The following is a 57,377-nucleotide window of genomic DNA, read 5'->3' as shown; positions in this document are numbered from 1 at the left end:
GCCGCAGTGGCGCGTGCGCTCATCACCTCACCGCAGATTCTCCTTGCGGATGAGCCCACCGGCGCACTCGATTCCCGCGCGTCCGACAGCCTTTTATCGCTCTTTGGCGAGATTAACCGCGCCGGTCAGACGATTTTGATGGTTACGCACTCCACTAAGGCCGCAAGCCATGCCGGCCGCGTACTGTTCATCAAGGACGGCGTTGTGTTCCACCAAATTTACCGCGGTGGTTCCACAAATGAAGATATGTTCCACCGTATTTCGGATACCCTCACCGCCATGGCGGCAGGCGCGTAACGGGAGGGCACGAAAATGAATAACTTATATGTGCGTTTGGCGGCGCAGAACATCAAAAAGCACCGCCGCAGCTACGTGCCGTTTATGATGGCGGGCGTTTTTGTGGCAGCGGTCAGCTACATTTTAAATTCGCTTTCCAATAATACGGAGCTCGGTCCTACGTCGCAAATGATGTTCACGCTCGGCAGCACCGTCGTCATGCTGTTTGCCGTTATATTTTTGTTTTACACGAACAGCTTTTTGATGAAGCAGCGTAAAAAGGAACTCGGTCTCTATAATGTGCTCGGCATGAATAAAGGCCACATTGCCCGCGTCATCGGGTTGGAAACGCTTTTCACGGCGCTTATCGTTATTGTAGGCGGTTGCGCCGTCGGCATTTTGCTTGATAAACTCACATTTCTCATCGTTGCCAAAATGATACGCATCACGCCGAATTACGGCTTTCACATCATACCGAAAAGCCTGCAGTACGTTGCTGTTGTGTTTGGCGTAATCTACGTTTTGATTTACATCTCGAATGTGTTTCGTGTGCGCATTTCGCGCCCCATAGAGCTTCTGCACGGCACGAATGTCGGCGAGCGCGAGCCGAAGACGAAAGCGTTCATGGCCATTCTCGGCGTGCTGTGCCTCGGCTCCGGCTATGCGCTTTCCATTCTGTCTTCCCGTGAGCCTGTCCTCGCTATCTCCCTGTTTTTCGTTGCCGTCCTCCTCGTCATTATCGGCACGTATTTCCTGTTCACGGCGGGCAGCATCGCGCTTTTAAAGCTTTTGCGCCGCAATAAAAATTATTATTACAAAACAAGCCACTTCATCAGTGTTTCCGGCATGCTGTACCGCATGAAGCAAAACGCCGTCGGCCTTGCAAATATCTGCATTCTCTCCACCATGGTGCTCGTCATTTTGTCCTCCACCTGCTCGCTGTGGTTTGGCGCCGAGGATATGATCCACACACGTTATCCGGCAGATGTTCTGGTGAGTATGGAAGACCCGAACCACATGATCGACATGGACACCTTTCTGACCGATGAGCTGAAAAGTGTTCCGGGCGGCAGCTATACGTCCTATGAATTCCTGACCGGCTACGATTCCACAGAAGAAACCGAAGACCATTCCTCTGCAATCTTCATGAAAGACGGCACCGCGCAGGTCGACTCCATCACGCGTAACGTGCTGTTTTTTTCCGCAGAGACCTATAACCGCATCACAGGCGAAAACGTGACCGTGGAACCGGGCACGGCGCTTTATATGAGTGTAGACGGCGTACCTATGCCGGACACCATGACATTTGCGGGCACGACGTATACGCTTTTACCCACGCCGAAGTCCTTTAACCTGCGCGGCAGATATCACGCTTACGTCTCAAAGCCGTATGTCGTTGTTCTGCCGGATTATGCGGAAAAAAGTCAAGTCATCACGCCCACCGAGTACTACTGCATCTCGCTCGGCAAACTGAGAGATGAGGAACAACAGACGTTTTACGATGCGATCCGCGAAGACGTTACGACCATCATGCCGGACGAAGAAAGCGTATTCTGGGACGAAGACGGATACTTCAATTTTGAGTGCCGTGTCGAAAACACGAAGGAAATTCGCAGCATGTATGGCAGCTTCCTCTTTATGGGCATCTCGCTCGGCTTTGTGTTCACCATGGCGGCCGTGCTCATCATTTACTATAAGCAGATTTCCGAAGGTATGGAGGATAAGAACCGCTTTGCCATCATGCAGCAGGTCGGCCTCAGCCAAAAGGAAGTAAAGCACGCTATCCATACGCAGATTTTGACCGTTTTCTTCCTGCCGCTCATCACAGCCGGCATCCACGTGATGTTCGCGTACCCCATCATCCGCGCTATTCTGCGCGCTATGATGCTCAGCTCCGAAACGGTGTTTATTACCTGCACCGTCGCGTCGTTCCTCGTATTCTCCGTGCTCTATGCGGTCGTCTATGCCCTCACCGCAAAGGTGTATTACCGCATCATCAGCGAAGATAACAAATAGAGATTACAAGATTTATTCCTGCAAAAAGCCCTCCGCATCCCGAAAAATCGGAAGCGGAGGGCTTTGCAATTTTTGTTTGAAGATTAAACGTTGAAGCGGAACAGAACGATGTCGCCGTCCTGCATCACATACTCCTTGCCTTCGCTGCGTACAAGGCCTTTTTCTTTCGCGGCCGCCATGGTGCCGCATGCCATCAGGTCGTCAAATGCAATGACCTCGGCACGGATGAAGCCGCGCTCGAAATCGCTGTGAATTTTGCCCGCAGCCTGCGGGGCCTTCGTGCCCTTCTTAATCGTCCAGGCGCGTACCTCGGGCTTGCCGGCGGTCAGGTAGGAGATGAGACCGAGCAGGGAGTAGCACGCGTTGATGAGGCGGTCAAGGCCGGATTCGGTCAAACCCATGTCGGCGAGGAAAAGTTCCTTTTCCTCCGGGTCCATGCCGGAAATTTCGGCTTCGATCTCCGCGCAGATCGGCAGCACAGCAGCGTGCTGCTCGTCGGCGATCTTCTTCACGGCGAGATAGCCGGGGTTGTTTTCAATGCCGTTTGCAAAGTCGGATTCGCTCATGTTGGCGGCGAAAATGATGGGCTTGTTCGTCAGTAGGTTGACGGAAGCGAGCAACTCGGCTTCCTCCTCGTCACACGCCACGCTGCGGGCGGGCTTTCCGGCATCCAGCGCCTCGTGTACGCGCTCAAAGAACTCCAGCTCGCTCTGGTACTTCTTGTCCGCCTTAATCATCTTCTTCGTCTTGTCAATGCGGCGGTCGAGCACCTCGATGTCGGAGAGAATCAGCTCAAGGTCGATTGTCTCAATGTCGCGGGCCGGGTCGATGGAGCCCTCGACGTGAATAATGTCGTCGTTTTCGAAGCAGCGCACCACATGAACCACCGCATCCACCTCGCGGATGTTGGAGAGAAACTTGTTGCCGAGACCCTCGCCCTTTGACGCGCCCTTCACAAGACCCGCAATGTCCACAAACTCGATCGTCGCCGGGGTGAACTTTTCCGGCTCGTACATTTCTGCCAGCTTATCGAGGCGCTTGTCCGGCACGGCAACAACGCCCACGTTCGGCTCAATGGTGCAGAACGGGTAGTTCGCAGACTGCGCCCCCGCATTCGTGATCGCATTAAAAAGTGTGCTCTTGCCGACGTTCGGCAGACCGACGATACCTAATTTCATATTTATCATTCTCCTTAGAAAAATTCCCGGATTTACTGGGCTTTTGCGATTTGGCTTTTGGATTTTACGCCATTTTTACGCCATTCTCGCATTAAAATATATCGGTTTTTATCAGAATCCCCCGTTTTCAGGGGGATTTTACTGCTGATAAATGTCCGAAATCAGCGCTTTTGGTATTGCACCGATTTTTTTACTAGTTTTTTTCTGCCTGCTGATTTACTGTCTACGCCATTTTTTACGCCATTTACGAATGGCTGATTAATAGACCGCATCTTGCTGGAACTGGATCATCGCCTGATTCATGGATTCATCGGTTACATGAACATATCTATCCATGGTTGTTTTTATGCTGGCGTGTCCCAGAAGGGTTTGCAGTATTTTAGGGGGCATACCGCTTTCGATTGCACGGGTTGCGTATGTGTGCCGCAGAGCATGCATACATACCCGCTTGATACCGGCTTTATCGCAAAGTTTGTAGAGGTGGGTATCATAAGAACTGTTTTTGTTCGGTTGCCCGGTGCGCCAGTTGATGAAGACAAGATCACGCATCACAAGTTTAGCCATCATGCCCGTGCGTCTGTCCACATATTCAAGAGTTTCAGATAAAGCAGGAGATTCATATCTCTCGTGCCTGTTATCCCATAATTTCTTGAATATGTCGTACGCCCTGTCTGTCAAGGGAATCGTCCGATAGCTTTGCTGGGTTTTCGGAGGACCCGCTCGCCAGAATTGCTGCGCATGGCGAAATTCGAGTGTCTTGTTTACTGTAAGCATCCGATGCTCAAAATCGATTGCATCCCATGTCAGTCCGATCAGCTCACCGGTACGAAGTTCGGTTTCAAGAATCAGCGCGTATTGCTCGTAATTGTGTGATTTTCGGGCTGCTTCAAGAAATTTGCTTTGTTCCTCACGGGTGAAGAATTTGATGTCATCTTTCGCACGCACAGGTTTTGAATATCGAACTCCGTCCATAGGGTGCTTAGCGATCACATCATTCATCTTGGCTGCTTTGAACATGGTTCCCATGGCGATATAAGTCTGCCGAATGGTAGAGCCTGCATAGTTTGCATCCATATCAAGAAGCACCTTCTTGCAGTGCATCGGTTTAACATTGGAGATAAGCATTTTACCCATAACGGGCTTGATATTATGTTCGTACCTTTCCCTGTAATTTCTGAGAGTATTGGGAGCAAGATCGCCCACAATGTTTTCTATCCAGAAGTTAAACCACTCATCGACTGTCATATCTGTAGGAACAAAAATATCGTCGTGTTTGTCAGCGTATTTGCTGTCTTCAATCCAGTTGCGCGCTTCGGGAAGTGTCTGAAAATACTTCTCGTGCCGTTTTCCGAATCGGTCAACAAATCTTGCGCTGTACAGACCGTCTTTTCTTTGATGAATACCTTTTCCACATTCCTTGCCTTTGAGGTTTTTGCCCATAGTTTTACTCCTTTCTGCCTGAGCGAAAAGAGCACACTACTAAATTCTAATCTTAGCATAAAGTGCTCTTTTTCTCAAGGCATAATTTGAAACTTTTCTTCTTTCGTTAGCGATTTATGTTAGATGATCAGACTCTGACTGATATATTCTTCGAACTCCTTGCGTTTTACCAGCTTTTTGGTGCCGACATACCGGCAGTATGCCGACGATGACGGCGAAGAAAGCTGTGAAGAGATTTGTGGAGATGACACATATGAACCGCTTCGCACACTGGTCCAAAAGGAGTTGACAGAAACGCTTTTCTCTGCTTACAACGCACTCTCCTACCAGGAACAGGAAGTGATTCGTATACGCACCGGGGTCTGCCCGGATTGCCATAGGGTGCAAAACCGGAAATATAAGTCTCCCACCTTCTATGAGACCGCCATAACCATTGGCCTTTCTTCTGCAGAAGCGGCTGAGAAGATCTATAGAGAAGGGAATAGGAAGATGAGGGGGACTCTTGCCAGTTCTTTTAGCGGTAGAAAGTAGCTGATTTTCTATGGCGATTACGTATGGAATTAACCTTACTCGTTGCGATAGTTCATTCCTTTCCACCAATATCCTCGCGTTTGGTTTTCAGAAGCTTCTGCTGGACACTTCGGGGTTAATAAGTTATAATTAATTCATATCACTAGAAAAGGAGATGCCATATGAGAATTGCAATGTGTGATGACGAACCCATAATTCTTGATGAACTGCAGAAGTTCTGTACTGCTTGCTATAAGCGTGCCGGTATCTCTCCAACGTGGCTGGTATCCAGTGATCCTAACTGCTTTATAGATGAGCTCGAAGCATTTGCGCCGGAACTCATATTACTGGACATTGATATGCCGCGTCTTACCGGATTTGATATTGCCGGAGAATTGCTGCAGCGGAACAATCGAGCTCTTTTGATCTTTATTACGAATCAGGAATCTCTTGTATACGAAACATTTCAGTACAAACCATTTGATTTTGTTCGTAAAAGCCGTTATCATGAGGATCTCGAACGTGTACTACTCCGTGCTGCACACGAAGTATCCGCAAGGATCGATGCCTTTACATTTCGTTCTGGCAGCGTTTCCGTCCGACTCCCGTTCTCTGACATCACACATCTCGAAGCTGATGGAAATTACGTAAAAATATATACTGCGGCAGATTGTTATTCCTGTCGTTCCACCATGCGTGAAATGCAGGAACAGTTTGATTCTCACGGATTCGTACGTATACACAAAGGCTTTCTGGTAAATTGCTCCGCTGTGCACCTGCTGCACACGGTCAGCATAACGCTGGAAAACGGAACAGAGCTCCCCATTGGGCGCGCTTGGGCAGAGAATGCCAAGCAGCAAATCATGCGGTCGTTCCGCTAAAGAGGTTATTCTATGCGAAAGAAAGTACTAGAACAGGAATTTATACGACTGAACGCAGATTATAAAGCTTTGCTGGACGAAACGATTCAGCTACGCGAGAAGGTAGCTACAGCCGATGAAGCTTTGGAAAAAATGCGTGCTACAGAAGAAAATGTGCGTTCTATCCATGAAAATACGCGTCGCTTAAAGCATGATATGCGCAACCATCTTATGGTCATCGCTATGTCTTTAGGAAATGAAAAGTATGATGAAGCTCGTACTTACACTGCACAGATTTTGGACAAGCTTAATCTGGAGTACTCTTATATTGACAGTGGAAATGCGCTATTGAATTACATTCTGAATTTAAAACTGCAGCAAGCCCAGCAGATGCAGGTACATATGCAGCTGCAGATAGAGAACCTTAAATTCCAAAAAATTGATAGTGTCGACTTCTCTTCTCTATTAACCAATCTACTCGACAATGCTATCCACGCCGCAGCAAACTCGGATAAGCGGCAAATTTCCGTATCCATCAGTAAAAAGCGCGGATATGAAGCTATTTCGGTACGAAACAGTATCAATTCCTCTGTTTTGGCAGTTAACCCGGATCTGCATTCTACACATGCGGAACCGGAAAAACATGGCATGGGAATAAAGCAGATTCGAGCCATTATAGAAAAATACAATGGTTTGCTGGATATTTATGAAGAAGACCTTGTTTTCTGTGTGAACGTTATGCTGCCGGCAGGCTGAGACAGCAGTCAAAAAAATGATTATTAATAAAAAAGACAAGAATGAACCGTATTTTTACAGTTCACTCTTGTCTTCTTGTTATGCTTCGTGTTTGTATATTGCTTTAACAATTTCCTCGATAGGTGTTTCAATAATACTGATATCCTGCATTTTGCAGTGACTTGCCAGAAAAGCAAGTGCCTCTCCGGGCTGAAAATCCGACTGAGAAACATGGTATATCGACTCTGCGTCTTTCTTTTCAATCAATTCAAATCTAGTATCCTGAATCGCTTCTTTTGGATCGGCAAAAGTTACGCGGATACTGTAGCCTTTGGAGTACTGTTCCTTGAAGGCGTTGAGACCGCCGTCATAAAGAACACTACCGCTATTGATCAGAACTAAACGGTCGCATACACTCTCGATATCTGTCATATCGTGTGTTGTCAACAGTACCGTCGTGTTTTTCTCTTTGTTGATTTCCCGCAGAAACGCGCGGATATTATCCTTTGCGAGGACATCAAGACCAATTGTAGGTTCATCCAAATAAACTACATCAGGATCATGTATTAATGCGAGTGCCAGATTTGCGCGCATTTTCTGTCCTAAACTCAGCTGACGCGCAGGTTGCATAAGGAATTGATCGAGTCCAAGCAAATCGCAGAACATCTCTACATTTTTCTTGTAGGTCTTTTCTTCAATCCGGTACATCCCACGAAACAAGTCCAGTGCATCTTGTACCGGCAGATCCCACAGGAGCTGAGAGCGCTGTCCAAAGACTGCACCCATATGTAAGGCGTTCTGCTTTCGATTTTTGTACGGCTCAAGATTACCAACTTTTACATAGCCGCTGGTGGGCAACAGAATACCCGTGAGTATTTTGATTGTCGTAGATTTGCCCGCTCCATTCGGACCGATATATCCGACCATTTCACCTCGATTAATTTCCAGAGAGATATGGTCTACCGCGCGTTTCGTTAGATACTGCGGTGCAAAAAAGTTTTTCACATTTCCAAAAGCGCCATTGCGTCTATTTTTGATTTTGAAATCCTTAACAACATCATGTAATTCTATATAAGCCATAATAAACCCCTTTCTTATGTTCCGGTGCTTTCGTATTTATTAATGACTGTCCTCCAAGCGAGGAGTAGTAAGAGTACCATCACAATTGCAACGAGAGGAGACAAATATTGGATAAACACTGGAAAAATACCCATGTCCTGTTTTCCAAGTAAAGGCTGCAGTGGATAAAACGTCGTGAATCCAAGAGGTATGAAAACGGTCAGAATGATTTGCAAAGGTGTGCCGAAAATAGAAAGCGGATACTGAACAACATCCTTGAAAACATATGTAATGTTCTTAAGAGAAACATTGCCAATGGCTACAACACTTGGAAGCGAGGAAATCAAAAAGACGCATCCGGAGATAATGCCGCCCGATACCAATGTGATAACTAGCCAAAGTATGCCCCAAAGATTTAGTGTAACACCGAGAGAAATAAAGCTGAAAATCATTACAGTGGCAGATATTGTAAAGTGCGTAATATATCCAACATTGAAATTCGTGAATATTGCAAGGAAAAGTGAGTGTACCGGTCGAATCAGATAACTGTTCAGGTCACCAGTGCGGGCAAGATTCGGAAGCTGTCTGCAAAGGTCATGTGTAAATGTTGAACCGATTGCGTATGTGAATTGTGAGAAAGAATAGATCAGAAGTAATTCTCGAGAATTCCATCCGTTGAGAGATCCAAACCTTGAAACCAAAAGATACAAAGCCAGATACCGAAACACAAAGTTTGTACCTTGAGCCAAGATACCCATAATGAATGAAAAGCGATACTCGTTTTGAGACCGCCACTGTGTGCGAATAAATTGTTTTGCCAAGAATAGATAGAACATTACGGACCTCCTTTCTAGTCAACCGCCCTGAACTACGATTTTCTTTTGTGCCCGATACCACACAAAGCGTTCCAAAAGCAACAAACCGAGGAGCCACAGTACTTGTAAACAAAGATTGAAAATGATTTGATTCATAGACAGACGCCCTAAATACATTTCCATCGGTATAAACAGAACACAGCGGAACGGCATAAACCATGTAATGATATTCAACTTGTCCGGCAAAAACCAAAAAGGAACCATTTCTCCTCCAAAAACATACATTGCTGCTGTCAAAAACCATTGGATATACCAAACATTTCCAAGCCAGAAAGCCGTATAGCCCAATATTGTGTTGAGAAGTAAAAAGATCATATTTCCGAGAAGAGCACTCAATAGAAAAAATAAAACGTCCGCGAGTGTGGCGGGAAACAAGAGTGCATTGTATACAATTTTTGCAGCTACAATGCAGGGAAGAATGCATGTGAAGAAATTAAACATTTTCTCTCCTAATTCCATTGCCGCATGCTGTGCGAGCAGGTTCATGGGACGAACCATCTGCTGGCCAACCTCTCCAGAATAAACGGCATCACCAATGCGGACACCGGGCCAAAGCTGCATTCCCACCAAAAATGTTGAGGAGATCACACTGTATGTAATTGCCTCTGAAAGTGTTGCTGCAGGGTCGACGTTTTGCGCATAGAGCGCATTCCAAACGGATACATTGATAAGTACTGACATGAAACTGTAAATCAGATTGACTAATACATTGATGCGATAGACCGATTGTGATCGAAATGATCGTCGTGCCAAATCGAACCATAACACAATACTATTCATAACATATCCTCCTTTTTGCTTGAATATAATATGCGAAATAAATCTTCGACCTGCGGTTCGTGAATAAGTATTTCAGACGCGTTGCAGGTGTGCAGGACATGATCAATAATGTCCGCTGCCCGAACTGATTCAGGATCGAAAGTGATTTTCAAATCTCCATCATTCCAACTGAATCGTTGTATTGGAAGATCCTGAAAGTCGGGAACTCCATCGAGAATTTGGAAAACCAACCGATTCGACAGTAAATAGCGATGACGCAGATCAGATAAGTCTCCTGAATATATACATATTCCCTTATCTAACACGATAGCTCGAGTGCAAATTTTATCCATATCATTCAGATTTTGCACCGCTAATAGGATTGTAGTTGAATACTTCTGGTTCATTGTCAGTAAAATCCGAATCATCTGTTCCTTCATTGAGGCGTCCACACCGACAAATGGCTCGTACAGTAAAAGCAGTTCGGGCATAGAAGTGATTGCTTCATAAAAGCGAACGCGTGCGAGTTCGCCGCGAGACAGCTGATGTACCTTTGATGAAAGCAACGCAGAAAGCTTTAATGTTTCAAAACACTCCTTCAGAAAATCATCTGCATCGAAAATTGCGTTTTTCTTTGGAGATACGATTCCAGACACGCGTTCATCAGGTAAAGATTCGGGAAGAATGAACGTCATACGGTTCCGGTCGATACGGCTCATCTGCAGCGGTGTACGGCAAATAAGACTCGGATTCTTCCCCATGACCCACAGTCTCCCATGGTCCGGATTATAGATACCGAGAATTAACCGAATAAGCGAACGCTTCCCACTGCCATTTGGGCCGATCAAGCCAACACAATCTCCTTTTTCAATATGAAAGTTCAAATCCCGTAACTTGAGACCGTTACCCGAAAAGCTTCGGCTTAAATGTTCTGCTGTGATCATTCGCGCGCCTCCTTGTTTCGTGTTTATATTTTATCTAAATTTGGGATGAATTCAAGGTGGTTGTGATAAACAGCGTTCAGGGTGGGATATAAAACGCATAATGACACGTTTGCAGCAATTGTTTCTTATGCTCTTATGAATAGATTGAGGACTGGAATACTTAATAAAATGCGTGAAATTGTATCATCTGCAAATATCGAGAAAATACATCTCGTTCTATCGACCTCTAGTGACTTTACTTTTTTCTTATCTCAGGGATTCAGTAAGTATCATGATCCGGAAATTATTGTATATCAGTACGATCGCAGTGATTCTCAGAAATATCCTTGGGGAGTTTCCAATAAGGCGCTTCCGACATCCGCGATCATTCGACAGACCTCCCAAGAACATTAATATCCAATAAAGAAAACACCCGGAGATGAGGGGTTAGCTCCCATCTCCGGGTGTGATTGTTTTTTTGTAGTGTGTATTCTTTTCGCAGCTGTACCGTCAAAAATCTACTACGCCATTTTTACGCCATTTCTGCGTGGGATGGCATTGAGATATATACGTTTTTATGCTTTTGGGTATTCTGAAAAAGCGCATGAAATCTAGTTTTATCGGCATTTATAAGGGAAAATGGAAATATGAAAACTTAGGTAGGGGACTCCGATACCTAATTTCATCTATAAAACCATCTTTCTTTGAATGTAGTCATGATGTAAACTCATACATAATCAGTATAGCATATTCCCCCTGCGCCTGCAAGAAAATTCTTCTGCTTTTTCCCTAAGCCCAAAAAGAAAACGGGCTTCTGCCGAATTGCCGCGGCGGGGCCCGTTCCTTTATGTGTGAACTTGCGATGTGTGCAATCTTGTTCTCTTATGCGTTTTCCTGTTCTGCGAGTTTTCTGCCCATGAGCACGCCCATGCAAGAGGCCATCATCAGGCCGCGCGTCCATCCGCTGGCGTCGCCAAGGCAGTGCAGGTTGTGAATGCTTGTGTTGAGGTCCGTGTCCATCTTCACGCGGTTGCTGTAAAACTTCAGCTCCGGCGAATAGAGCAGCGTCTCCACGGCGGCGAAGCCCGGGACGACGTGATCGACTGCCTGAATGAAGTTGATGATGTTCACCATGGCGCGGTACGGCATGGCAGAGGTGATGTCGCCCGCCACCGCGTCCGGCAGAGAGGGGCGCAGGTTCGAGCGAGAAAGCTCTTTCTGCCACGTGCGCTTGCCGTCCAGAATATCGCCGTAGCGCTGCACCAAAATGTGTCCCGCGCCCAGCATGTTCGTCAGCTCGCCCACCTTCTGCGCGTATTCGATCGGCTGATTGAACGGCTCGTTGAAGTTGTGGGAGCACAAAATGGCGAGGTTTGTGTTATCGGATTTTTTATCTTTATAGGAATGGCCGTTCACGACGGCGAGGTTGTTATCGTAATTTTCCTGGCTGACAAAGCCGCCCGGGTTCTGGCAGAATGTGCGCACCTTGTTTTTAAACGGCTTCGGGTAGCCGATGAGCTTCGATTCATACAGAACGTTGTTTACGGTTTCCATGACCTCGTTGCGCACCTCTACGCGCACGCCGATGTCCACTGTGCCCGGCGCATGGGCGATGCCGTGGCGGGCGCAGAGCTTATCAAACCAATCCGCGCCGCGTCGGCCGGCTGCCACAACGGTCTGCTTCGCGTAAACGTCGTATTCGTTTTGACCCTCCGCAACGTGCACGCCGATGCAGGTGTCGTTCTTTAAAATGAGGTCGCTGCACGCGCAGCCGAAGCGAATCTCCACGCCGTTATTCAGAAGATATTGCTCAATCGCGTAATAAATCTCCTGCGCCTTCTCTGTGCCGAGGTGACGGATGGGGCAGTCGACGAGCTTCAGGCCGGTCTGGATGGCACGCTTGCGAATTTCTTTGACGGCTTCCTTTTCGCTCACGCCCTCCACGCGCGTGTCCGCGCCGAACTCCAGATAGATGGAATCCGTGTATTCAATAAGCGACTGTACGGTGTCTTCGCCGATCAGCTGGGGCAGGTCGCCGCCAACTTCCGGGCTGAGGGACAGCTTGCCGTCCGAAAACGCGCCCGCGCCGGAAAAGCCTGTTGTAATATGGCAGTACGGCTTGCAGTTCATGCAGTGGCCGGTCTGGGCCTTAGGACATTTGCGCGTTTCAATGGAACGGCCTTTTTCCAGCAGCAGAATTTTCTCCTTGCTGCCGCGGCGCAGAAGCTCCATCGCGGTAAAAATGCCGGCAGGACCGGCGCCGATGATGACGATATCCGTGTTCATGTTTGACCCCAACTTTCTAAAACTGACAGATGAATTTGCGTATGAATTTCAAAATACAACTCTATGCAAGACCCGGTTTCGGGTAAATCGGCACATAAAAAGGCCGCCCTGTGCCCGAACGTATACACGAAGCCCGTAAGCGGCTTCGGTATAGTCGGCACACAAGGCGGCCGGTAGAGACATTCACCCAAGTCGTGAATTTATATGACCGATCAGCAATTCAAAATTATATCAGCTAATTAAACTTCTGTCAAGCCTTTTTGCGCATAACAATGCAGGCTTTTGCAAAATATCCTGCAAATTTACTTATTTGATGAATTCCTTGCCGTCGTAAATAAAGATGCCCGCGCCCGCGCCGGTCTTTTTGCCGTCCAGAAGCCATTTTTTAAAACAGCGGCGCTGGGTGGTGTCCTCCGGCAGCTCGCTGTTCGGCTTCTCAAAGTCCTTTGCGAACACACGCCACTTGTCGTGGAACACATCGTATTCCTCGCTGTCGTAAATATAGAAGTCACCGATGAAATCGACCGTATTGAGCGTCTCGGGCAGAATTTCGCGGTTCTTCGGGAACAAAAGCCAGGAGTGGCAGCAGAATACCATCGGCTTGCCATCGAGGTCTTTTTTGTAAAATTCGTAGGCTTTTTTATAAGATTCGATGCGCGCCGCGCGGTTCAAAGAACCGCAGGACGGAATGTGCATGTTGTAAACCGTGTCACCGGGATTTACCGTGTAACCGCCGACCGTCACGAGCGTGTCGCCGGAGAAGTGTACGGCCTCATACTGCAAACGGCCCAGCTTAAAGCGGTGCATCGTGTAGAACCACGGGTACCAGCTTGCGACGAATGTGCCCCAAATGTCGTATACGTCGTGGCACTCGATGAGCTTGAATTTCAGGTCGGCGATGGTGTCCCAGAACAGCTCGTCCGTCAGGCCCGCCGCTCTGTAATTTTCGCGCAGACGTTCGCTTGCAAGCGCAAGGAACAGGAAATCCACCACGTGGCGGTGCAGCCCTGTCCGCTCCGAAAGCGCGTCCATGTGCGGCACAATGGGCTTCCATTCCGCGCCGTATGCGCCGTCAATGCCGTAATCTTTAAAGAGCAGCGTCTCGGCAGAGACCAGCTCGTCAATCGCGCCGGGTGTCGTCACGAGCGTCTCGCAGTTCTCGCGCAGAGAAGCGCGGCTCGCTTCCGGCAGATCAAGGTTTTCAATAAAGCAATTTAAATAATCGAGTGTGTACATACAGATCCTCCCAAAGTTGCGTTTTTCCATAGAAACGCGTTTATCTCATTCTATCATTTGTATATGTGCGGCGCAATGGACTTTTTGCACAGCAGAACACACCTGTTTTTGTAGGAACGGTGCACAGCACCTGCTTTTGCACGGTTTTCTCCGCTAACGCTCAAAATGTAATCACCTTTTCATCACATTTTGTAAGTAAAATTTAAGAAACAAAACAAAGAGGAGGGCGAAAGCCATGGCGGACTATACCGGCATATTTGAGCGCGTAGAGCAAAAATATCTGCTCGATTCCTTACAGTTTGAGGCGCTCTGGGCGGTTTTGGAGCCGTATATGCGCCCCGATGAATACGGGCGCTCCACCATATGCAACATTTACTTTGACACCCCGAATCATTTGCTGGCGCGACTTTCGGGCGAAAAGCCCGTCTATAAAGAAAAGCTGCGTTTGCGTACCTACGGCGTGCCGAAAGCGGAAAGCCCGTCGTTTGTGGAGCTGAAGAAAAAATATCAGGGCATTGTCTACAAGCGCCGCATCGTGATGCCCTACGGCGAAGCGTATGACTGGCTTGTAAACGGCAAAGCGCCGAAAGAGAACAGCCAGATTGCAAAAGAGATTGCGTGGTCACTGCACTATTACGGCGATTTAAAGTCCGCCATGGCGCTGTGCTATGACCGCGTGGCACTTTACAGCCGCGAAGACAGCGGCCTGCGCATCACATTCGATACCAACATACGCTTTAGAGAAGAAAATACCGACCTGCGTCAGGGGGACGATGGGCAACTGCTTTTAGAGCCCGGCGAAACGCTGATGGAAATCAAAGCCGGCGGCGGTCTCCCCACATGGCTCACCGATATGCTGAGCCGCTTTAGAATTTACCCCGCGTCGTTTTCTAAATATGCCAGTGCCTATAACACCCACGGCACGCACATCGTGCATGCATCCTAAATAATTCATTTGATTTCAGAAAGGATATTCCCATGGAAACCATGTTTGCAAGCCTCACCTCGTCCGGTATCACCGTATCTTCGTTTTTGATTTGCTCTCTCGTTGCGCTGCTTTGCGGCGCGCTCATCGCGTTTACGTATACGCGCCGCACGCGCTTTACGCAAAGCCTTGTGCTCGCCGTCATTTTACTGCCGTTTGCCGTGCAGACCGTCATTATGCTCGTCAACGGCAACGTCGGCACGGGCGTTGCGGTCGCCGGCGCGTTCGGCCTTGTCCGTTTCCGCTCCGCACCCGGTAACGCCAAAGACATCTCCGTCATCTTCGTTGCCATGGCCGTGGGTCTCGCCTGCGGCAGCGGCTATATTGCGCTCTCCGTGCTCTTCACGGTCATTGCGTGCGCCGTGCTGTATCTGCTCGTTTTCTTCCATATCGGTGCAGACCGCAGCGGCGAAAAAGAGCTTAGCATCACCATCCCTGAATCGCTCGATTACACCGAGGTGTTCGACGATATTTTCAAAGAATACACCACCCACGCAGAGCTTACGGAAGTCAAGACCGCAAGCCTCGGTAGCCTCTATAAGCTGCACTATCGCGTGCGCCTTGCGGACGACCGTAACGAAAAAGAATTTCTCGATGCGCTTCGCTGCCGCAACGGCAATCTCGAAGTACGCTGCGGCCAGCCGCATACTCCCGTGGAACAACTGTAAAGAAAGGAGCCTTCCTTTATGAAACCGAATCGTTTATCCACGAAAAAACACACCCTGCGCTTTGCTGTCATTCTCTCCGCACTGATCTTAGCGGGTTGTGCCTCCACACAGTCGACCACATCGTCTACGTCCGTATCTTCCGCTTCCTCTACCGTGAGCACGGCCAGCACCTCTGAGGAAAGCGGTGCAGACGAGACCGATTCTACCGGCGGCGCGATGAACGGTACCATCGGCTCCGTCATCGAAGCAAATCTTTCCTTCAAAAATAAGGATTTCTACATCGATTACAGTACGGAAGACACCGTGAAGATCGACCTTTCCGCGCCAAAGGAAGCAGACGGCGTTAAGGTTTCCGGCAGCACGGTCACCATTACGGAAGCGGGCATGTATGTTCTCAGCGGCACGCTCACGGACGGCCAGGTCATCATTGATGCCGGCGACGAGGATGATGTGCGCCTTGTGCTCGAAAACGCGAGCATCACCTGCACAACGACTGCGCCTATCTACGCGAAAAACGCCGATAAAGTCATTATCAGCCTGCCCGAAAACACCGAAAGCACCGTGACCGATACTATCACCGGTACGGACGGCGACGATGAGCTTACCGCCGCGGTTTTCGCCAAATGCGACCTTTCCGTTAACGGCACGGGCGTGCTGAACGTCAACTCCAATGCAAATGACGGCATCACGAGCGAAGATAAATTGAAAATCACCGGCGGCGTTTTGAATATCACTTCGGCGGACGACGGCCTCATCGGCAAAGACGCTGTGCTCATTAAGGACGGCACCGTCCATATCACGGCTTCCGGCAACGGCATCAAGTCCACCAAATCCGAGGCCGATAAAGGCTATGTCTATATCGGCGGGGGCACTGTGAACATCACCGCCGAGCAGGACGGCATTCAGGCGGAGACCGGTGTTCTCATTTCCGCGGGCGAAGTAAATGTCACCGCAGGCGGCGGCAGCGCGAATGGAGAGCAAAAAACGGGCAATGCTATGTTTGGCGGCGCACAGAATACAACGGCGGACGAAACCCTGTCTACAAAGGGCATCAAGGCCGAAGCCGCGCTCGACATCACCGGCGGCACCGTCACGGTCGATTCCGCAGACGACAGCCTGCACAGCAACGATTCGATGACCGTTTCAGGCGGCGGTATCACCGTAAAGTCCGGCGACGACGGCCTGCACGCAGATAACACCCTTACAATCGAGGACGGCACCATCGTGGTGGAAGAGTCCTGCGAGGGCCTTGAAGCCATCGACCTCACCATCAACGGCGGTACGATCGATGTCACCGCAAGCGACGACGGTCTGAATGCTGCAGGCAGCGCCGTTGACGGCGGCTTTGGCACCGCGGGTGCAGATACGCTCACCGTCAACGGCGGCACGCTCACCGTCAACGCCTCCGGCGACGGGCTCGATTCCAACGGTGCGCTTACGATTAACGGCGGTACGGTGTACGTCAGCGGCCCCACCGGTGACGGTAACGGCACATTTGACTGCGACGGCGTGTTTACCATCAACGGCGGCGTTGTGCTCGGCACAGGCAGCTCCGGCATGCTGAAGACCCCCACAACGGATTCCAAACAGAACACGATCAGCGTCAGCTGCACCGGCAGCGCGGGTGACACCGTAGAAGTGAAGGGCGCGGACGGCAACACGCTCGTTTCCGCCGTGGCTCCGAAGAACTTTACGAATGTCACGTTCAGCACGCCGGACATCACCGAGGGCGAAACGTATACAGTCTATGTAAATGGTACAGAAGCCGCGAACGAGACCTGCTCCGGCGTTGTCAGCGGCGCTACGGGTATGGGCAGCTTTGGCGGCGGCCCCGGCAATATGGGTGGTCAGGCTCCAAACGGCGGTATGGGCGGCCAAATGCCGAACGGCAACAGTGATGGCACCACCCCGCCGGAAATGCCGAGCGGCGATAGTGGCATGACCCCGCCGAACGGTAACGGCGGCACGCCTCCGCAGATGCCGGGCAATACCTCCGATACCTGATTTTCTCTTGTTTTCCTGTGCGTCAAAATATGAACTTTTCGTAACAATTTCGGCTTTTTCGCAAAAACTCGCACACCTTTTGTCAGGGAGAAAAGGAACCTGTCAATTTCCGTCGAAAACGCGCGAACGATTCTATTTGAACTTTCAAGACCCCCTTGCTATAATGGCATTACTGACAGATTTACCACCCATCCGACAGCCTCCGCTCTAAAAGTACAGCGGGGCTGCCGGGCCGGATCAGGAAGGATGAGAGATTTTGAGTGAACAGGAATTGATGCTGCGCGTAGCAGCCAAACACGGCGTAGACGGTGAAACGGTCCGCGAGGAGATTGGCAAAGCCCTTCGCACGGCGAAGAATTCTTCAAATGCCGCAGCCCGCGCGTTTTGGAGTGCCATTCCCGAAGATGCCAGCGACAAAGAGATCGTGCAGTGCATCGCCGCCCTCTTGTTGGGTAGCGCCGTGGAGGAGCAAAACTGAACAGCATTATCCGTAAACTCAAAAAACACGGTGCAGCCGAAATGAAGCTGCACCGTGTTTTTGTTGTTTTGCAAAATCACAGAAATAAAGGTCGCGCTTTTGGCTCGACTCAAAACGACCGGTTCGTGCCTTGTCACGATATCCTCTATCTTTTTCTCGGTCTCCTGTCCGCGAATGGCGAAATACTTGCCCGCGTATAGTTTGCCGTTGATCTCTGTCACTTCGTATGCTTTTAATATGACCGATGCCTTTGTGCGGATTTTGCCGATTTTTCCATATAACTTTCCCGTCCCCTCTAACAGAATTAAAGATGATTATATCATGTCTAATTAAAAATGCAACAAAAAAGGAAAGGCAAAAACCGAAGCTTCTGTCTTTCCTCGTATGCAGAGAGATATTATTTTATCACTCTTGCCCTTACAACCGGCGAAAGTGCCGCAAGCTTTTCGCGCACGTCTTCCGTCACGTCGCCCGTAACGTCCAAAATGGTGTATGCCCAGTCGCCACGCGATTTCGAGAGCATGTTCTCAATGTTGATGCCCGCTTCACCGCACACCTGTGTGAACGAACCGATGGTATTTGGAATGTTTCTGTGCGCAAGGCAAATGCGTGTGTCCGCGCCGCGTGCCATGGAAATATTCGGGAAGTTGACGGCATTTTGAATGTTGCCGTTTTCAATGTAATCCTTCAGCTCCTCTGCGGCCATCACAGCGCAGTTATCCTCGCTTTCCGGCGTGGAAGCGCCAAGGTGCGGGATCGCGATGACGTTTTCGACCCCGAGCAACGCGTCATCCGGGAAGTCCGTCGCATACGCGGCAACGGTGCCGTCTGCAAGCGCCGCCAACATCGCGTCGGTATCGACGAGCGCCCCGCGCGAGAAGTTTAAGACGCGCACACCTTTTTTCACTTTTTTCAAAGCGTCCGCGCCTATGAGTCCGCGCGTCGAGTCATTTAGCGGTACATGTATTGTAATGTAATCGCACTTTTCAAAAATCTCATCCACGGAAGCGGCCTTCACAATGTCGCTCGAAAGGTTCCATGCAGCGTCCACGGAAAGGAACGGGTCGAAGCCGTATACCTGCATGCCGAGCGTCTGTGCGGCGTTCGCAACGAGCACGCCGATCGCGCCAAGACCAATCACGCCCAGCTTTTTGCCGAGAATTTCCGGCCCCGCAAACGCGGATTTTCCTTTTTCAACCTGTTTCGAAATGTCTGCCGTGCCTTTTAGTGTCTGCGCCCATTCAATCGCCGGGACAATTTTTCTCGACGTCAAAAGCAGTGCCGCCAGCACCAGCTCCTTCACGGCGTTGGCGTTTGCGCCGGGTGTGTTGAACACCACAATGCCGGCTTCCGCGCACTTTTCCACGGGAATGTTGTTCACGCCCGCACCGGCCCTCGCGATTGCAAGCAGGCTATTGGGCAATTCCATGTCGTGCATGGCGGCGGAGCGCACTAAAATGCCCTCCGGGTTCTCAATTTCGGCAGCGTATGTATAGTTTTCGCCCAAACGGTCGGTGCCGAGCGGGCTGATCTTATTGAGGCAAAGTATGTTGTGCATCAGGCATTCTCCTTTTCAAAGTTCTCCATAAACTGAACAAGCTTCTCCACGCCCTCGCGCGGCATCGCGTTATAGATAGACGCGCGCATGCCGCCCACGCTGCGGTGGCCCTTCAGATTCACAAAGCCCGCAGCGGCAGCTTCCTGCACGAATTTTGCGTCTAAATCCTTGTCGCCCGTCACAAATGTCACGTTCATAATGGAACGGCTTTCTTTTTCGGCGCAGCCCTTAAAAAGCTTTGAGCGGTCGAGGAAATCATAGAGCAGCGCGGCTTTTTCCACGTTGCGTTTTTCCATCGTCTTCAGCCCGCCTACTTCGTTTTTCAGCCATTCCAAAACGAGCTTGCACATGTAAATGGAGTAGCACGGCGGCGTGTTGTACATGCTGTCGCTTTCTGCGTGCGTCTTATACATGAACATCGTCGGCGTTTTTTCCTGCGGCTCGCCGATGAGATCCTCGCGGATGATGACAATGGTCAGGCCTGCCGGGGCTACATTTTTCTGCGCGCCCGCATACAAAACGCCAAATCTCGAAACATCGATCGGTCGGCTCAGAATGCAGGAGGAAATGTCCGCCACAAGCGGCACGTCACCCGTCTCCGGCAGCGCATGGAACACCGTACCGTAGATCGTGTTGTTCATGCAGATATGGAAGTAGTCCGCGTCCGGGCGGAACTCCTTCGGGTCAAGGTCGGGAATACGGCTGAAATTCTGCTCTTTCGAGGATGCCACCACTTTGCAGTCGCCAAATCGCGCGGCTTCCTTATACGCTTTTGTGGAGAACTGGCCGGAGAGTACATAGTCGGCCTTGCGGTTTTTCGTCATCAAATTCAGCGGCACCATCGCAAACTGCGAGGATGCGCCGCCCTGCAAAAAGAGCACCTTGTAGTTATCCGGGATCTCCATCACTTCGCGCAGAAGGCTTTCCGCGCCCTTGATGATCGCGTCATAGACCTTAGATCGGTGTGACATCTCCATCACGGACTGGCCTGATCCTTCATAGTCGAGCATTTCGGCAGCGGCTCTCAGAAGAACGCTTTCCGGCAGCATAGAGGGGCCGGCAGAGAAGTTGTACACACGGTTCATAGTAAGATCTTCCTTTCTTTGGCGCGTTAAATCGCACCGGATAATAAAATAGATTTGCCTTGCTTTACCGTGATTTCTTATAGCACCATGGTAAAGTTTCCCCTATTATACATACAGCAAAACGCAAATGTCAAGTATAAATTTGTTTTTGAAATAAAAACAGGTGTATCTAATCGGTGGACAAATATCGAATGCTGCATTTCGTTCGTGCCCCATGCACAAATACAAATAAATTGTCCACCTTCTGCTGACAAGTCCGCATTTTTCGGCCGCAAGGCAAAAAACGCGGCAAAAAAACACTTTAAAAACTATCTAAAAGTACAGAACATTTTCCATAACGGATTGATTTTTTGGAAATCTTTTTGTATAATAACAGAAACAAGGACACTTTAGGCTCAAAAAGAGCAAACAGACCCGTGTCCGAACTCGGCGAAAGGGTGAAGCTTTCATGAAGGTACAGAATATTGTCAACATTTTAAAGGCGGAAATACTGGCGGAGGGCGACCTTCAGGAAGAGGTCAAAACCGCATGCGGCAGCGATATGATGAGCGACGTGCTGGCGTTCGTAAAGGATCAGTCCGTGCTGCTCACGGGCCTTGTCAATCCGCAGGTGGTACGCACGGCGGAAATGATGGATATGCACTGCATCATCTTTGTGCGCGGCAAGCGCCCGGATGAGACCGTGTTGTCGCTCGCACGGCAAAAGGACATCACCATCCTCGCAACGCCGTACAGAATGTTCACGGCGTGCGGCCTCCTATACGAAAAAGGATTAGAAGGCGGGTGTGACGTATCATGAGTATGCTGCAACTTCGGTATTCAGTCCCCGGCGATGATTTTACCCGCGCAGGCGAAGCTTCGGGCGATGTAAAGCATAAATTAAAGAAACTTGGCTATAACCCATCGGCCATTCGCCGCGTTTCCATCGCCATGTACGAGGGTGAAATCAACATGGTTATCCATGCGGGCGGCGGCGAAGCCAATGTGGACGTGGACCCGGATAAGGTTGTCATCGTGCTCACCGACCACGGTCCCGGCATCGCAGACGTGGAAAAAGCCATGCAGGAGGGCTGGTCCACCGCGCCGGATAACGTGCGGTCGCTTGGCTTTGGCGCCGGCATGGGCCTGCCGAACATGAAGAAGTATTCCGACGAAATGACGATTGATTCGGTCGTGGGGCAGGGCACCACGCTCAAAATGGTCGTTTACGCGCAGAGCGAAAAATCGTAGGCTCTGCATAGGATAATGGAGGAGGCGCGTTAGATTGGGTATTTTTTTCCACTCGGTCACGCTCGATGAAAGCAAGTGCGTAGGCTGCACAAACTGCATCAAGCGCTGCCCAACGGAAGCCATTCGCGTGCGCAGCGGCAAAGCGGTCATCATGAGCGAGCGCTGTATCGATTGCGGAGAGTGCATCCGCATCTGCCCGCACCACGCAAAGCGTGCAAAGCATGACCACCTTTCCATGCTGGAAAAGTTTACATATAAAATCGCGCTGCCCGCACCGTCTCTTTATGGGCAGTTTAATAATTTGGACGACCAGGATTATGTTTTATCCGGCCTTAAAAAGCTTGGGTTCGATGACGTCATGGAGGTCTCCGGCGCGGCAGAGCTTGTCAGCGAGGCTACCCGCCGCCTGATGGATGCCGGCACCTTGCAGCGCCCCGTCATCAGCTCGGCTTGCCCGGCTGTCGTGCGTTTAATCCGCGTCCGCTTCCCGGATCTCTGCGACCACGTTCTGCCGCTTTTGTCGCCCATGGAGACTGCGGCAAGGATTGCAAAGCAGCAGGCCATGCAGAAAACGGGCCTGCCGAAAGAGCAGATCGGCTGCTTTTTCATCACGCCGTGTCCCGCAAAGGTTACGGATATTCGCATGCCCATCGGCATCGAAAAGTCGGAGGTAGACGGCGCCATCGCCATCAGCGAAATTTTCCCGCAGCTTTCAAGCCGCATGGATAAGCTCACGCCAAAAGATCTCGAATCGCTCTCAAATTCCGGCATTATCGGTGTCAGCTGGGCGACCTCCGGCGGCGAATCTTCGGCGCTGTTAAAAGAAAAATATCTCGCGGCGGACGGCATCGAAAACGTCATCCGCGTTTTAGAGGAGATTGAAGACGAACGCATCGGTGAGCTGGATTTCATCGAGCTCAACGCCTGCTCCGGCGGCTGCGTCGGCGGCGTGCTATGTGTCGAAAATCCGTATGTCGCCATTGCAAGATTGCAAAGATTGCGCAAATATCTGCCCGTCTCGCAGAATCACTTGGAGAAAAACAAAACCGTCCCGGAGGAAATGAACTGGGGCAGCGGGCTGGAGTTTTCCAATGTTTTAACGCTTTCGGAGGATATTTCCCGCGCCATGGAAATGATGATGGAGATCGACAAGGTGGAAGCGGAGCTGCCGGGGCTCGATTGCGGCGCGTGCGGTGCACCGAGCTGCCGTGCCTTTGCGGAGGACACCGTGCGCGGAAGCTGCCGCAAGGAAGACTGCGTGTTCATCCTGCGCAAGGAGATCCGCCGTTTTGCGGATTCGCTCTCAAATTTAGACCTTGACGGCGGCAAACGCACAAATGATGACGAATAGGGGGAAGTAAAATGCAGATAGAGGAAATGGCCGAAGCACTCGGCTGGAAGCTTTTGACCGAAAATACAGATACAACGCGCGAAGTGAAGGGCTGCTACTGCGGCGATCTTTTAAGCTGGGTCATGGGCAGAGCCAAAGCGGACGACGCGTGGCTTACTGTTATGGGCAACGTCAACGCCATCGCGGTCGCATCGCTTGCCGATACCGCAGGCATCATCCTTGTGGAAGATGCCGCTTTGGATGCAGATGCCAAAGCGCGTGCCGAGCAGCAGGAAATCGCCGTGTACGGTACATCCCTGCCTGCCTTTGAAACCGCGCTCAAAATCGCTTCATTACTGGGGTGAATGTATGAACAGCTATCGGTACGACCTGCACCTGCACTCGTGCCTTTCTCCGTGCGGCGATACGGACATGACGCCGAACAACCTCGTCAACATGGCGGCGCTGCTCGGCTGCGACATCATCGCGCTTACGGATCACAATACCTGTCGCAATACGCCCGCTGCCGTAAAGGTGGGGCAGGCCGCGGGCGTGCTCGTCATTCCCGGTATGGAACTCTGCACCGCCGAAGAAGCACACGTCGTCTGTCTGTTTGAAACGGTCGAGGACGCGCTCGCGTTCGATAAATACGTCTGTGCGCACGTTCCAAAGGTGCCGAACCGCCCGGAAATTTTCGGCGAGCAGTGGGTCTTAAACGAAAACGACGAGAAGATCGGAGAAATTTCCGAGCTTCTCATTACCGCAACAGACATCAGCATCAACGACGTGCAGGCGCTCGTGAAAGAGTTTAACGGCGTGGCGTTTCCCGCGCATGTCGATAAAGACGCGTACAGCGTCACTGCGTCGCTCGGTGCTATCCCGCCGGAAGCGCAGTTTTCCGCAGCAGAGCTGTCCCTTACTGCCGATGCCGCACAGCAGCGGCTTCTGCACCCGGAGCTCGAAAGCATGGTGCTTCTGCGCAGCTCTGACGCGCATTACCTGCATTTGATGCCCGAAGAACACCAAACGGTGGAGCTGCCGGAAAAAACCGCCAAAGCGCTTTTAGATGTGCTGCGTGGGTTCGGTGCAGGTAAATTTCAGGCTTTATAAGAAAAAAACGCCAAGCTGTGTGCTATGCGAATTTCGCATAACGCACAGCTTTCGTCATTTTTACCAACATGGCTAAATCGCCGGATTTTCGTTAAATTGCATAAAATTTCGTTAATCTCGCTCTTTTGAAAATTAGCTGTTTCTAACTTTTGCAAATCTGGTAAAAACGGAATAGATATACTTTTATCGATATAAAATATCGATAAAATGAGTGATATTTCAACCTTTTCACGGCAAATCTATACTGTTTTTGTATACTTTAACAAATGCCTGAAAACGAAATTTTTGTGCTGTACGCTAAAAGAACTGACAAAAATTTCGTCATGGGTTTGACAAACTTTCGTTTTTAATTCTTTTTTAGAATTATTATGTATGTCGATTTTGATATAATTCATAAAGATGTATGAAAGCTCTTCGCCCAATAGGGGCGCAGACCGAACCATACCTGAATTTAAACTTAATTTTATCAGGGAGGAAATAAAATGCAAAAGCGTATCAGTACCATTCCGTTTACCGATACTCCCGAGCAGCATGAGAAGCTCCTCGCAGTCATCGAGAGCCTCAAGAATGAAAAAGGCGCCGTCATGGCTGCACTGCACAAGGCGCAGGATATCTACGGCTACCTGCCGATCGAAGTGCAGAAGGAGATTGCACGCGGTCTCGATGTATCTCTCGAAGAGGTCTACGGCGTTTCCACGTTCTATTCTCAGTTCTCGCTCACTCCGAAGGGTAAGTACAACATTTCCATTTGCCTCGGCACCGCATGCTACGTTAAGGGCGCAGATAAGGTTCTCGACCGTCTCGTTGCAAAGCTCGGCATCCAGCCGGAGGAATGTACGCCGGACGGCGTGTTCTCGCTCACCGCATGTCGCTGCATCGGCGCCTGCGGCCTTGCACCGGTCCTCACCGTCAACGAAGACGTTTACGGCCGTCTCGTTCCCGAGGACGTGGATAAGATTCTTGCAAAATACACAGCGTAAGCCATGCGCGAGCTTTCGCTGAATGTGATGGACATTGTGCAGAACTCCGTTCGCGCGGGCGCATCGCTTATCACGGTGCAGGTCGCGGAATCGAAAAAGCACGACACCTTAACCATCACGATAACGGATAACGGCTGCGGCATGAGTGCGGAGCAGGTCAAAAGCGTCATCGACCCGTTTTTCACCACACGCACCACCCGCAAGGTTGGGCTTGGCGTGCCGCTTTTCAAAATGGAAGCGGAAATGACGGGCGGCTCGTTTCAGATTGATTCCGAAAAGGGTAAGGGCACCAAAGTCACGGCTGTGTTTCGCCCCTCGCATGTCGATATGATCCCCCTCGGGGACATCGCGTCCGTTATCCATCTTTTGATCACCTGCAATCCCGAACTCGATTTTCTCTTCACCCACAGCGTTGAAGAAAAAGAGATCACCCTCGATACCCGCACGCTGCGCGAGCAGCTGGAGGGCGTTCCGTTTACGGAGCCCGCGGTATCGGCGTGGATTCGGGAATATCTTGCAGAGGCGGAGGAAGAGCTTAAGTAGCTCTTGTAGTATCAATGCGCAAGGCGCAGAAAGGAAAAGCCACATGAAATCATTAGCTGAACTTCAGGCAATTCGAGATAGAGCAAAAATGGCGGTCAACGTCCGCGAAAATTCCGAAGCGAAAACGCGTGTTCTGGTCGGCATGGCTACCTGCGGCATCGCAGCAGGCGCAAGACCGGTTCTCACCACCATCTCGGATGAGGTCAATAAACGCGAGCTTCACGACGTCCTGGTCACGCAGACGGGCTGCATCGGCATCTGCCAGTTCGAGCCGATCGTCGAAGTTATCGATGAAAACGGCACCAAGACTACATACGTAAAAATGACACCGGAAAAGGCACTGCGCGTTGTCAACGATCACATCGTCAACGGCAATGTCGTTACGGAATACACCATCGGTGCAAATCAGAAATAAGGAGGTAAAACTATGTTTCGTTCCAATGTTCTGGTCTGCGGCGGTACGGGCTGCACGTCCTCGAACAGCGAAAAGATCATTGAAAAGCTGAAGGAGGAAATCAGCGCCAAAGGTCTGGATCAGGAAGTCAACGTTGTTCGTACCGGCTGCTTCGGCCTGTGCGCACTCGGCCCGATCATGATCGTATACCCGGAGGGCGCGTTCTATAGCCGCGTCACCCCGGAAGATGTCCCGGAAATTGTTGAAGAGCACCTGCTCAAGGGACGTATTGTTCGCCGCCTGCTCTACAAAGAGACGGTCGTCGACGAAAGCACCACAAAATCCCTCAACGAGACCACGTTCTACGCAAAGCAGATGCGTGTCGCACTGCGCAACTGCGGCGTGATTAACCCGGAGCAGATCGATGAGTACATCGCGCTCGACGGCTATCAGGCAATCGGCAAGATTCTCACGGAGAAGATCCCGCCCCAGCAGGTCATTCAGACCATGCTTGATTCCGGCCTCCGCGGTCGCGGCGGTGCAGGCTTCCCCACCGGTCTTAAGTGGAAATTCGCAGCGGCAAACGATGCCGATCAGAAATATGTATGTTGTAACGCCGACGAGGGCGACCCGGGCGCATTCATGGACCGTTCCATTCTGGAAGGCGACCCGCACAGCGTCATCGAAGCCATGACCATCGCCGGTTACGCCATCGGCGCAACGCAGGGCTACATCTACATCCGTGCAGAGTACCCCATCGCGGTTCACCGTCTCCAGATTGCCATCAACCAGGCGAGAGAATATGGCCTGCTCGGCAAGAATATCTTCGATTCCGGCTTTGATTTCGACCTTGAGATCCGCCTCGGCGCCGGCGCATTCGTGTGCGGCGAAGAGACCGCGCTCATGACCTCCATCGAAGGCAAGCGCGGCGAGCCGAGATGCCGCCCGCCGTTCCCGGCACTCAGAGGTCTGTTCCAGAAGCCGACCGTTCTGAATAACGTTGAGACGTATGCCAACATCCCGCAGATCTTCCTCAAGGGGCCGCAGTGGTTCCGCAGCATCGGCACAGAGAAGAGCGCGGGCACCAAGGTATTCGCACTCGGCGGTAAGATCAACAACACCGGCCTCGTTGAAGTTCCGATGGGCACCACCCTGCGTGAAGTCGTCGAAGAAATCGGCGGCGGCATCCCGGGCGGCCACAAGTTCAAGGCTGCACAGACCGGCGGTCCTTCCGGCGGCTGCATCCCGGCGTCCCTCATCGATACGCCTATCGATTACGACAGCCTCATCGCCATCGGTTCCATGATGGGTTCCGGCGGCCTCATTGTTATGGATGAGACGACCTGCATGGTCGATATCGCAAAGTTCTTCCTTGAGTTCACGGTCGATGAATCCTGCGGTAAGTGCACCCCGTGCCGTGTCGGCACGAAGCGCCTACTTGAGATCCTCAACAAGATTACAAGCGGCAAGGGCACACTCGAAGACATCGATAAGCTCGAAGAGCTCTGCTACTACATTAAGGAAAATTCCCTCTGCGGTCTCGGCCAGACAGCGCCGAACCCGGTTCTTTCCACACTCAAGTATTACCGTGATGAGTACATTGCGCACGTCACCGAGCATCGCTGCCCGGCAGGCGCCTGCAAGGCCCTCACGAATTACGTCATCGATGCGGACAAGTGCAAGGGCTGCACGCTCTGCGCACGCAACTGCCCGGTCGGCGCCATCTCCGGCACTGTCCGCGAGCCGCATGTCATCGATACGCAGAAGTGCATCAAGTGCGGCGTCTGCCGTGAAAAGTGCAAGTTCGGCGCCATCGAAAAGAAGTAAGGAAGGAAGTTGAGAATAGCATGGATATGGTAAATATTAAGATCAACGGCATGTCCTACGAGGTCGCTGCCGGCAGCACGATCCTCGAAGCCGCAAGAGAAGCCGGAATCGACATTCCCACCCTTTGCTTCTTGAAGGACGTCAACCAGATCGGCGCATGCCGTATGTGCATGGTCGAAGTTAAGGGCGCAAGATCGCTTGTTGCCGCCTGCGTGTACCCGGTTAACGAGGGCATGGAGGTCTTCACCAATACGCCGAAGGTTCAGAAATCCAGAAAAATGACACTGGAGCTCTTGCTCTCCGTGCATGACCGCAAATGTCTCTCCTGCAAGAGAAGCGGCACCTGCGAGCTGCAGAAGCTCTGCAACGATATGGGCATCGACAGCGAGAACCGCTACGAAGGCGCCGTTCCCGCCGGCAAAAAGGATTACAGCACCCTGCACCTCGAAAGAGATAATGCAAAGTGCATCCTGTGCCGCCGCTGCGTGGCAGCCTGCCAGCAGCAGCACGTCGCCGTCATCGGCGCGAACAACCGCGGTTTCGATACCGAGATCGGCTGCGCATTTGAGATGCCGCTCAGCGAAGTGGCCTGCGTTTCCTGCGGTCAGTGTATCGTAGCCTGCCCGACGGGTGCTCTCACCGAAAAGGACAATACCCAGCAGGTCATCGATGCCATCAACGATCCGGAAAAGGTCGTTGTCGTGCAGACGGCTCCGGCTGTGCGCGCAGCGCTCGGCGAAGAGTTCGGTATGCCGATCGGCACGAACGTAGAAGGCAAGATGGTCGCAGCCCTGCGCCGCCTTGGCTTCGATAAGGTCTACGATACCGATTTCGGTGCCGATATGACTATCATGGAAGAAGCAAACGAGTTCATTGACCGCGTGAAGAACGGCGGCAAGCTGCCGATCATCACCTCCTGCTCTCCGGGCTGGGTCAAGTTCTGCGAGCACTACTTCCCGAGCCTCACAGAAAACCTCTCCACCTGCAAGTCCCCGCAGCAGATGACCGGTGCGCTCATCAAAACGTGGTTTGCGGAAAGAGAAGGCATCGATCCGAACAACATCGTTTCCGTTTCCGTCATGCCGTGCGTCGCGAAGAAATTCGAGATCAACCGTGACGACGAAGACGCAGCCGGTGTGCCGGACGTTGATATCTCCATCACCACCCGCGAGCTTGCCCGTATGATCAAGATGGCACAGCTCAACTTCGCAAGACTGCCGGAAGAGGATTTCGACCCGGTTATGGGCGTTTCCACCGGCGCAGCTACGATCTTCGGCGCGACGGGCGGCGTTCTGGAAGCAGCGCTCCGTACCGCAGCCGATGTGCTTGAGGGCGTCGACCACGACAACATCGAGTACAAAGAGATTCGCGGCACGAAGGGCTTCAAGGAAGCTGTTTACAAGGTTGCCGGCATGGATGTCAAGGTCGCTGTCGTCAGCGGTCTGAATAACGCAAACGAGCTGCTCAAGAAGATTGAAAGCGGCGAAGCCGACTACCACATCGTAGAAGTCATGTGCTGCCCGGGCGGTTGCGTAAACGGCGGCGGCCAGCCGATTCAGCCGTCTACGGTTCGCAGCTTCACGGACATTAAGGCCCTGCGTGCAAAAGCCCTCTACGATGAGGACGCGGCCAAGACGCTCAGAAAGAGCCACCTGAACCCCGTCGTCAAGGAGTGCTATGAATGGATGGGCGGCGAGCCCGGCTGCCATAAGGCACACGAGCTGCTGCATACGTCTTACGTTAAGCGCGATCGTTTCTAAATTTAAATTTAAGGTGTTTAAGAGCCACTGCGAGTAATCACAGTGGCTCTTTTTATGTCGGCTCCCTCTGACAGAGGGCAAGGAAGTGATACAGCGTGCTAATGAACTTCACGGTACCTTTCACTTAGAAAAAAACTGTGTATATAAAAAGAGCGGCGCAAAGCCGCTCTTTCAGGGAACCCATGCAACTGGGTTCCCTACAATTTGAATGTCCCCCGGACGTTCAAATCTACCTTCCTGGTTTTGAGTTAGGCAAAAGTGTTCCGAACTTTGCGGAGTTCGGCTTAGGGCTCAGCCCTAAGAATCCGCGACCTTTTTTGAAAAAAGGTCGATCAAAAACTTTTAACCCACGTTTTGCGTCATCACTGTGCTACCGTTTCCAACAGCTCGCAAATATCTATGGCTGCATTTTGATTGATAACTGCTCTCTGCCGTTTGCGCATTTCTTCTGCATTTCCCGGCTCCGAAAGCCTTTCCACCGCCGACAAAAGCTCTGTTTCTGTGTTTTCCACCTTTACGGCGATACCCTCCTTGGCAAAAAACTCCGCGTTGCGGCTTTCGCACCCGGGTATCGGCGAAATGTGCACAAGCGGCACGCCCGCCGCGGCGCTCTCCGTAGATGAAAGTCCGCCCGGCTTCGAGATAAATACGTTGCTTGCCTTTAAATACAGTGCCATTTTGTTCGTGCTGTGCATCGGCGTGATTTGCCCATTTTCTGCAAATTCAGTTTCCACGCTGTCAAACAGCGCCTCATTGCTGCCGCACAAAATGTTGAGGTCGCAGTTTGCATTTTGCTTCAAATACGGCAGCAGTGCCCGCACGGCATTAATAATTGCCCCCGCGCCCATGCTCCCGCCGGAAAGCAGCAACGTGCGCCTGTCTTTCGGCAAGTTAAGCGCTTCCCGCGCTCTGTCTTTCGTGATGGTATCATCGGAAAAATCCAGCCGCACCGGGATGCCCAGCGGCCGCAATTTTTCCGCAGGAATGCCTCGCCCGGTGAAATCGCTGCTCAAAAGCGGGGAGGGCGTCACGTACAAGTCGCAGTCCGATTCCTCCGTAAACGGAACGCAAGTGTAGTCCGTCGCAATAAACACAAACGGCGGCGTTTCCATGCCGTTTAGCCGCATGTGCGTCAAAATCTCCGCCGGGTACAAATGCGTGCAGACGATCACGTCCGTTAGGTGTTTCGCAAGGTATTTCTGCATGTACGGCGCCATTTTGCCGTTGATGTGGTACACCGGCGAGCGCCCCGGCAGCTTACGGTACGCGTTACCGAGGTCATAGACCGCGCCAAACAGCTTCGGGCTTTTCTGTACCAACTTTATATAGGTCTGCCCGACTTTATTTGCAAGCTCCTCGCTCACCAGCGTGTACGGGTCCATGCGCACGGCGTGGTGCCCGCGTTCCGTCAGCGCCTCAAAAACCGCTTGTGCCGCCGTGTTGTGCCCGCCGCCCGTGCTGCAGGATAAAATCAGTGCTTCCATGCAAGTTTCACCTCAAAGTGTTCTTTTTCCTCGGCACTCATAAAGAGCTTTGCGAGCACCGAAGCCGCAATCAGCAAAAAGCCGAAGACGATATAGCGGTTTGGCTCCAGCCAAACCGTGCAAATGGCCGCCAGGATATACGTCGCCACTGTGCGGTAATAGTTCGGGTTGATTTTAACAACGCACGAAAAGAAAATGAAGATGCTCGCCAAAACGCACAGAGGGATCCAGTGCGGCAGCAGCCCCAAAAAGCACCCAAACGTTGCCGCAATGCCTTTGCCGCCGTGTTTAATGTCATAAAACGGCAGAATATGGCCCAAGACCGGCGCCGCCATCACAAAAGAGAGCATCAGCGGGTTTTCGGGCAGTTCTCCGCTGCGGTACAAAAAAACCGGCAAAAAGCCCTTGAACAGGTCGCCGCACAGCGTAAACACGCCGCACCGGAACCCACCGTATGTAAACGCATTCATTGTGCCCGGGTTCTTGTCCGGGCTTTCCGCCATAATGTCTGTCTTTTTAAAGATCAGCCCACCGAGCCGCGCAAACAAAATACTGCCCAGGAGATACCCGAAAATAATATATAAAGCGTCGCGCACTTCCATGTTTTTCACACACTCCCCAAAAATTTCGCGCCACAAAAAATTCACAATTTTGCCGAGAGTCTCGTCTTGACAACCTCTTATAAAGTCATTATAATATGAACCATTGACACTTGTCAATTTGACATTTGTCCAAGTTGAGTGAAAATATTGACGAAACAGGAGGGAATGTCTATGTATCAGGGAAAAAATCCAACGGCGCTGCAATCGCAGAACCTCATCACAGAGGCACTTTTAGCACTTATGGAGGAAGAGCCGTTTCAAAAAATCACGATAAAAGCCGTTTGTGCCCACGCCGGCGTTTCACGCCAGACGTTTTACTCGCTGTTTGAAAATAAGGAAGAGGTCATTGGGCGTCGGCTCGACCGGCTTTTTGAAGAATACCGCAAACGATTCATTGCGGAAAAGCGCGCTTACACCATTCGCAGTCTATGTGATTCTATTATGGAGTGTTTTGTGGAGCAGAAAAAACTCCTCAGTCTTCTGGTCGAAAATCATCTGGATACATTGGCTCGCGAAAAATCGGAAGCGTATCTCCTGCATTTGGACAATATTTTCCACGCTTATGACCACGAAGACCGTGATTACGCCATTTCATTTCTTGCCGGCGCGATCATCAGCATGGTGGTTTACGCTATTCGCAAGGATGATTTTACGGATAGCCGCAAAATTTCGAATCTTGTGCAAAAGATCATTACCGGCCGCTATTTTACAATTTAAATCCGAAAATTCCTATAACAAAAACCGCTCGGGCTTTACGGCTTCGAGCGGTTTTATATTACAAGAAAGATTATTTGTGGTAGAGGTTATTGTCCTCATACGTTGCTTCGCACGTCACGTTGATGCCAAGGCGTTTGAATACGCTGTCGTCTACCGTGCCGAGGATTACGCTGGAGTGCAAATCACAGCCGCTCAGCTCGTCCAGCTTCTGCATGGCGCGCATCGCGTTTTCGTCGGTCGCCGCGCTGATGGCGAGCGCCACCAACATCTCATCGGTGTGCAAGCGCGGGTTTCGGCTCTGCATGTAGTCGGTTTTCAGCGTCTGAATAGGCGCAATGACCGTCGGCGAGATGAGCTTCACCTCGTGCGGAATGCCTGCAAGCATCTTCAAAGCGTTCAGTGTCAACGCAGAGGAAGCACCCAGCAATTCCGATGTGCGCCCCGTCACAATCGTGCCGTCCGGCAGCTCTAAAGCTGCCGCGGGCTGTCCTGTCGCTTCCGCGCGCTTCAATGCTGCGAGCACGACCGGGCGGTTCTCCGGCTCCAACTTCAGCTGGCGCATCAGGTTCTCGATTTTCTGTAATTCCGCTTCGGAAGCAAGACCTTGGCGCACAAGGCACGCCGTCTTAAAGTAGCGGCGAATAATCTCCTGCTTCGAGGCTTCACGGCACACTTCATCGTCGATGATGGACAGACCCGCCATGTTCACGCCCATGTCCGTCGGGCTCGCGTACGGGCACTCGCCGTAAATCTGCTCAAACATCGCACGCAGCACGGGGTAGATTTCAATGTCGCGGTTGTAGTTTACAGTCGTCTCACCGTACGCCTCAAGGTGGAACGGGTCGATCATGTTCATATCATTCAGGTCAGCCGTCGCCGCTTCATAGGCAAGGTTCACCGGGTGCTTTAAGGGGAGGTTCCAAATGGGGAAGGTCTCAAACTTCGCGTAGCCCGCCTTAATGCCGCGCTTGTGCTCATGGTAAAGCTGCGAAAGGCAGGTTGCCATTTTGCCGCTGCCCGGGCCCGGCGCCGTCACCACAACAAGGGAGCGCGTCGTCTCAATGTAGTCGTTGCGGCCGTAGCCCTCGTCGCTTACAATGAGCTTCACGTCAGAGGGGTACCCCGGAATGCGGTACTGGCGGTAGACCTTCAGCCCCAGTGTCTTCATGCGCTGCTCAAAAATCGCCGCGGAGGGCTGGTCTGCGTACTGCGTCAGCGTGATGCTGCCCACATATAAGCCGAAGCCGCGGAAAATATCAATCAAACGGATGACGTCCGTGTCATACGTAATGCCAAGGTCGCTGCGGCGCTTGTTTTTCTCAATGTCGTTCGCGTTGATCGCAATGACAATCTCCGCCTGGTCTTTCAGCGCCAAAAGCATCTTGATCTTGTTGTCCGGCTCAAAGCCCGGCAGCACGCGTGAAGCGTGGAAATCGTCAAACAGCTTGCCGCCGAATTCCAGATACAGCTTGCCGCCGAACTGGTCAATGCGCTCGCGAATACGTGCAGACTGCAGCTCGATATACTTCTGACTGTCAAAACCGATTTTCTTCATGGTCATTCCCCTTCCTTAATTCATACGTCTCATGCGTCCTAAAATAATCCCCTTTAGGGTGCATTTGAAAAGCCGTAAACTTGTTTTCCGATACACCCCGAATACAGTAAAAAAGCGGGCGTTCGGTATCTGCCCGCGAAAAATCTGTTTTTAGTATAGCAAAAAACGCGGTTTTTTTCAATAGCAAATCTTGGTTTGCGCCGCCTAATTTCGACTCTCTTCCGCGCGAGATATTGTCAGTATCTTCAAAAAGTGGTATACTGTTTATTAAATCGAAGTTTAATTTTAACGGCGGTACAGGGAGACACTTTTCATGAGCGAGCAGAAGCGAAACACAACGAAAAACCAAATATGCCTTGGGCTTTTGGCGCATGTCGATGCCGGCAAGACCACACTTTCGGAAGCGATGCTGTATGAAGGCGGGCAGCTCCGCCGTCTTGGGCGCGTCGATCATCAGGACGCGTTTCTCGATACCGACGTGCAGGAGCGCGAGCGCGGCATCACCATTTTCTCAAAGCAGGCCGTTTTACCGCTCGAACATACCGCGTTTACGCTGCTCGATACCCCCGGTCACGTCGATTTTTCCAGCGAAATGGAGCGTACGCTTCAGGTACTCGATTACGCTGTGCTCGTCATCAGCGGCACAGACGGTGTGCAGAGCCACACGCGTACGCTGTGGCGGCTTTTGGAGCGCTATAACGTCCCCACGTTCCTTTTCATCAACAAAATGGATCTCGACGGCGCAGACCACGATAAAGTCTTAGCCGAACTGCAAAAGCTCAGCACCGGTTGCGTCGATTTCACATCTCCCGAAGCGGAACGCGATGAAAACATCGCCGTTTGTGACGAAGACACGCTCGCCCATTACCTCGAAACGGGCGAAGTCGAATGTCCCGAGATTAAACGCCTCATCAAAAATCGCAAGCTTTTTCCGTGCTGGTTCGGCTCGGCTTTGAAGTTAGACGGCGTAAAAGAACTTTTAAACGGTCTTGAAATGTACACCGAAATGCCCGAATACCCTAAGGCTTTCGGCGCAAAGGTCTTCAAAATCGCACACGATAATCAGGGCGCACGGCTTACGTATTTGAAGATCACAGGCGGCGCTTTGCCCGTTAAAATGGTCCTTAAAGGCGGCGCGGGCGAAAACGTATGGGCAGAAAAAGCCGACCAGCTCCGCATCTATTCCGGTGGGAAATTCCGCCTTGCGGAGGAAGTCACCGCGGGTGGCGTGTGCACCGTAACGGGCCTCACGCACACGTATCCCGGGCAGGGACTCGGTGCGGAGGAAGACACCCCCGCGCCCGTGCTTGAAAGCTTTTTGACGTATCAGGTCTTCTTGCCGGACGGCATGGAGCCGCACACCGCCGTGCGCTGTTTGCGCGTTTTGGAGGAAGAAGACCCCCAGCTTCATGTCGTGTGGAACGAGCAATTACACGAAATTCACGTGCAGATTATGGGCGCGGTGCAGCTTGAAGTTTTGCAGCGCGTCTTAAAAGAGCGCTTTAAAATGGAGGTCACGTTCGGTACCGGCAGCATTGTCTACCGCGAGACGATCGAAGAACCCGTCGAAGGCATGGGGCATTTTGAGCCCCTGCGCCATTACGCCGAGGTGCACCTGCTCTTAGCGCCCGGCGAGCGCGGCAGCGGTATGCGTTTCGGCACCGTGTGCAGCATGGATGTGCTTGACCGCAACTGGCAGAATCTCATTTTAACGCACCTTGAGGAGCGCAGCTACCCCGGCGTGCTGACCGGCTCGCCCATCACGGATATGAAAATCACGCTTCTCATCGGCCGTGCGCATTTAAAGCACACCGAGGGCGGCGATTTTCGTCAGGCCACCTATCGCGCCGTGCGCCACGGCTTATTACAGGCGAAAAGCGTGCTTTTAGAGCCGTGGTACGATTTCCGATTAGAGGTTCCGCAGTCGCAGGTCGGCCGCGCCATTTCGGACATGCAGCGCCTTTGCGCGGAGTTCGAGCCGCCGCAGACCGAGGGTGAAAATGCCGTCATCACGGGCTTTGCGCCCGTCTCCGAAATGCAGGGTTACACCTTGGAGGTCGCATCGTACACGCGCGGGCTTGGCAGCCTTATTTGTATGCCGAAGGGCTACTTGCCGTGCCATAATGCCGAAGAGGTCATCGAGCATATCGGCTACGATGCCGAGCATGATTTGGAGAACACCGGCGATTCCGTCTTCTGTTCGCACGGCTCCGGCTTCGTTGTGCCGTGGCGCGAGGCGGCTTCCCACATGCACCTCGAAAGTGGATGGAAGCCCGAAAAGCCGGGAACAAAATCTGCCGAAACCGAAGCTCCCGTGCGCGCCGCCGCACAGCTGCCGCCTGTGTTCGACGATGAGCTGCGCGCCATTTTTGAGCGCACCTACGGCCCTATCCGACGCCGCGATATGCAGCCGCAAAACGCCGTCCGCGCCGCAGAAAGCAGCGGAAAAGGGGAATGGAAGGTGCCGGAAAAGGTCTTCGAGCCTGAGTATCTCCTCATCGACGGCTACAATATTCTCTTTGCGTGGGACGATTTAAATAAGGTCGCCGAAAAGGACATCGACACCGCTCGACAGATTTTAATGGATAAAATCTGCAATTATCAGAGCTTCAGCCGCAGCACGTGCATCCTCGTTTTCGATGCCTATCGCGTCCCGCGTGACGTGGAGGACGTTATCCGCTACCACAACATTTCCGTTGTGTTCACAAAGCAGGCGGAAACGGCAGATACCTACATTGAGCGCGCCACGTTTGAGATCAGCAAAAAGCACCGTGTGCGCGTCGCCACGTCCGACGGCGCAGAGCAGATGATCGTACTCGGTCACGGCGCGCGTCGTGTTACGGCCTCCGAATTCAAGGTGGAGGTCGATGAAGCGAACAAGCGCATGCGCGAGGTCATCGCCGATTGGAACGAAAAAGAAAGCGCCCGCCACGCGCATAAGCCTTTCAAAAATTTAACGGATCAAACGCAGAGTAATCTGCGTGCGTATACAGAAAACAACAAAACACAAAGAAAGGAAAATGGAAAATGAAAGTCTTACTCTTAAACGGAAGCCCGAAGGCGAACGGCAATACTGCTGTTGCCCTGCATGAAATGGTGGATATTTTCAACAAAGAAGGTATCGAAACGGAAGTTATTCATGTCGGCAACAAAGACATCCGAGGATGTGTGGCATGCGGGCAATGTTCTAAGCTGGGGCACTGCGTTTTTAACGATCTTGTCAACGAAGTTGCGACGAAATTTGCGGAAGCGGACGGTCTTGTCGTCGGCAGTCCGGTGTATTATGCCTCCGCAAACGCAACACTTGTCGCGCTTTTGACGCGCCTGTTTTACAGCACTCCGTTCGATAAAACGATGAAAGTCGGCGCCGCCGTTGTGGCTGCCCGCCGCGGCGGCCTTTCCGCCACGTTCGACGAACTCAACAAATTCTTTACGATCTCCGGCATGCCCGTCGCGTCCAGTCAGTATTGGAACAGCATTCACGGCCTCGCACTAGGCGAGGCGAAAGAGGATTTGGAGGGTCTACAAACCATGCGCACCTTGGCGAGAAATATGACTTTTTTGATGAAGAGCATTGCGCTCGGTAAGGAAAAATTTGGCCTGCCGGAAACGGAACAGCGCATCGCAACGAACTTTATTCGGTAAAAAATACGGCTAAAGCAGCAAAGAAGCACAGTTAAGCGACAAAGAGCATCTTTGCTGATTTTTCAATATCTTCTATTAAAAATATCAATTTATCCGCAAAATGGCAAAAATCTCCCATGGCAAAAAGCCAAGGGAGATTTTGTTTATAGATCAACTTCTAATATATTTAAGTTTATTTCCACTCGCCTGTTCCGGCTTCGACGTAGCGGGACTTCTCAAAGACGGAGATCATCAAGGTCGGATCGGTCGTGCCGAGATCGGAATATGTAAGCCCCAGCGCCGTGCCACTGCTTTTATCCTGCCACTCGAGATATTGAGTGCCGGTACCGTTGTCGTCTTGAACGGCAGGTGCGCCGAAGGTTTCGGTGAAGCGTTTGCTTGCGGCTTCAAAATGCTCTTCTGCCGTGCCGCGCGCAAGCTGTTCGTGGAACGTCACCGAAAACAGCTTGTCGTTTTCGTCAAACTGCGCATCAAATTTGCCGGAGCAGCCTGCGGACTGCACGATGTCCTCCGACAAATAATTCGTATATGCGAAAGGCGCTGTCGCGGGGCTTTCGCTGACCATTGTCAGCTTAGAGCCGATAGCGGATTCAAGCTCCGTCGTGTCGATGCCGAACGGCGCAGTGGAATACGCATAGCCGGTCTTGGAATCGAATCGGAAAGCGTCTGTCTCTTTCACGGTTGTCTTAGACGAACAGCCGACAAACGTGAGCATCAAAACAAGGGACAAAACCAATGCGAGCTTTTTCATAAAACGACCTCCTATGATGATGTTAGGATTTGTGGCTACGCTGACGGATACGGCGGTGCAAATGAATTTGTGTTATGAATTGAGCTTGAACTTTTTGCTGAAAAATATCACCTGTGCATATGTTTTTTTGGTAATATATTACACTTGCATGATATCATGTATAGGAGGGTTTGTCAATATATATTTAAAAATTGTTAGAAAAAAAATAGAACAAAAAATCTCCCTCTGTGCCGAAACACAAAGGGAGACTGTTTATAATGCTTTGATTTTAGAGCAAGATCGAATTAGAGAATGATGCTCTTGCCTGTCATTTCTTCCGGCTGCGGCAGATCCATGATCTTCAGCATGGTGGGTGCGATGTCCGCGAGAACGCCGCCCTCACGCAGCTTGCACGGATAACCGACAACGCAGAACGGAACCGGGTTTGTGGTGTGTGCGGTAAACGGTTCACCGTCATCATCAACCATCTTGTCTGCATTGCCGTGGTCGGCGGTGATGAGCAGCACGCCGCCCATCTCGTCGATGGCTGCTGCGACCTTGCCGACGCAGGTATCGACAGCCTCAACGGCAGCCTTTGCAGCCTCGAACACGCCGGTGTGGCCGACCATGTCGCAGTTTGCAAAGTTCAGAATGATCATATCGTACTTGCCGGACTTGACGGCCTCAACCATCTTATCCGTGACTTCGTAAGCGCTCATTTCCGGCTGGAGGTCATACGTTGCGACCTTCGGGGACTTGACGAGGATGCGGTCCTCACCCGGATACTGCTTCTCGACGCCGCCGTTGAAGAAGAATGTGACATGCGCATACTTCTCGGTTTCGGCAATGCGGAGCTGCTTGAGGCCCTTATCGGAGACGTACTCGCCGAGGGTGTTTTTAAGGCTCTGCGGCTTGAATGCGATCTCAACGTTCGGCATCGTGGCGTCATACTGCGTCATGCAGACGTAGGTGAGCGGGAAGAAGCCATTCTTGCGGGTGAAGCCGGTGAAATCCGGGTCTACAAACGTGCGGGTGATCTCTCTTGCGCGGTCCGGGCGGAAGTTGAAGAACACGACGGAATCGCCGGATGCGACCGGAGCGCCGCCCTTGATGACGCACGGCACGACGAACTCGTCCGTGACTTCATTTTCATAGGATTTCGATACAGCGCAAACCGGGCACGCGAACTCTTCGCCTTCGCGGCAAACCATGGCGTTGTAAGCCTTTTCTACGCGCTCCCAGCGGTTGTCGCGGTCCATCGCATAGTAGCGGCCCATGACCGTTGCAACCTTGCCGACGCCGATTTCCTTCATCTTCTCCATGAGCTCCTTGACGAAGTCCTTGCCGGAGGAAGGCGGAACATCGCGGCCGTCGAGCAGGGCGTGAACATAGACGTTTTCAACGCCCATCTTTTTTGCCATTTCCAGCAGACCGTAGAGGTGCTGGTTGTGGCTGTGCACGCCGCCGTTGGAAAGCAGGCCGATGAGGTGCAGCGCGGTGCCGTTTTCTTTTGCGTTATTCATGGCGTGTACGAGCGCTTCATTCTCAAAGAAAGAACCGTCCTGTACCGCCTTCGTGATGCGGGTAAGCTCCTGATAAACGATGCGGCCTGCGCCGATATTGGTGTGGCCGACTTCGCTGTTGCCCATCTGGCCGTCCGGCAGACCGACGTCCATGCCGGAAGCGCCGATCTTTGTAATCGGGTTTTCAGAGAACAGCTTATCGAGGTTCGGTCTCTTAGCGGCGGCAATCGCGTTGCCCTCCGTTTTAGCAATTCCGAAACCGTCCAGAATCATGAGTACAACAGGTCTTTTCATAGTGGAGATGCCTTTCCTTTCAACTGGAAAAAATCTTTCGGTGGAAAAATCAGCCCTTGGTGGCTGCGTCTACGATGGCTGCGAAGTCGTTCGGCTTCAGGGAAGCGCCGCCGATGAGGCCGCCGTCAACGTCCGGCTGTGCAAGAAGCTCAGCTGCGTTGCCTGCGTTCATGGAGCCGCCGTACTGAACAGTGATGCCTTCTGCAGCCTTTTCGCCGTAGAGGGACTTGACGGTCGCACGGATGACAGCGCAAACTTCGTTTGCCTGCTCTGCCGTGGCGGTCTTGCCGGTGCCGATAGCCCAAACCGGCTCGTAAGCGATGATGATGCGCTTAAGCTCTTCTTCGGTTACGCCGCCGAGTGCGATCTTTGTCTGCATGGCAACGAGCTCATCGGTGATGCCCTGCTCGCGCTGCTCGAGGTACTCGCCTACGCAAACGATGACGGTGAGGCCTGCGTCAAGCGCAGCTCTTGTTCTCTTCTGAACCGTAACGTCGGTATCGCCGAAGTAGGTTCTTCTCTCGCTGTGGCCGGTGATGACGTACTCAACGCCGCAAGCCTTCAGCATTTCTGCGGAAATCTCGCCGGTGAAAGCGCCGCTGACCGCCCAGTGGCAGTTCTCTGCGCCGATCTTGATGTTGGTGCCCTTAGCCGCCTCAATAGCGGTTGCGATGTCTACATACGGCACGCAAGCGACAACGTCGCAGCCTGCGTCCTTAACGAGCGGAGCAATGGCGGTGATGAGTTCCTTTGCCTCCGCAGGGGTTTTGTTCATTTTCCAGTTGCCGGCGATAACAGCCTTTCTAACAGCCTTGTTCATGATTTTCTATTCCTTTCCGTCGGTTAAAAACCGTTTTTATTGAGACAACAATACGGGAGCAGAGGCAAGCTCCGCTCCCGTTCATGCTTTTAATTATTTCTCGTTGAGGCAAGCAATGCCGGGGAGCTCAAGACCCTCGAGGAATTCGAGAGAAGCGCCGCCGCCCGTGGAGATGTGCGTCATCTTATCCGCGAAGCCGAGCTTCTCAACAGCCGCAGCGGAGTCGCCGCCGCCGATAATGGAGATTGCGTTGCTGTCTGCAACTGCCTTTGCAACTGCGATGGTGCCGTTTGCGAAGTTTTCCCACTCGGAAACGCCCATCGGGCCGTTCCAAACAACGGTGCCTGCGTTCTTCACGGCGTTTGCGAACAGCTCACGGCTCTTCGGGCCGATATCGAGACCCATCCAGCCTTCCGGAATGTCGTCGGAATCGACGATCTTCCACTCGGAGTCTGCACTGTACTCGGTTGCAACAACGTTATCGACCGGGATGAGGAAGTTGATGCCCTTAGCCTTCGCCTTGTCCATCATTTCCTTAGCGAGCTCAACCTTGTCGTCCTCGCAGATGGAGGTGCCAATCTCGTGGCCGAGAGCCTTGAAGAAGGTGTAAGCCATGCCGCCGCCGATGATGAGTGTGTCGACCTTTTCAATCAGGTTGTTGATGACGCCGATCTTATCGGAAACCTTAGCGCCGCCGAGGATTGCAACGAACGGACGCTTCGGGTTCTCGAGCGCGCCGCCCATGATGGAAATTTCCTTCTGGATGAGGTAGCCGCAGACAGCCGGGAGGTAATCTGCAACGCCTGCTGTGGAAGCATGTGCACGGTGTGCGGTGCCGAATGCATCGTTGACATAGATCTCAGCCATGGAAGCGAGTGCCTTAGCGAAATCCGGGTCGTTCTTGGTCTCTTCTGCGTGGAAGCGAACGTTCTCGAGCATGAGGACTTCGCCGTCCTTCAGAGCTGCAGCCTTAGCCTTAGCGTCCGGGCCGACAACGTCTTTTGCCATGATGACTTCCTTGCCGAGAAGCTTGGAGAGCTCTGCTGCGACAGGCGCCAGGGAGAATTTCTTCACGTCGCCCTTAGCAGCTTCGAGTGCCTTAGCGGTCGCTTCGGCCTGCTCTGCCTCCGGCATAGCATCGATCTTCTTCTTCTCCTTCTTGTCGAGCTTTACAACGTCGTTGAAGATGTTGTGCGGGCGACCCATGTGGGAGCAGAGGATGACCTTTGCGTTGTGGTCTACGAGATACTTAATGGTGGGCAGCGCACCGACGATGCGCTTTGTGTCCGTGATGACACCGTCCTTCATCGGGACGTTGAAATCGCAGCGGACAAGAACGTGCTTACCGGCAACGTCGATGTCTTCTACGGTTTTCTTGTTGAGGTAGTTCATTTTCGTACACTCCTTTAAGAAATATATTGAGTTACGGTTATACGTTTGGTTGGCGGACAACACCGCCTACAGAATTCATTTTATACCAAACGGAAGATGATTTCAAGAGATAACGCGCAAATTGCACACTTTTTAGCGCAAATTTTTCATTTTTGCGATTTTGTACGGGTTTTTATTTCGCACCGTTCGCGTCTGCCGCGTCCCAGTCGTAGCCGCGCAGGCGACCGGCTTCGGAAAGCGCGGGAAAATCCCACTGGCGCAGGACTTCGTAAACGCCGATGGCGATGCTGTTAGAGAGGTTTAAGCTGCGCGCTTCCGAAATCATGGGGATGCGCACGCAGCGGTCTTTGTTTTTGAAAAGCAGGTCTTCCGGCAGGCCGGCTGTCTCTTTGCCGAAGAAGAGGTAGCAATTATCGGGATAGTGTATATCCGTGTGCTTATGGACGGATTTTGTGGAGAAAAAGAAAAATTCGCCGCTGTTTTTTGCAAAAAATTCGTCGAGCGAGTCATAATAGGTGATGTCGAGCAAATGCCAGTAATCGAGACCGGCGCGCTTTAGCTTTTTGTCGTCGATCTTAAAGCCCATGGGGCCCACAAGGTGCAGTCTTGCGCCCGTGGCGGCGCAGGTGCGCGCGACGTTGCCGGCGTTTTGGGGGATCTCCGGCTCGACCATAACGATATTCAAAATCATTGCTGTCAAAGTCCTTTCGGGAAGAATGATGTATGTTTTTGTAAAAAGGGGGAAACTAAACGTGACGGCTGTTTTGTATGTTTTAAAAGCCGCAATCTGGATCTGGAGGTTGGATGCCATGTATAAGCAGAGCATGAACGTTGTGAAGGGCGTGGGTCTCGGCATTGCCGCAGGCGCTGCCGTGGCTGCCGTTTCGTCCGCGATGATGAACGGCGGGAAGAAATCCGCCAAGGCGCGCACAAAAGAGATGCGCCGCAGCACCGCCAAGGCCGTGCACACGGTGGGGCAGCTCATTGACGGCGTAGAGAACATGTTGAAGTAACTACCCGCGGTCGCAGTGGCAGCCCAAAACGCCGCTGTGGCCGAATACATAGATATTGCATGACGTGCGGCGCTCGCCGGCGGCTGCGGCGCATTTGAGCGTCAGGGAGCCGGAAGCGGGCTGCTCGTAGCACCGTTGCAGCCGGTTGCAGCATCCGCCCGCGATGTCGCGCCAGCGGCATGCCCCGGCGTTTGTGCAGTGCTTGATGCACTCCATATCGATGTAGCGCTGGGAAATTTCGCCGCCCGCGTGGTAATCACCGTTGGAGATGAGCAGGTGCGCAACGGCGAGGTCGCCGATAACGTTTGAAAAGTGGCTTTCTGTGCCGTGGTGCGGCGCTTTGACGATATAGTAGCCGTCAAACAGCTTCCCGGAGATGCGGCGCAGCACTTCATCGGACACGTCGCCGGTCATTAGAATATCGAGGTTCGACGGGCCGCGGCTTCGGCGGTTGTGAAAGACGAGGGAGAGGTCGTTCTGCGTTTCGGTGTAGACGTTGCGCACGACGGATTGATTTAAAATGTCCTGAATATCCGGCGCGGCGGGGGAATGGGCGAGGTTGCTGCGCATATCCTCCATGCGGCCTAAGAGGTCGCGGAGAGAATCAAGCAGGATGCGCCGTCTGCCGGGCGTGGCGCGGTCGGACGGCGCGAAGGCCGTTTGACACTGCATGTAGAGCCTAACGAACGCATCCTTCGTCTCCAAAAACTCCGTTTCGCGCCCGGTGTGAAACGGGGAAGAGAGGCAGATGTTGAGGTTTTCGACGGCTTCCGTCAGGATGGCATCGAACGGGAAGGGCTCGTTACGCGCGGGGGAGAGCACCTCGTAAAACGCGCCGTCAAATGTGAAGATGTCGCCGCCGCCGAGCGTGAAAATGCGGTCTGCGCCGACAGAATCATTGAGCGCGTCGAAAATACGCAGGCAAGTGGTGTTCACCTGCGCGAAGTCACTTTGCGGAACGGCGAAAAAATGCGCGAACACGGCGAACTCCAAAACGGGATTTACGCCGCGCTTATCACACGGGAGGGCGGGGAGGTATACGCGGTCAAAGTAGCCGGGATCCTTTTTGACTTGCTTTAAAAAGCCGCTCATGTGGTCGCGGTGGTAGTGCGTGAGCAGAAACTGGCGCTGGGAGGCGGGCGCATAGCGGCTGAAAATTTCGTTAAAACGGCGGTCAATCTCCTCTTCACCGCGGCGGGCGTAGCGGCTGACGGAGCCGCAATCCACCATTAAAATCTGCCGGTTTTGCCCAACGAGGACGGTGCAGTCGCCGTATTCCACGTCGTGCAGTTCAACGCGGTCCATTACGCTTTGTCCTCGTTCTGCACGTGGCGGTACAAAATGCCGTTTTCATAGCGGTCATCTTTCCACTCGCCGGTGTAGACGACATTGCCGTTTTTGTCGAACGCTGTGCCGTGACCCTGCCGTTTACCGTTCTGCCAGCCACCGGAATAAATTAAATTGCCGTCTGCATCGAACAGGGTAGCTTGACCCGCTTTTTCGTTGTTTTCATATTTTTCGACGAACACGCAGTGCGTTTCGGGGTCGACGGAGACACCTGCGCCCTGCTTTTGGCCGTCGATGATTTGGCCGTTGTAAATTAAATCTCCGTTTTTATTGAAAATCGTTGCCATGCCTTGCGGCTTACCGTTTTGCCAGTGGGAAATGTGCAGCGCGTGGTCGCTTTCGCGGAACGAAACGCCGAAGCCTTCGCGCTGATCGTCTTTGAAGTCGCCGATGTAGGAGACGGCGCCGCTGCGGTAGTGGTGCACGCCGAACCCCTCGCGCAGGTCGTTTTTGTACTCGCCTTCATAGAGCGTGATGCCGTTGTTGTTCACGGTGCGGCCGAAGCCCTCGCGTTTGCCGTCTTCGGAAAGGTCGCCTGTGTAACGGAGCGGCGCGCCGCCTCTGATGAGCGTGATGCCGGTTTCGGGGTCGTCCTCTTTTTCAGCTTCCTTTGCAGGCAGGAGCTTATCAAGCAAAGTACGTGCCTGCCGGAGCTCTTCCGGCGTGATGTCGGGGGCGCGGTCTGTATTTGGCGTTTCTTCGGGAGCAGGTTCTTCCGGGGCTTCTTCGGGTTCTTCTGCGGGAGTGTCCTCAATGAGGGATTCTTCGACTTCTTTCGTCTCGGGTTCTGTTTCGGGCTGCGGCTCGGCTTCGGGTGCTTCGGAAGCAGCTTCTTCGAGAACGGGTTCCTCTTCGGTAGGTTCTGCGGCTTTTTCGGCGGGGTCGCTCAGGAAATCGACAAGTGCGGGTTCGGTGAGGTTTTCGAAAACGGGCAGCTCGGGCTCCGGCTCGGTCGTTTCGGGCACGTCGCCGTCCTTGATCTCCCAACCCATGGAGAGCATGACGGAGGCGTTTTTATTCTGCTTCAGAAATTTGATGCGGCGCTGCTGCTCTTCACGCGGGCAGTAGGCGTATTCGCCGCGCTCATCGGCGACGAGCAGAAGGCGGTCGCCGAACTGGGCGTTTTGCAAACTCTGCTCGGCGGTTTGGAATGCATACGGCACGGGGAACAGCACGGTTTCTTTCGTTTTGCCGGTAGAATCGTTATAATCGAAGCGGATGACGGCGTCGCGGTGGTCGTCCGGCTTAAAGGTAATGCGCGCGCGGCGGTCATCATCGGGAGAGAAATACTCCGTGCGCATCCACTGCATTTCACCGTCGTAGTACACGCGGGCGCGCAATGCGCCGTAGGCGTTATAAAACGCGATGCCGCGCTGACCGCCGTTTGTGAATGCGGCTTCGAGCGTATTTTTGCCTGCGCGTTTTTTCCATTTTATAGTGCGGCGGGAGAGCTTGCCGTGCACCTCGCCGGAAAGCCCGTCGAAAATGCCGCGGGCGCGGATATGTACGGTTTTGCCGGAGCCGAAATAGCTGCGGCGCGCTTCATAAAGAGCATCGTGAAACGAAGACAGCGTATCGAGCCCGGTGTAGCACACGGTGTAGACCTTACGGTTCACAAGGCTGGCGCTGAGAGAAGTGGCGTTATGTTCCGTCATCTGAACGACCTTTCTGCGGAAAACGTGCTTGTTTCCCGTCTTTTCCGTTGATATAGCTTCAGTATACCACGAAAGGGCGCTTATTTCAATCTTGCGCGTACACGGTTCTTTTGGATTTTGACTTGCGAAATGCTTTAAAATCTGCTATGATATTGTATCATCATTCTATACTATATTATAGATGAAAGGATCGCGCGGCATGAAAAGTTCGAAGAAAGAAGTCTCGTTCAGGCGAAAACTGATGACGGCTGTATTGAGCGTCACGCTGCCGCTGATCGCGCTGCTTTTATTCAGTAACCTGTATTCCACGCAGGCATTTAACAGGAAAATTGCGGATTCCAACATGCGCACGATGGATTACCGGGTAGGGCGCATGGAGGAGCAGCTTGATTCTGTGAACGATTTTCTCACCGGGCTGACGGTGAGCGACGATTACCGCACGCTTTCGGGCGGTGAGAAAAACCCCTTAAAGGCGTATCTTGCAAGCTATACGCTCATTACGCAGTTGAAAACGGCGCTGCCGGCATACGGTGATGTGGGCGCGTTTTTCATTTACAGCGTGCCGAGCGATGCCGAGCGCGATATTTTTGACGATTCTATCCCCTATGCGCAAAAGGAGCGGCTGCGCGCTTTTGTGCGTGACGCGGCGGAGAACAACACGTATTCGTACAATATGCAGTGGCGGCACGCGGAAATCGGCGGCAAGGCATATTTATTCCGTTTTTACGGCGGGCGCGGCACGTACCTTGTGGCGATGGTGCCGTTGGCGGCGCTGGCGGACGTGCGCTACACGCAGATTGACACCGACGCGGTGATGTTGTTTTCCGATAAAAATAACGAGCCGCTGACCTCTGTCGATTTTGTGGAGGATAACGGGATCGATTTGAACGGCGACTATGAGAGCTACTTTATTTCGGGCGGAAAGCAGCGGTATATGATCGTGGGCCGTGATTTGGCGGGTACGGATTGCAGGGCAATCCTTGCCGTAAACGAAAGCGGGTATTTCGGCTCGCTCGATGGCTTGCAGGCGGCGCTGCTTGTACTCTCTTTGCTGGCGCTGGTGCTGATTCCGGTCATTCAGTGGCGGCTGACGAACTCCATCTCGAAGCCGGTAGAGGGGCTGCGCAGTGTTATGGAGCATATCCGTGCCGGCAATCTGGAGGCGAAGGCCGAGGGCAAGACGAACATACGCGAATTCAACGAAGTGAACGAGACGTTCAACACGATGATGACGCAGATTAAGAATTTGAAAATCGAATCTTACGAGCACGAGATTGAGACGCAGAAGGCGGAGCTGCGTTACATGCAGCTGCAGATCCGCCCGCATTTCTTCTTAAATTGCCTTAAAAGCTTATATGCGTTGGCGGAAGCGGGCAAATATGACCGTATTCAAAAAATGATTTTGGAGATCTCGAAGCACATACGGTATATTTTTACGGACAGTATGGAGCTTGTGCCGCTTTCGCGCGAATTAGACCACATTGAAAATTACATCGAGATGCAGCGGGGGTCTTCGCAGTACCCGCCGGTGTGCCGGTTTGACATTGACCCGCGTTTACGGGACTTGCCAATCCCGCCGCTTTCTTTGCAGAGCTTTGTGGAAAACTGCGTGAAGCATGTGTACTCGCCGGATTACGTTTTGAAAATTGAGGTGAAGGCAGCGGTGCTGCGCAGCGGCGCGGACACGTTTGCCGACCTGACGGTGACGGATAACGGCGGCGGCTTCCCCGAGGACGTGATTGCGGAGATCAACGAGCCGGACAGCCCGCTATACGCGCAGAACCACGTGGGCATCAACAATGTGAAAAAGCGCTTGCAGCTGATTTACGGCGACCGCGCTTTATACGCGTTCTTTAATCGGGATATGGGCGAACGCATGGGCAGTGTATCTGAAATTTTGCTTCCGATAGACCTCGCGATGCTGCATGCGGCAGAGGATGAGCCGGACGGAGAGGAGGCTTTCAACGGATGAACGTATTGATCGTAGATGACCAGCCGGAAGTTGTGGAGAGCATGGTGACCGGCGTAAACTGGGAAAAAATACCCGTGGAGCAGGTGTTTACGGCGTACAGCGTGAAGGAAGCGCAAAGCGTTTTTGAACGCGAGCGCATAGATGTGCTGCTGTGCGACATTGAAATGCCGCCGACGAACGGCTTTGCTTTGCTGCGTTGGGCGCAGGAGCGGTTTTCCGGTTTGGTGTGCATTTTCCTTTCTGCACACGCGGAATTTGAATATGCGCAGGAGGCCGTGAAGCTTGGCAGCTTTGACTACATTTTGCAGCCTGCGCCGTATGCGGAGATTGAGGCGGCGGTGGAGCGTGCGGCCGGAAAAGTGCGCGAAGCGGAAAACCAAAGGCGGTACAATGCTTATGCGAAGTACCGTGGCGAGGACGAAAGTGCGGAGAAGGAGCCGGACAAGACGGAGCAGACACCGATACAGCGCGCGATGACGTATATCCGGCGAAACATCGACAAGGATTTAAGCCGCGCGGAGATTGCGGACGCAATCTATTTGAACCCGGAATACCTTTCCCGCTTATTTAAAAAGGAAACGGGCGCCTCTTTAAATGATTATATTGTGACGGAGAAGATGCGCGCGGCACAGTCTTTGCTGAGTGACACGAACATCCCGGTGAGCCTCATTGCAACGAAGGTGGGGTACTCGAATTTCTCGTATTTTTCGCAGGTTTTTAAAAAATACACAGGCATGTCACCGGTGGAATACCGTGCGGCAAAGCGGCGGTCTAAGCTGTAAAGCGCGTTTTATTTCGGTAAATTGTTGTAAAACTGTCACAAAATGTAAAATCCGTGTAAACGGGTGAAAGACAGAGAGCGTATCTTGCATTTGAAAGAGGGACACCCATGTGGGTTTTCCTCTTTTTTTATCGATATAGAGTATCGATATGCAGGATTGTAAAGGACATCCTGCAAAGTCTTCACAAATATGTCACATTTTGAATAGGAGATGTCACGAAATTTGCAGAAAAGGTGCGGATTTTCTGTTACTATATATGTGTAATTTGACCGCGAAGGCTAAAAATAAATTTATCGCAGGTCGAAAAGTATGAAAGGAAGTAAGAAAATGGCAAAGAGACTTGTAGCAATGCTCATGGCAGCAGCGCTGACCCTCTCCCTGGCAGCTTGCGGCAACGGCGGTTCTTCCGGCTCCACCGCAGACTCCAGCACATCTTCCGAATCTTCCGCTTCTGACAGCGCTGCGGCTGATAGCAGCGATGCCTCTTCCGAAGCAGAAGATCTGAAAGAGTCCGAACTCGTAACCCTCAACATCGTGACGATGGCAGGCGGTAAAGAAGAATCCGGTATCGCACAGGTTGAGGAAGCAATGGACAAGATCCTCGAAGAGAAGTTCAACGTGAACGTTAAACTTTCCTTCCTCCCGTTCAGCAGCTATGCTGACCAGATCTCCCTGATGCTTTCCTCCGGCGAAGGCGTTGACCTTCTCCCGGTTTACATGGTCAACTACACGGCTTGCGCTGATTCCGGTCAGCTCTATCCGATGGATGATCTCATCGAGAAGTACGGCCAGGGCATCATTGAGCAGCTCGGTTGGGACAACATCAACTGCGGTCGCGTAGGCGGCGAGCTGTTCGGCCTCACGGAGGGTCGTGATCTTGCAGCTTCCTATGGCTTTGCGTACAGACTGGACCTTGCCGAGAAGTATAACCTCGACATGGATTCCGTTAAGACCCTCGAAGACCTCCACGATGTTCTCGTTACCATTAAGGAAAACGAAGAGAACTGCTGGCCGGTAGCTATTTCCGCCGGCGAAAACATCCGTGCCTGGGGTTGGGACTCTCTGGGCGACGAGATGGTTAACCTCGGTGTTCTCCCCGACATGGCTACGGACACCACCGTTGTGAACCTCTACGAGACTGAGCAGTACAAGAACCTCGTTACCACGATGTACAACTGGATGCAGGAAGGCCTCATTCAGGCTGACGCCGTGAACACCACCGAGACTGCAACCACTCTGATGGATGCAGGCACTGGATTCGGTACCTTCACTAACCTGAAGCCGTACTATGCAGAAGAGAACAACGCGAACCTCAAGAACCCGATCGGCACGGTTGAGCTGGTTCCGGCACTGGCTACCACCGACCGTGTTACCATGGGTCTGTGGTCCATCGCAGGCAGCTGCGAGCATCCGGAAGCTGCTATGAAGACTCTGAACGAGCTTTACAGCAACCCGGAGCTGAGCAACCTCTACATGTACGGTATTGAGGGCGTTCACTACGAAGTAATCGAGAAAGGCGCTGTTACGAACGGTCAGGACAGAATCAACTATCCGGACGGCCTTGATGCAACGACCACCACTTACAGAAAGTCCGGTACTTGGCTGATGCCGAACCAGTTCATCGGCGACATCTGGGGCACCGATCTCCCGGCTGATTACTGGGATGTAACGAAGAAATTCAACGAAGAGTCTCAGAAGTCCGCAGCATTCGGCTTCACCTTCGACGCAACCAAGGTTGCGAACGAGATCACCGCTTGCACGAACGTTGTTAACAAGTACCACAAGGCACTCGGTTGCGGCGCTCTTGACCCGGAGACGACTCTCCCGCAGTTCAACTCTGAGCTGAAGGATGCCGGCATCGATGCGATCATCGCAGAGAAGCAGGCACAGCTCGACGCTTGGCTGGCTGAGCAGAAGTAATTTACTTCACAATTAGACTTAAAGAAGCTGGAGCGAGATTCGTTTCAGCTTCCTTGTGAAAATCCGTGTCTTTTTCCCGAGAGGGAAAAGGGCATGGGCGTGTACAGAGAGATGACCCTTCTGTACATGCCCATGTTCTTTTGGAGAATTTCAACGGAGCAGGACGAAAACAGATTGAAAGGGGTTTCTAATTATGCCGAATAAATCTGCCGCACTGGAAAAAGAAATGAAAGTGCGCTCGGCAAAACCGAATAAGTGGCTGCGCTTTTACCGCTGCATCCCGCTGTATCTGATGTTCCTTCCGGGCGCCCTGTATCTGCTCATGGATAAGTATATCCCGATGAGCGGTCTGATCATCGCCTTCAAGAAGGTCAACTGGCGTAAGGGCATCCTTGCAAGTGACTGGGTGGGTTTCAGCAACTTCACCTACCTTTTTAAAACGAAGGACGCTTTCAACATTACGCGCAACACACTGCTTTATAACCTGTGCTTTATCGTGCTGGGCACCGTGATTGCCATTACAATCGCGATTCTCTTAAACGAGATTACGAGCAAGTTGTTCAAGCAGGTGTACCAGACCATCATTCTGATGCCGTACCTGATCTCCATCGTTGTGGTCAGCTATCTGGTGTTCGCAATGCTGAGCTCTGAATCCGGCTTTATCAACAACACGATCTTTAAGGCACTTGGCGTTAAGCCGATTTCCTGGTATACAGAGCCGAAGTACTGGCCGTTCATTTTGGTCATCGTACATATCTGGAAGGTGTTCGGCTACGACTGCATTCTCTATTATGCAACGCTCGTCGGCATTGACCACGGCTACTATGAGGCGGCGGTCATCGACGGCGCAAACCGCTGGCAGCAGATCGTTCACGTTACGCTGCCGAGCCTTCTGCCCACCATCATCACGCTGACACTGATGTCTATCGGCAAGATTTTCTATTCCGATTTCGGTCTGTTCTATCAGGTGCCGATGGATTCCGGCCCGCTGCTCGACATTACGAGCACGATTGATACGTACGTTTACCGCGCACTCATCACGCTGAACGATTACGGCAGATCTTCCGCAGCAGGCGTTTACCAGAGCGTTGTCGGCTTTATACTGGTCCTGTGCGCGAACCTTGCCGTTAAGAAAATCGGCGGCGAAGAGAACGCACTGTTCTAAGGAAGGGAGAGAGAAACACCATGGTCGAAAAAAACAAAGGGTTTCAGGTCGGCGCACACATTGCGATGGTTATCCTTTCCCTGTGCTGCATCTTCCCGTTCCTTCTGCTCATTATGTCCTCCATTACGGACGAGCAGGAATTGATCCGCAACGGCTACACGCTGTTCCCGAAGGCACTAAGTCTGAATGCTTACCAGTACATGTTTAAGAGCAGCAACAAGATTATCTCCGCGTACGGCATCACAATCCTCTCCACAGTTGTGGGTACGCTGTGCGGCCTTTCCATGACGATCCTCATGGCTTACCCGCTGTCCCGCCGCGACCTACCGGGCCGCAACGGTCTTGCGTTCTACGTGTTCTTCACGATGCTGTTCTCCGGCGGTCTTGTGCCGACGTACATCATGTACACCCGTTACATCAAGGTGAGCAACACGATTTGGGCGCTCATCATTCCGTCCCTTATGGTCAACGCGTTCTACGTGATCATGATGCGCACGTACTTCTCCACGAACATTCCGGAAGCTGTTATTGAAGCGGCGCGCATTGACGGTGCGGGCGAGTTCAGAATCCTGCTGACGATCGTTCTGCCGATGAGCATTCCGATGGTTGCAACGATGACACTGCTTATCGGTCTTTCCTACTGGAACGATTGGAAAAACGGTCTTTACTATCTCCAGCAGAACAAGAGCCTTTACAGTATACAGGTTCTTTTGAATGACATGCTGCGAGACGTGCAGGCGCTGAAGAGCGGTATGGACGCTGCGGCTGCAGCTGAGATTACGGCGAACATGCCGAGCACGGGCATCAAGATGGCAATCGCCGTTGTCGGTGTTCTGCCGGTGCTCGTTGTTTATCCGTTCTTCCAGAAGTACTTCGTCAAGGGCATCACGATCGGCGCTGTTAAGGGCTGATTTGATCAATCAGATATTCTCTTTGCCAACATAATAATAGAATGACAAAAATCACCTTCGCGGATTTCCTCCGGCGAGGGTGATTTTGTTATGTGCAGATATTTTGTTACGGTCGTTGTTTTATGTGTTTTCTTCGTTTAAGTCCTGTAATCTAAGGCCGGCAGTGCCGGTGACGGGCAGGGAAAAGACGATGGCTTTCGCTTTGGTCTCAAGCCCGGCTTCCTGCATAATGGCAGTCATGACGTTGTTTTTATCCGCGTGCTTTACGACGATGAGCACAAGCTCTTTTTCACTGGCGAGGGAAACGCCGAGGAACTTTTCCGCTCCCTCCATGCCGGTGCCCTTTGCGTGGATGACGGTGCCGCCGCCTGCGTTTTCGCGGCGCGCTGCGGCCATAATCTGCTCGGTATAGCCCTGGTTTGCGATGACGACCAGAAGCTCGTATTTGGTATCTTTCAAGACGCTTTCCTCTCCTTTCTGAAACGGCTGACCGTTCGTTAAAAACTCCAGCTGACGTTTGCCGCCGATACTGCTGAGCGGCATGGTGAACGCGATGCCGGTGCCGGGAATATCGATGAGCATGATGGTCTGCAGTCCCTTTTGCACGGCACTCCAGACCTTGCCGGTGACAACGGAAAGCAGCACGGCTTTTTGCGTGGCTTCAAGTCCGAAATCGTTTAGAATTTCGGACGCGGCGGTGCCTTTGCCGAGCGTGCTGAGCACGACCTCGATCCCATAGGTTTTATAAAATGACAGAAATTTCTGGCTTTGGTTGCGGTCTGTAATGGTAATCATCCAGTATAAATTGTCGCCCATAAACGCCCTCCTTTACAGTTCGATGATTGCGTTTTCGTCCATATCGGCGAATGCGGCGGGTGCGGCGGTCTCCGTTTTACGGCGCTGCATGAGCTTTGCCGCGAGGCCCATGACCTGAATGGTGATGAGCGGCGTCATGGCGACCATGGCAACGACACCGAAGGCATCTGTGACCATGTTGCCGCCGACGGCCGTGCACGCGCCCTGTGCGAGGGGGAGCAGAAATGCCGCAGTCATGGGGCCGGAAGCGACGCCGCCGGAGTCAAACGCGATGGCGGTGTAGATCTTCGGGACAAAAAACGAGATGATGAGCGCGAGCGCGTAGCCCGGGATGAGGAACCACAAAATCGAAATGCCGGTGAGGACGCGGATCATGGCGAGCCCGAGCGAGATGGACACGCCGACGGAAAGCCCGATGCCCATGGCCTTGGCGGAGATGGCGCCGTCTGTGATCTCCTCGACCTGACGATTGAGAACGTACACGGCGGGCTCTGCGCGAACAATGAAATAGCCCATGACCATAGCGACGGGAATGATGACAGCGGAATATTTATAGGAAGCTAACTGCTGCCCGAGGTAATGACCGGCGGGCATGAAGCCGACATTTGCACCGGTAAGAAACAGCACAAGGCCGATGTATGTATAAACGAGGCCCATGCCGATCTGGAATAATTTGCGCTTAGAAAGCCGCAGAACAAGAAACTGCGCCGCGAGGAAAAAGAGAATGATCGGCAGGAGAGAGACGGCAATCTCGATGAGGTAGGTCGGGATACCGGTGCGGAACAGCTCGAAAAGCTCCGAGGAATCCTGCATTTCGGGCAGGATGGGCGGCGTGTAGGTGCTTTCATTCGGATTATAGATGATGCCGAGGATCATGACGGCCAAAATGGGGCCGATGGACGAGAGCGCAACGAGACCGAAGCTGTCGTCTGCCGCATGGCGGTCGCTGCGGATGGCCGAGATGCCGACGCCGAGCGCCATGATGAACGGCACGGTCATGGGGCCGGTCGTCACGCCGCCGGAATCGAACGCGACGGCGAGAAATTCCGGCGGGACAAAGAACGCCAGAAGAAACACGACGGCGTAGCATCCGACAAGCAGCGGCGGCAGCGCGATGGAAAACAGCATGCGCAGAAGCGACACGACGAGGAACACGCCGACACCGCATGCGACGGATAGAATGAGAATTAAATTCGGCACGGACGGCACCTGCGATGCGAGCACCTGTAAGTCCGGCTCCGAGACCGTGATGATAAAGCCGAGCAAAAACGAAAGCGTGATAACGGCACCGAGCTTTTTCGTTTTTGTCATGGCGGTACCGATGCGCTCGCCCATGGGGGTCATGGCGGTCTCTGCGCCGGTGGTGAAGAACATCATGCCGACCAAAATGAGCACTGCGCCCATTAAAAAGCACAGCAGAACGCTTGGCGAGAGCGGCGCAATGGTGAACGAGAGCGCCAGCACGATGGTGATGATGGGAAGGACAGCCTGAAGCGCTTCCTTCCATTTTTCAGAGAGGATTTGTCTTAGCTTCAATCGATGCCTCACGACCTTTCTTATGTGTTGTGGGGTGGTTGAACGAAAATCACTTTTATTATAGCATAAAAACGCGTGTCTGTGACGATTAAAATTGTGAATTTTTCAAAAAATGTATAAATCTAAACCAAAACGGAAATAGAGATGAAAACGAAAAGGCTGCCCGGCAAAGTGCGGGACAGCCTTTTTGGATGAAATTATAGCTTTGAAAGGAGCGCTTCGACGTGGCTTTGTGAGAACGAGGGTTTGTCGCCCATGGGGAACGGGATATGAAGCGCCTTGTATTTGGCGGCGCAGATGTTTTTAAACGGCAGCCACTCGATTTTCTCCAAATTGGAGAACGACTCCGCGAGAGCTTTGACGGCGCGGAGGCTCTCAACCGTATCGGAAAGACCGGGCGCGACGACGTGGCGCACCCAGAGGGGAATATGCATCGATTCCGTAAGGCGCATGAAATCGATCGTGTGCTGCAAGGAGCCGCCGCAGTGGGATTTGTACTGCGCTTCCGTGGGGAACTTGATGTCGCAAAGGACGAGGTCTGTGTGCTTGAGAACCTGCTTGGCACGGGAAAGGTCGCCGGCGCCGGCGGTATCGAGCGCGGTGTGGATGTTGTGCTCATGCAGGCGCCGGAATAATTCCGCGACGAACTCGGGCTGCAAAAGCGGTTCGCCGCCCGAGACGGTGACACCTCCATTTTCGCCGAAGTAGGGGCGGTAACGGAGGATTGTTTTGCAGAGATCCTCTGCTGTGTAGGGCGTACCGCCGGTTAAGTCCCACGTTTCGGGGTTATGGCAGTAGGCACAGCGCAGCGGGCAGCCTTGCAGAAAGACGACGTAGCGCAGGCCGGGGCCGTCTACCGCGCCCATGGACTGTACGGAGCTGACGCGGCCTTCCATTAGATTGCCTCATGGAATGTGCGGGAGATGACTTCGCGCTGCTGCTCTTTGGAGAGACGGTGGAAGTTGACCGCATAGCCGGAAACGCGGATGGTGAGGTTGGGGTATTTTTCCGGGTTATGGTAGGCATCGATGAGCGTTTCGCGGTTCATGACGTTGACGTTGAGGTGATGCGCACCCTGAATGAAGTAGCCAGAAAGGAGCTGGACGAGGTTTGTGATGCGGTCTTCCTCCGTTTTGCCGAGGGCTTCCGGAATGATGGAGAACGTGTTCGAGATGCCGTCACGGCAATAATCATAAGAAAGCTTTGCGACGGAGTTGAGCTCTGCGAGCGCGCCGGATTTATCACGGCCGCTCATGGGGTTTGCGCCCGGGGCGAGCGGCTCGCCGAGTTTGCGGCCATCCGGCGTGTTGCCGGTCTTTTTGCCGTACATAACGTTGGAGGTGATGGTCAAAATGGACAGCGTGTGCTGTGCGCCGCGATAGAGCGGGTATTC

Annotated in this window: 53 protein-coding genes (2 of these 53 running past the window's edge); 28 read left to right on the top strand and 25 right to left on the bottom strand. The window is 52.3% G+C overall.

Going from position 1 to position 57,377, the window contains the following annotated elements; all coding sequences use genetic code 11:
• Together ACLTX1_RS03530 and ACLTX1_RS03525 are read left to right on the top strand one after the other, a co-directional pair.
• Positions 1–297, top strand: partial view of an ABC transporter ATP-binding protein gene (locus ACLTX1_RS03530; protein WP_412330465.1) — the 3' end only. It extends 459 nt beyond the left edge of the window; the window shows 297 of its 756 coding nt (coding positions 460–756); its start codon lies off the left edge, out of view; it ends in the stop codon at positions 295–297.
• Positions 298–312: 15 nt separating this feature from the next.
• Positions 313–2,292 carry an FtsX-like permease family protein gene (locus tag ACLTX1_RS03525; protein ID WP_412330464.1) on the top strand — a complete coding sequence of 660 codons (1,980 nt, stop codon included), beginning with the start codon at positions 313–315 and terminating at the stop codon, positions 2,290–2,292.
• Between the two features lie 83 nt (positions 2,293–2,375).
• Here the strand turns inward: ACLTX1_RS03525 and ychF are convergent, their stop codons facing one another.
• From ychF to ACLTX1_RS03510, 3 genes are all read right to left on the bottom strand, one after another.
• A complete protein-coding gene (ychF, locus tag ACLTX1_RS03520; protein WP_176819738.1) occupies positions 2,376–3,470 on the bottom strand; it encodes a redox-regulated ATPase YchF in 1,095 nt (364 codons plus the stop codon).
• Positions 3,471–3,728: 258 nt separating this feature from the next.
• Complete coding sequence (locus ACLTX1_RS03515) at positions 3,729–4,910, bottom strand: tyrosine-type recombinase/integrase (protein WP_395506789.1); 1,182 nt, start codon at positions 4,908–4,910, stop codon at positions 3,729–3,731.
• 119 nt (positions 4,911–5,029) lie between these two features.
• On the bottom strand, positions 5,030–5,161 hold the full coding sequence (locus ACLTX1_RS03510) for an excisionase (protein WP_395506788.1): 132 nt from the start codon (positions 5,159–5,161) through the stop codon (positions 5,030–5,032).
• A gap of 441 nt (positions 5,162–5,602) precedes the next feature.
• On the opposite strand from ACLTX1_RS03510, the gene ACLTX1_RS03505 reads away from it, so the two are divergent.
• Positions 5,603–6,301 carry a LytTR family DNA-binding domain-containing protein gene (locus ACLTX1_RS03505; RefSeq protein WP_308448619.1) on the top strand — a complete coding sequence of 233 codons (699 nt, stop codon included), beginning with the start codon at positions 5,603–5,605 and terminating at the stop codon, positions 6,299–6,301.
• Positions 6,302–6,313: 12 nt separating this feature from the next.
• Positions 6,314–7,036: an ATP-binding protein gene (locus ACLTX1_RS03500; RefSeq protein WP_308448620.1), complete on the top strand. Its 723-nt coding sequence runs from the start codon at positions 6,314–6,316 to the stop codon at positions 7,034–7,036.
• Between the two features lie 78 nt (positions 7,037–7,114).
• Here the strand turns inward: ACLTX1_RS03500 and ACLTX1_RS03495 are convergent, their stop codons facing one another.
• Genes ACLTX1_RS03495 through ACLTX1_RS03480 form a run of 4 tightly spaced genes read right to left on the bottom strand, consistent with a single transcriptional unit; the run spans position 7,115 to position 10,652 of the window.
• A complete protein-coding gene (locus ACLTX1_RS03495) occupies positions 7,115–8,095 on the bottom strand; it encodes an ATP-binding cassette domain-containing protein (RefSeq protein ID WP_308448621.1) in 981 nt (326 codons plus the stop codon).
• A gap of 14 nt (positions 8,096–8,109) precedes the next feature.
• On the bottom strand, positions 8,110–8,910 hold the full coding sequence (locus ACLTX1_RS03490) for an ABC transporter permease (protein WP_308448622.1): 801 nt from the start codon (positions 8,908–8,910) through the stop codon (positions 8,110–8,112).
• Positions 8,911–8,928: 18 nt separating this feature from the next.
• Positions 8,929–9,729, bottom strand: coding sequence for an ABC transporter permease (locus ACLTX1_RS03485; protein WP_308448623.1), 801 nt, complete (start codon positions 9,727–9,729; stop codon positions 8,929–8,931).
• The gene (locus tag ACLTX1_RS03480) at positions 9,726–10,652 is read right to left on the bottom strand and encodes an ABC transporter ATP-binding protein (RefSeq protein WP_308448624.1); all 927 of its coding nucleotides are present in this window, start codon (positions 10,650–10,652) and stop codon (positions 9,726–9,728) included. The genes ACLTX1_RS03485 and ACLTX1_RS03480 overlap by 4 nt, the downstream gene beginning before the upstream one ends.
• An 81-nt stretch (positions 10,653–10,733) precedes the next feature.
• Between ACLTX1_RS03480 and ACLTX1_RS03475 the strand changes: the two genes are divergently transcribed.
• On the top strand, positions 10,734–11,045 hold the full coding sequence (locus ACLTX1_RS03475; RefSeq protein ID WP_373367766.1) for an SAVED domain-containing protein: 312 nt from the start codon (positions 10,734–10,736) through the stop codon (positions 11,043–11,045).
• A gap of 468 nt (positions 11,046–11,513) precedes the next feature.
• Here ACLTX1_RS03475 and ACLTX1_RS03470 read toward each other — a convergent pair whose 3' ends face one another.
• Together ACLTX1_RS03470 and ACLTX1_RS03465 are read right to left on the bottom strand one after the other, a co-directional pair.
• Positions 11,514–12,917, bottom strand: a complete 1,404-nt coding sequence (locus ACLTX1_RS03470) for an NAD(P)/FAD-dependent oxidoreductase (RefSeq protein ID WP_308448625.1) — start codon at positions 12,915–12,917, stop codon at positions 11,514–11,516.
• 306 nt (positions 12,918–13,223) lie between these two features.
• Positions 13,224–14,153 carry an acyltransferase domain-containing protein gene (locus tag ACLTX1_RS03465; protein WP_308448626.1) on the bottom strand — a complete coding sequence of 310 codons (930 nt, stop codon included), beginning with the start codon at positions 14,151–14,153 and terminating at the stop codon, positions 13,224–13,226.
• Between the two features lie 235 nt (positions 14,154–14,388).
• On the opposite strand from ACLTX1_RS03465, the gene ACLTX1_RS03460 reads away from it, so the two are divergent.
• The 4 genes from ACLTX1_RS03460 (at position 14,389) to ACLTX1_RS03445 (ending at position 18,288) form a co-directional block, all read left to right on the top strand.
• Positions 14,389–15,099, top strand: a complete 711-nt coding sequence (locus ACLTX1_RS03460) for a polyphosphate polymerase domain-containing protein (protein ID WP_308448627.1) — start codon at positions 14,389–14,391, stop codon at positions 15,097–15,099.
• Positions 15,100–15,131: 32 nt separating this feature from the next.
• A complete protein-coding gene (locus tag ACLTX1_RS03455) occupies positions 15,132–15,806 on the top strand; it encodes a DUF4956 domain-containing protein (RefSeq protein ID WP_343284618.1) in 675 nt (224 codons plus the stop codon).
• An 18-nt stretch (positions 15,807–15,824) separates the two neighbouring features.
• Positions 15,825–17,810: a carbohydrate-binding domain-containing protein gene (locus tag ACLTX1_RS03450; protein WP_343284619.1), complete on the top strand. Its 1,986-nt coding sequence runs from the start codon at positions 15,825–15,827 to the stop codon at positions 17,808–17,810.
• A 256-nt stretch (positions 17,811–18,066) separates the two neighbouring features.
• Positions 18,067–18,288, top strand: coding sequence for a hypothetical protein (locus tag ACLTX1_RS03445; protein WP_176820873.1), 222 nt, complete (start codon positions 18,067–18,069; stop codon positions 18,286–18,288).
• A 397-nt stretch (positions 18,289–18,685) separates the two neighbouring features.
• Here the strand turns inward: ACLTX1_RS03445 and ACLTX1_RS03440 are convergent, their stop codons facing one another.
• Positions 18,686–19,846 (bottom strand): phosphoglycerate dehydrogenase, encoded by a 1,161-nt coding sequence (locus ACLTX1_RS03440; protein ID WP_412330463.1) that lies wholly within the window; start codon positions 19,844–19,846, stop codon positions 18,686–18,688.
• Positions 19,846–20,931 carry a 3-phosphoserine/phosphohydroxythreonine transaminase gene (gene serC, locus ACLTX1_RS03435; protein ID WP_412330462.1) on the bottom strand — a complete coding sequence of 362 codons (1,086 nt, stop codon included), beginning with the start codon at positions 20,929–20,931 and terminating at the stop codon, positions 19,846–19,848. Before serC ends, ACLTX1_RS03440 begins: the two co-directional genes overlap by 1 nt.
• A gap of 448 nt (positions 20,932–21,379) precedes the next feature.
• On the opposite strand from serC, the gene ACLTX1_RS03430 reads away from it, so the two are divergent.
• The 10 genes from ACLTX1_RS03430 to ACLTX1_RS03385 all read left to right on the top strand — a co-directional run bounded on the left by ACLTX1_RS03430 (position 21,380) and on the right by ACLTX1_RS03385 (position 30,105).
• Positions 21,380–21,730 (top strand): DRTGG domain-containing protein, encoded by a 351-nt coding sequence (locus ACLTX1_RS03430; RefSeq protein ID WP_308448631.1) that lies wholly within the window; start codon positions 21,380–21,382, stop codon positions 21,728–21,730.
• Entirely contained in the window at positions 21,727–22,161 is a 435-nt protein-coding gene (locus ACLTX1_RS03425) for an ATP-binding protein (RefSeq protein WP_308448632.1), read from the top strand. Before ACLTX1_RS03430 ends, ACLTX1_RS03425 begins: the two co-directional genes overlap by 4 nt.
• A gap of 34 nt (positions 22,162–22,195) precedes the next feature.
• On the top strand, positions 22,196–23,512 hold the full coding sequence (locus ACLTX1_RS03420; RefSeq protein WP_308448633.1) for a [Fe-Fe] hydrogenase large subunit C-terminal domain-containing protein: 1,317 nt from the start codon (positions 22,196–22,198) through the stop codon (positions 23,510–23,512).
• An 11-nt stretch (positions 23,513–23,523) separates the two neighbouring features.
• Positions 23,524–23,856 carry a hypothetical protein gene (locus ACLTX1_RS03415; RefSeq protein WP_308448634.1) on the top strand — a complete coding sequence of 111 codons (333 nt, stop codon included), beginning with the start codon at positions 23,524–23,526 and terminating at the stop codon, positions 23,854–23,856.
• A gap of 4 nt (positions 23,857–23,860) precedes the next feature.
• Complete coding sequence (locus ACLTX1_RS03410; protein WP_308448635.1) at positions 23,861–24,601, top strand: PHP domain-containing protein; 741 nt, start codon at positions 23,861–23,863, stop codon at positions 24,599–24,601.
• Between the two features lie 482 nt (positions 24,602–25,083).
• Positions 25,084–25,581: a complex I 24 kDa subunit family protein gene (locus ACLTX1_RS03405; RefSeq protein ID WP_176820865.1), complete on the top strand. Its 498-nt coding sequence runs from the start codon at positions 25,084–25,086 to the stop codon at positions 25,579–25,581.
• 3 nt (positions 25,582–25,584) lie between these two features.
• The gene (locus ACLTX1_RS03400) at positions 25,585–26,124 is read left to right on the top strand and encodes an ATP-binding protein (RefSeq protein ID WP_412330461.1); all 540 of its coding nucleotides are present in this window, start codon (positions 25,585–25,587) and stop codon (positions 26,122–26,124) included.
• Between the two features lie 43 nt (positions 26,125–26,167).
• Positions 26,168–26,539, top strand: a complete 372-nt coding sequence (locus ACLTX1_RS03395) for a (2Fe-2S) ferredoxin domain-containing protein (protein ID WP_176820863.1) — start codon at positions 26,168–26,170, stop codon at positions 26,537–26,539.
• A gap of 12 nt (positions 26,540–26,551) precedes the next feature.
• Positions 26,552–28,345, top strand: a complete 1,794-nt coding sequence (gene nuoF, locus ACLTX1_RS03390; protein WP_412330460.1) for an NADH-quinone oxidoreductase subunit NuoF — start codon at positions 26,552–26,554, stop codon at positions 28,343–28,345.
• 20 nt (positions 28,346–28,365) lie between these two features.
• Positions 28,366–30,105, top strand: a complete 1,740-nt coding sequence (locus tag ACLTX1_RS03385; protein WP_316519535.1) for an NADH-dependent [FeFe] hydrogenase, group A6 — start codon at positions 28,366–28,368, stop codon at positions 30,103–30,105.
• Between the two features lie 362 nt (positions 30,106–30,467).
• On the opposite strand, the gene ACLTX1_RS03380 is transcribed toward ACLTX1_RS03385, so the two are convergent.
• A complete protein-coding gene (locus tag ACLTX1_RS03380; protein WP_308448639.1) occupies positions 30,468–31,589 on the bottom strand; it encodes an MGDG synthase family glycosyltransferase in 1,122 nt (373 codons plus the stop codon).
• Complete coding sequence (locus tag ACLTX1_RS03375) at positions 31,577–32,191, bottom strand: glycerol-3-phosphate acyltransferase (RefSeq protein ID WP_308448696.1); 615 nt, start codon at positions 32,189–32,191, stop codon at positions 31,577–31,579. Before ACLTX1_RS03375 ends, ACLTX1_RS03380 begins: the two co-directional genes overlap by 13 nt.
• A gap of 171 nt (positions 32,192–32,362) precedes the next feature.
• Between ACLTX1_RS03375 and ACLTX1_RS03370 the strand changes: the two genes are divergently transcribed.
• Complete coding sequence (locus ACLTX1_RS03370) at positions 32,363–32,908, top strand: TetR/AcrR family transcriptional regulator (protein ID WP_308448640.1); 546 nt, start codon at positions 32,363–32,365, stop codon at positions 32,906–32,908.
• Between the two features lie 70 nt (positions 32,909–32,978).
• On the opposite strand, the gene ACLTX1_RS03365 is transcribed toward ACLTX1_RS03370, so the two are convergent.
• Positions 32,979–34,463, bottom strand: coding sequence for a DUF1846 domain-containing protein (locus ACLTX1_RS03365; RefSeq protein WP_176820857.1), 1,485 nt, complete (start codon positions 34,461–34,463; stop codon positions 32,979–32,981).
• Positions 34,464–34,776: 313 nt separating this feature from the next.
• Between ACLTX1_RS03365 and ACLTX1_RS03360 the strand changes: the two genes are divergently transcribed.
• Together ACLTX1_RS03360 and ACLTX1_RS03355 are read left to right on the top strand one after the other, a co-directional pair.
• Positions 34,777–37,494: a TetM/TetW/TetO/TetS family tetracycline resistance ribosomal protection protein gene (locus tag ACLTX1_RS03360; protein WP_308448641.1), complete on the top strand. Its 2,718-nt coding sequence runs from the start codon at positions 34,777–34,779 to the stop codon at positions 37,492–37,494.
• On the top strand, positions 37,491–38,108 hold the full coding sequence (locus tag ACLTX1_RS03355; protein ID WP_308448642.1) for a flavodoxin family protein: 618 nt from the start codon (positions 37,491–37,493) through the stop codon (positions 38,106–38,108). The genes ACLTX1_RS03360 and ACLTX1_RS03355 overlap by 4 nt, the downstream gene beginning before the upstream one ends.
• A gap of 172 nt (positions 38,109–38,280) precedes the next feature.
• Here the strand turns inward: ACLTX1_RS03355 and ACLTX1_RS03350 are convergent, their stop codons facing one another.
• From ACLTX1_RS03350 to ACLTX1_RS03330, 5 genes are all read right to left on the bottom strand, one after another.
• Complete coding sequence (locus tag ACLTX1_RS03350; protein ID WP_308448643.1) at positions 38,281–38,859, bottom strand: hypothetical protein; 579 nt, start codon at positions 38,857–38,859, stop codon at positions 38,281–38,283.
• A gap of 284 nt (positions 38,860–39,143) precedes the next feature.
• The gene (gpmI, locus tag ACLTX1_RS03345; RefSeq protein ID WP_395590301.1) at positions 39,144–40,655 is read right to left on the bottom strand and encodes a 2,3-bisphosphoglycerate-independent phosphoglycerate mutase; all 1,512 of its coding nucleotides are present in this window, start codon (positions 40,653–40,655) and stop codon (positions 39,144–39,146) included.
• 49 nt (positions 40,656–40,704) lie between these two features.
• A complete protein-coding gene (tpiA, locus tag ACLTX1_RS03340) occupies positions 40,705–41,475 on the bottom strand; it encodes a triose-phosphate isomerase (protein WP_176820852.1) in 771 nt (256 codons plus the stop codon).
• Between the two features lie 93 nt (positions 41,476–41,568).
• On the bottom strand, positions 41,569–42,867 hold the full coding sequence (locus ACLTX1_RS03335; RefSeq protein ID WP_176820851.1) for a phosphoglycerate kinase: 1,299 nt from the start codon (positions 42,865–42,867) through the stop codon (positions 41,569–41,571).
• Between the two features lie 172 nt (positions 42,868–43,039).
• Positions 43,040–43,558: a tRNA (cytidine(34)-2'-O)-methyltransferase gene (locus ACLTX1_RS03330; RefSeq protein WP_308448646.1), complete on the bottom strand. Its 519-nt coding sequence runs from the start codon at positions 43,556–43,558 to the stop codon at positions 43,040–43,042.
• A gap of 61 nt (positions 43,559–43,619) precedes the next feature.
• On the opposite strand from ACLTX1_RS03330, the gene ACLTX1_RS03325 reads away from it, so the two are divergent.
• Positions 43,620–43,880, top strand: a complete 261-nt coding sequence (locus ACLTX1_RS03325) for a hypothetical protein (RefSeq protein ID WP_308448647.1) — start codon at positions 43,620–43,622, stop codon at positions 43,878–43,880.
• Here ACLTX1_RS03325 and ACLTX1_RS03320 read toward each other — a convergent pair whose 3' ends face one another.
• Positions 43,881–45,185: a hypothetical protein gene (locus ACLTX1_RS03320; RefSeq protein ID WP_395506784.1), complete on the bottom strand. Its 1,305-nt coding sequence runs from the start codon at positions 45,183–45,185 to the stop codon at positions 43,881–43,883.
• Entirely contained in the window at positions 45,185–46,882 is a 1,698-nt protein-coding gene (locus ACLTX1_RS03315) for an MORN repeat-containing protein (RefSeq protein WP_412264144.1), read from the bottom strand. The genes ACLTX1_RS03320 and ACLTX1_RS03315 overlap by 1 nt, the downstream gene beginning before the upstream one ends.
• A 199-nt stretch (positions 46,883–47,081) precedes the next feature.
• On the opposite strand from ACLTX1_RS03315, the gene ACLTX1_RS03310 reads away from it, so the two are divergent.
• From ACLTX1_RS03310 to ACLTX1_RS03290, 5 genes are all read left to right on the top strand, one after another.
• On the top strand, positions 47,082–48,854 hold the full coding sequence (locus tag ACLTX1_RS03310; protein WP_412330459.1) for a sensor histidine kinase: 1,773 nt from the start codon (positions 47,082–47,084) through the stop codon (positions 48,852–48,854).
• On the top strand, positions 48,851–49,636 hold the full coding sequence (locus tag ACLTX1_RS03305; protein ID WP_176820845.1) for a response regulator: 786 nt from the start codon (positions 48,851–48,853) through the stop codon (positions 49,634–49,636). The genes ACLTX1_RS03310 and ACLTX1_RS03305 overlap by 4 nt, the downstream gene beginning before the upstream one ends.
• Before the next feature lie 327 nt (positions 49,637–49,963).
• Positions 49,964–51,556: an ABC transporter substrate-binding protein gene (locus tag ACLTX1_RS03300; RefSeq protein ID WP_412264139.1), complete on the top strand. Its 1,593-nt coding sequence runs from the start codon at positions 49,964–49,966 to the stop codon at positions 51,554–51,556.
• 193 nt (positions 51,557–51,749) lie between these two features.
• Positions 51,750–52,721: an ABC transporter permease gene (locus ACLTX1_RS03295; RefSeq protein WP_412264138.1), complete on the top strand. Its 972-nt coding sequence runs from the start codon at positions 51,750–51,752 to the stop codon at positions 52,719–52,721.
• A 20-nt stretch (positions 52,722–52,741) separates the two neighbouring features.
• Complete coding sequence (locus ACLTX1_RS03290; protein WP_412264136.1) at positions 52,742–53,632, top strand: carbohydrate ABC transporter permease; 891 nt, start codon at positions 52,742–52,744, stop codon at positions 53,630–53,632.
• A gap of 120 nt (positions 53,633–53,752) precedes the next feature.
• Here the strand turns inward: ACLTX1_RS03290 and ACLTX1_RS03285 are convergent, their stop codons facing one another.
• From ACLTX1_RS03285 to pflB, 4 genes are all read right to left on the bottom strand, one after another.
• Entirely contained in the window at positions 53,753–54,448 is a 696-nt protein-coding gene (locus ACLTX1_RS03285) for a P-II family nitrogen regulator (RefSeq protein ID WP_308448654.1), read from the bottom strand.
• Positions 54,449–54,460: 12 nt separating this feature from the next.
• The gene (locus ACLTX1_RS03280) at positions 54,461–55,984 is read right to left on the bottom strand and encodes a DUF1538 domain-containing protein (protein ID WP_308448655.1); all 1,524 of its coding nucleotides are present in this window, start codon (positions 55,982–55,984) and stop codon (positions 54,461–54,463) included.
• Positions 55,985–56,181: 197 nt separating this feature from the next.
• Positions 56,182–56,880, bottom strand: a complete 699-nt coding sequence (gene pflA, locus ACLTX1_RS03275) for a pyruvate formate-lyase-activating protein (protein WP_308448656.1) — start codon at positions 56,878–56,880, stop codon at positions 56,182–56,184.
• Positions 56,880–57,377, bottom strand: the 3' portion of a protein-coding gene (gene pflB / locus ACLTX1_RS03270) for a formate C-acetyltransferase (RefSeq protein WP_176820839.1). The gene runs 1,731 nt beyond the window's last position; the window shows 498 of its 2,229 coding nt (coding positions 1,732–2,229); its start codon lies beyond the right edge, outside the window — the gene reads right to left on this strand; the stop codon is at positions 56,880–56,882. The genes pflA and pflB overlap by 1 nt, the downstream gene beginning before the upstream one ends.

The organism is Hominenteromicrobium sp. (assembly GCF_046974225.1).
GTDB lineage: Bacteria > Bacillota > Clostridia > Oscillospirales > Acutalibacteraceae > Hominenteromicrobium > Hominenteromicrobium mulieris.
This window is presented reverse-complemented; position numbering and strand designations above follow the sequence as displayed.

Excerpts from the sequence above, each read along its gene's own strand:
- ACLTX1_RS03525 (WP_412330464.1), top strand. The coding sequence starts at position 313 with ATGAATAACTTATATGTGCGTTTGGCGGCGCAGAACATCAAAAAGCAC.
- ychF (WP_176819738.1), bottom strand. The coding sequence starts at position 3,470 with ATGAAATTAGGTATCGTCGGTCTGCCGAACGTCGGCAAGAGCACACTT.
- ACLTX1_RS03515 (WP_395506789.1), bottom strand. The coding sequence starts at position 4,910 with ATGGGCAAAAACCTCAAAGGCAAGGAATGTGGAAAAGGTATTCATCAA.
- ACLTX1_RS03505 (WP_308448619.1), top strand. The coding sequence starts at position 5,603 with ATGAGAATTGCAATGTGTGATGACGAACCCATAATTCTTGATGAACTG.
- ACLTX1_RS03500 (WP_308448620.1), top strand. The coding sequence starts at position 6,314 with ATGCGAAAGAAAGTACTAGAACAGGAATTTATACGACTGAACGCAGAT.
- ACLTX1_RS03495 (WP_308448621.1), bottom strand. The coding sequence starts at position 8,095 with ATGGCTTATATAGAATTACATGATGTTGTTAAGGATTTCAAAATCAAA.
- ACLTX1_RS03490 (WP_308448622.1), bottom strand. The coding sequence starts at position 8,910 with ATGTTCTATCTATTCTTGGCAAAACAATTTATTCGCACACAGTGGCGG.
- ACLTX1_RS03485 (WP_308448623.1), bottom strand. The coding sequence starts at position 9,729 with ATGAATAGTATTGTGTTATGGTTCGATTTGGCACGACGATCATTTCGA.
- ACLTX1_RS03480 (WP_308448624.1), bottom strand. The coding sequence starts at position 10,652 with ATGATCACAGCAGAACATTTAAGCCGAAGCTTTTCGGGTAACGGTCTC.
- ACLTX1_RS03470 (WP_308448625.1), bottom strand. The coding sequence starts at position 12,917 with ATGAACACGGATATCGTCATCATCGGCGCCGGTCCTGCCGGCATTTTT.
- ACLTX1_RS03465 (WP_308448626.1), bottom strand. The coding sequence starts at position 14,153 with ATGTACACACTCGATTATTTAAATTGCTTTATTGAAAACCTTGATCTG.
- ACLTX1_RS03460 (WP_308448627.1), top strand. The coding sequence starts at position 14,389 with ATGGCGGACTATACCGGCATATTTGAGCGCGTAGAGCAAAAATATCTG.
- ACLTX1_RS03455 (WP_343284618.1), top strand. The coding sequence starts at position 15,132 with ATGGAAACCATGTTTGCAAGCCTCACCTCGTCCGGTATCACCGTATCT.
- ACLTX1_RS03450 (WP_343284619.1), top strand. The coding sequence starts at position 15,825 with ATGAAACCGAATCGTTTATCCACGAAAAAACACACCCTGCGCTTTGCT.
- ACLTX1_RS03440 (WP_412330463.1), bottom strand. The coding sequence starts at position 19,846 with ATGCACAACATACTTTGCCTCAATAAGATCAGCCCGCTCGGCACCGAC.
- serC (WP_412330462.1), bottom strand. The coding sequence starts at position 20,931 with ATGAACCGTGTGTACAACTTCTCTGCCGGCCCCTCTATGCTGCCGGAA.
- ACLTX1_RS03430 (WP_308448631.1), top strand. The coding sequence starts at position 21,380 with ATGAAGGTACAGAATATTGTCAACATTTTAAAGGCGGAAATACTGGCG.
- ACLTX1_RS03425 (WP_308448632.1), top strand. The coding sequence starts at position 21,727 with ATGAGTATGCTGCAACTTCGGTATTCAGTCCCCGGCGATGATTTTACC.
- ACLTX1_RS03415 (WP_308448634.1), top strand. The coding sequence starts at position 23,524 with ATGCAGATAGAGGAAATGGCCGAAGCACTCGGCTGGAAGCTTTTGACC.
- ACLTX1_RS03410 (WP_308448635.1), top strand. The coding sequence starts at position 23,861 with ATGAACAGCTATCGGTACGACCTGCACCTGCACTCGTGCCTTTCTCCG.
- ACLTX1_RS03405 (WP_176820865.1), top strand. The coding sequence starts at position 25,084 with ATGCAAAAGCGTATCAGTACCATTCCGTTTACCGATACTCCCGAGCAG.
- ACLTX1_RS03400 (WP_412330461.1), top strand. The coding sequence starts at position 25,585 with ATGCGCGAGCTTTCGCTGAATGTGATGGACATTGTGCAGAACTCCGTT.
- ACLTX1_RS03395 (WP_176820863.1), top strand. The coding sequence starts at position 26,168 with ATGAAATCATTAGCTGAACTTCAGGCAATTCGAGATAGAGCAAAAATG.
- nuoF (WP_412330460.1), top strand. The coding sequence starts at position 26,552 with ATGTTTCGTTCCAATGTTCTGGTCTGCGGCGGTACGGGCTGCACGTCC.
- ACLTX1_RS03385 (WP_316519535.1), top strand. The coding sequence starts at position 28,366 with ATGGATATGGTAAATATTAAGATCAACGGCATGTCCTACGAGGTCGCT.
- ACLTX1_RS03380 (WP_308448639.1), bottom strand. The coding sequence starts at position 31,589 with ATGGAAGCACTGATTTTATCCTGCAGCACGGGCGGCGGGCACAACACG.
- ACLTX1_RS03375 (WP_308448696.1), bottom strand. The coding sequence starts at position 32,191 with ATGGAAGTGCGCGACGCTTTATATATTATTTTCGGGTATCTCCTGGGC.
- ACLTX1_RS03370 (WP_308448640.1), top strand. The coding sequence starts at position 32,363 with ATGTATCAGGGAAAAAATCCAACGGCGCTGCAATCGCAGAACCTCATC.
- ACLTX1_RS03365 (WP_176820857.1), bottom strand. The coding sequence starts at position 34,463 with ATGAAGAAAATCGGTTTTGACAGTCAGAAGTATATCGAGCTGCAGTCT.
- ACLTX1_RS03360 (WP_308448641.1), top strand. The coding sequence starts at position 34,777 with ATGAGCGAGCAGAAGCGAAACACAACGAAAAACCAAATATGCCTTGGG.
- ACLTX1_RS03355 (WP_308448642.1), top strand. The coding sequence starts at position 37,491 with ATGAAAGTCTTACTCTTAAACGGAAGCCCGAAGGCGAACGGCAATACT.
- ACLTX1_RS03350 (WP_308448643.1), bottom strand. The coding sequence starts at position 38,859 with ATGAAAAAGCTCGCATTGGTTTTGTCCCTTGTTTTGATGCTCACGTTT.
- gpmI (WP_395590301.1), bottom strand. The coding sequence starts at position 40,655 with ATGAAAAGACCTGTTGTACTCATGATTCTGGACGGTTTCGGAATTGCT.
- tpiA (WP_176820852.1), bottom strand. The coding sequence starts at position 41,475 with ATGAACAAGGCTGTTAGAAAGGCTGTTATCGCCGGCAACTGGAAAATG.
- ACLTX1_RS03335 (WP_176820851.1), bottom strand. The coding sequence starts at position 42,867 with ATGAACTACCTCAACAAGAAAACCGTAGAAGACATCGACGTTGCCGGT.
- ACLTX1_RS03330 (WP_308448646.1), bottom strand. The coding sequence starts at position 43,558 with ATGATTTTGAATATCGTTATGGTCGAGCCGGAGATCCCCCAAAACGCC.
- ACLTX1_RS03320 (WP_395506784.1), bottom strand. The coding sequence starts at position 45,185 with ATGGACCGCGTTGAACTGCACGACGTGGAATACGGCGACTGCACCGTC.
- ACLTX1_RS03315 (WP_412264144.1), bottom strand. The coding sequence starts at position 46,882 with ATGACGGAACATAACGCCACTTCTCTCAGCGCCAGCCTTGTGAACCGT.
- ACLTX1_RS03310 (WP_412330459.1), top strand. The coding sequence starts at position 47,082 with ATGAAAAGTTCGAAGAAAGAAGTCTCGTTCAGGCGAAAACTGATGACG.
- ACLTX1_RS03305 (WP_176820845.1), top strand. The coding sequence starts at position 48,851 with ATGAACGTATTGATCGTAGATGACCAGCCGGAAGTTGTGGAGAGCATG.
- ACLTX1_RS03300 (WP_412264139.1), top strand. The coding sequence starts at position 49,964 with ATGGCAAAGAGACTTGTAGCAATGCTCATGGCAGCAGCGCTGACCCTC.
- ACLTX1_RS03295 (WP_412264138.1), top strand. The coding sequence starts at position 51,750 with ATGCCGAATAAATCTGCCGCACTGGAAAAAGAAATGAAAGTGCGCTCG.
- ACLTX1_RS03290 (WP_412264136.1), top strand. The coding sequence starts at position 52,742 with ATGGTCGAAAAAAACAAAGGGTTTCAGGTCGGCGCACACATTGCGATG.
- ACLTX1_RS03285 (WP_308448654.1), bottom strand. The coding sequence starts at position 54,448 with ATGGGCGACAATTTATACTGGATGATTACCATTACAGACCGCAACCAA.
- pflA (WP_308448656.1), bottom strand. The coding sequence starts at position 56,880 with ATGGAAGGCCGCGTCAGCTCCGTACAGTCCATGGGCGCGGTAGACGGC.